The 57,671-nt window shown below is 25.8% G+C and carries 54 protein-coding genes, 4 tRNA genes and 1 pseudogene (2 of these 59 cut by a window edge); 21 read left to right on the forward strand and 38 right to left on the reverse strand.

What is annotated here, in order from left to right:
- A protein-coding gene (gene atpD, locus H0H67_RS02845; RefSeq protein WP_185859623.1) for a F0F1 ATP synthase subunit beta crosses the window boundary here: on the reverse strand, positions 1-157 show its start. Its footprint begins 1,367 nt before the window's first position; the window shows 157 of its 1,524 coding nt (coding positions 1-157); the start codon lies at positions 155-157; its stop codon lies off the left edge, out of view.
- An 87-nt stretch (positions 158-244) separates the two neighbouring features.
- On the opposite strand from atpD, the gene H0H67_RS02850 reads away from it, so the two are divergent.
- Positions 245-1,183, forward strand: a complete 939-nt coding sequence (locus tag H0H67_RS02850; RefSeq protein WP_185859264.1) for a bifunctional riboflavin kinase/FAD synthetase — start codon at positions 245-247, stop codon at positions 1,181-1,183.
- Positions 1,167-3,830, forward strand: a complete 2,664-nt coding sequence (locus H0H67_RS02855) for a PD-(D/E)XK nuclease family protein (protein ID WP_185859265.1) — start codon at positions 1,167-1,169, stop codon at positions 3,828-3,830. Before H0H67_RS02850 ends, H0H67_RS02855 begins: the two co-directional genes overlap by 17 nt.
- Here H0H67_RS02855 and leuB read toward each other — a convergent pair.
- From leuB to H0H67_RS02875, 4 genes are read right to left on the reverse strand one after another with little or no spacing between them, the layout of a single operon-like run.
- A complete protein-coding gene (leuB, locus tag H0H67_RS02860; RefSeq protein WP_185859266.1) occupies positions 3,824-4,882 on the reverse strand; it encodes a 3-isopropylmalate dehydrogenase in 1,059 nt (352 codons plus the stop codon). The genes H0H67_RS02855 and leuB overlap by 7 nt on opposite strands.
- Positions 4,879-5,475 carry a 3-isopropylmalate dehydratase small subunit gene (gene leuD / locus H0H67_RS02865; protein WP_185859267.1) on the reverse strand — a complete coding sequence of 199 codons (597 nt, stop codon included), beginning with the start codon at positions 5,473-5,475 and terminating at the stop codon, positions 4,879-4,881. Before leuD ends, leuB begins: the two co-directional genes overlap by 4 nt.
- Positions 5,450-6,844 (reverse strand): 3-isopropylmalate dehydratase large subunit, encoded by a 1,395-nt coding sequence (leuC, locus tag H0H67_RS02870; RefSeq protein WP_185859268.1) that lies wholly within the window; start codon positions 6,842-6,844, stop codon positions 5,450-5,452. Before leuC ends, leuD begins: the two co-directional genes overlap by 26 nt.
- Before the next feature lie 2 nt (positions 6,845-6,846).
- A complete protein-coding gene (locus H0H67_RS02875) occupies positions 6,847-8,061 on the reverse strand; it encodes a 2-isopropylmalate synthase (RefSeq protein WP_185859269.1) in 1,215 nt (404 codons plus the stop codon).
- A gap of 143 nt (positions 8,062-8,204) precedes the next feature.
- On the opposite strand from H0H67_RS02875, the gene H0H67_RS02880 reads away from it, so the two are divergent.
- Both H0H67_RS02880 and tyrS read left to right on the forward strand, forming a co-directional pair.
- Positions 8,205-9,758: a hypothetical protein gene (locus tag H0H67_RS02880; RefSeq protein ID WP_185859270.1), complete on the forward strand. Its 1,554-nt coding sequence runs from the start codon at positions 8,205-8,207 to the stop codon at positions 9,756-9,758.
- A gap of 396 nt (positions 9,759-10,154) precedes the next feature.
- A complete protein-coding gene (gene tyrS / locus H0H67_RS02885; protein WP_185859271.1) occupies positions 10,155-11,432 on the forward strand; it encodes a tyrosine--tRNA ligase in 1,278 nt (425 codons plus the stop codon).
- 2 nt (positions 11,433-11,434) lie between these two features.
- Here tyrS and era read toward each other — a convergent pair.
- Both era and clpB read right to left on the reverse strand, forming a co-directional pair.
- Positions 11,435-12,312, reverse strand: a pseudogene (era, locus tag H0H67_RS02890) (GTPase Era).
- A 12-nt stretch (positions 12,313-12,324) separates the two neighbouring features.
- Positions 12,325-14,952 (reverse strand): ATP-dependent chaperone ClpB, encoded by a 2,628-nt coding sequence (gene clpB, locus H0H67_RS02895; RefSeq protein ID WP_185859272.1) that lies wholly within the window; start codon positions 14,950-14,952, stop codon positions 12,325-12,327.
- A 107-nt stretch (positions 14,953-15,059) separates the two neighbouring features.
- Between clpB and prfB the strand changes: the two genes are divergently transcribed.
- From prfB to menD, 6 genes are read left to right on the forward strand one after another with little or no spacing between them, the layout of a single operon-like run.
- Complete coding sequence (gene prfB / locus H0H67_RS02900; protein ID WP_185859624.1) at positions 15,060-16,157, forward strand: peptide chain release factor 2; 1,098 nt, start codon at positions 15,060-15,062, stop codon at positions 16,155-16,157.
- A 13-nt stretch (positions 16,158-16,170) separates the two neighbouring features.
- Positions 16,171-17,577: a type III PLP-dependent enzyme domain-containing protein gene (locus tag H0H67_RS02905; RefSeq protein ID WP_185859273.1), complete on the forward strand. Its 1,407-nt coding sequence runs from the start codon at positions 16,171-16,173 to the stop codon at positions 17,575-17,577.
- Positions 17,574-18,446: an agmatinase gene (gene speB / locus H0H67_RS02910; RefSeq protein WP_394366803.1), complete on the forward strand. Its 873-nt coding sequence runs from the start codon at positions 17,574-17,576 to the stop codon at positions 18,444-18,446. Before H0H67_RS02905 ends, speB begins: the two co-directional genes overlap by 4 nt.
- Before the next feature lie 4 nt (positions 18,447-18,450).
- The gene (cmk, locus tag H0H67_RS02915; RefSeq protein ID WP_185859275.1) at positions 18,451-19,158 is read left to right on the forward strand and encodes a (d)CMP kinase; all 708 of its coding nucleotides are present in this window, start codon (positions 18,451-18,453) and stop codon (positions 19,156-19,158) included.
- Entirely contained in the window at positions 19,155-19,889 is a 735-nt protein-coding gene (gene fabG, locus H0H67_RS02920) for a 3-oxoacyl-[acyl-carrier-protein] reductase (RefSeq protein WP_185859277.1), read from the forward strand. The genes cmk and fabG overlap by 4 nt, the downstream gene beginning before the upstream one ends.
- 9 nt (positions 19,890-19,898) lie before the next feature.
- The gene (gene menD / locus H0H67_RS02925) at positions 19,899-21,584 is read left to right on the forward strand and encodes a 2-succinyl-5-enolpyruvyl-6-hydroxy-3-cyclohexene-1-carboxylic-acid synthase (RefSeq protein ID WP_185859279.1); all 1,686 of its coding nucleotides are present in this window, start codon (positions 19,899-19,901) and stop codon (positions 21,582-21,584) included.
- 4 nt (positions 21,585-21,588) lie between these two features.
- Here menD and H0H67_RS02930 read toward each other — a convergent pair whose 3' ends face one another.
- The 3 genes from H0H67_RS02930 to H0H67_RS02940 form a co-directional block, all read right to left on the reverse strand.
- The gene (locus H0H67_RS02930; protein ID WP_185859281.1) at positions 21,589-22,104 is read right to left on the reverse strand and encodes a SanA/YdcF family protein; all 516 of its coding nucleotides are present in this window, start codon (positions 22,102-22,104) and stop codon (positions 21,589-21,591) included.
- 74 nt (positions 22,105-22,178) lie between these two features.
- Positions 22,179-25,463: a preprotein translocase subunit SecA gene (secA, locus tag H0H67_RS02935; RefSeq protein ID WP_185859283.1), complete on the reverse strand. Its 3,285-nt coding sequence runs from the start codon at positions 25,461-25,463 to the stop codon at positions 22,179-22,181.
- A gap of 21 nt (positions 25,464-25,484) precedes the next feature.
- Entirely contained in the window at positions 25,485-25,718 is a 234-nt protein-coding gene (locus H0H67_RS02940) for a DUF2795 domain-containing protein (protein ID WP_012821710.1), read from the reverse strand.
- Between the two features lie 76 nt (positions 25,719-25,794).
- On the opposite strand from H0H67_RS02940, the gene fmt reads away from it, so the two are divergent.
- Positions 25,795-26,808 carry a methionyl-tRNA formyltransferase gene (fmt, locus tag H0H67_RS02945; RefSeq protein WP_238784569.1) on the forward strand — a complete coding sequence of 338 codons (1,014 nt, stop codon included), beginning with the start codon at positions 25,795-25,797 and terminating at the stop codon, positions 26,806-26,808.
- Positions 26,809-26,909: 101 nt separating this feature from the next.
- On the forward strand, positions 26,910-27,176 hold the full coding sequence (locus tag H0H67_RS02950) for an HU family DNA-binding protein (RefSeq protein WP_185859284.1): 267 nt from the start codon (positions 26,910-26,912) through the stop codon (positions 27,174-27,176).
- Between the two features lie 52 nt (positions 27,177-27,228).
- Here H0H67_RS02950 and pdxH read toward each other — a convergent pair whose 3' ends face one another.
- A complete protein-coding gene (gene pdxH / locus H0H67_RS02955) occupies positions 27,229-27,885 on the reverse strand; it encodes a pyridoxamine 5'-phosphate oxidase (RefSeq protein WP_185859286.1) in 657 nt (218 codons plus the stop codon).
- Between the two features lie 81 nt (positions 27,886-27,966).
- On the opposite strand from pdxH, the gene H0H67_RS02960 reads away from it, so the two are divergent.
- The 3 genes from H0H67_RS02960 to pheT all read left to right on the forward strand — a co-directional run bounded on the left by H0H67_RS02960 (position 27,967) and on the right by pheT (position 31,307).
- Positions 27,967-28,040, forward strand: a tRNA-Met gene (locus H0H67_RS02960).
- Positions 28,041-28,071: 31 nt separating this feature from the next.
- Positions 28,072-29,232, forward strand: coding sequence for a DNA polymerase III subunit beta (gene dnaN, locus H0H67_RS02965; RefSeq protein ID WP_185859288.1), 1,161 nt, complete (start codon positions 28,072-28,074; stop codon positions 29,230-29,232).
- Positions 29,229-31,307, forward strand: a complete 2,079-nt coding sequence (pheT, locus tag H0H67_RS02970; protein ID WP_185859290.1) for a phenylalanine--tRNA ligase subunit beta — start codon at positions 29,229-29,231, stop codon at positions 31,305-31,307. Before dnaN ends, pheT begins: the two co-directional genes overlap by 4 nt.
- A gap of 2 nt (positions 31,308-31,309) precedes the next feature.
- On the opposite strand, the gene H0H67_RS02975 is transcribed toward pheT, so the two are convergent.
- Complete coding sequence (locus H0H67_RS02975; RefSeq protein WP_185859291.1) at positions 31,310-32,755, reverse strand: glycine--tRNA ligase; 1,446 nt, start codon at positions 32,753-32,755, stop codon at positions 31,310-31,312.
- Positions 32,739-33,695 carry a thioredoxin-disulfide reductase gene (gene trxB, locus H0H67_RS02980; RefSeq protein WP_185859292.1) on the reverse strand — a complete coding sequence of 319 codons (957 nt, stop codon included), beginning with the start codon at positions 33,693-33,695 and terminating at the stop codon, positions 32,739-32,741. The genes H0H67_RS02975 and trxB overlap by 17 nt, the downstream gene beginning before the upstream one ends.
- A gap of 79 nt (positions 33,696-33,774) precedes the next feature.
- Here trxB and H0H67_RS02985 point away from each other — a divergent pair, with 79 nt between their 5' ends.
- On the forward strand, positions 33,775-34,209 hold the full coding sequence (locus H0H67_RS02985) for a type I restriction enzyme HsdR N-terminal domain-containing protein (protein WP_185859293.1): 435 nt from the start codon (positions 33,775-33,777) through the stop codon (positions 34,207-34,209).
- A 9-nt stretch (positions 34,210-34,218) separates the two neighbouring features.
- Here the strand turns inward: H0H67_RS02985 and gap are convergent, their stop codons facing one another.
- The 6 genes from gap to H0H67_RS03015 form a co-directional block, all read right to left on the reverse strand.
- On the reverse strand, positions 34,219-35,229 hold the full coding sequence (gene gap, locus H0H67_RS02990) for a type I glyceraldehyde-3-phosphate dehydrogenase (protein ID WP_185859294.1): 1,011 nt from the start codon (positions 35,227-35,229) through the stop codon (positions 34,219-34,221).
- Between the two features lie 31 nt (positions 35,230-35,260).
- On the reverse strand, positions 35,261-37,051 hold the full coding sequence (gene lepA / locus H0H67_RS02995) for a translation elongation factor 4 (RefSeq protein WP_185859295.1): 1,791 nt from the start codon (positions 37,049-37,051) through the stop codon (positions 35,261-35,263).
- A gap of 30 nt (positions 37,052-37,081) precedes the next feature.
- Positions 37,082-37,154 (reverse strand) — tRNA-Arg (locus H0H67_RS03000).
- Between the two features lie 7 nt (positions 37,155-37,161).
- Complete coding sequence (pth, locus tag H0H67_RS03005) at positions 37,162-37,728, reverse strand: aminoacyl-tRNA hydrolase (protein ID WP_185859296.1); 567 nt, start codon at positions 37,726-37,728, stop codon at positions 37,162-37,164.
- A 37-nt stretch (positions 37,729-37,765) separates the two neighbouring features.
- Complete coding sequence (sucD, locus tag H0H67_RS03010) at positions 37,766-38,641, reverse strand: succinate--CoA ligase subunit alpha (RefSeq protein WP_185859297.1); 876 nt, start codon at positions 38,639-38,641, stop codon at positions 37,766-37,768.
- A 515-nt stretch (positions 38,642-39,156) separates the two neighbouring features.
- Entirely contained in the window at positions 39,157-40,476 is a 1,320-nt protein-coding gene (locus H0H67_RS03015; RefSeq protein ID WP_185859298.1) for a bifunctional UDP-3-O-[3-hydroxymyristoyl] N-acetylglucosamine deacetylase/3-hydroxyacyl-ACP dehydratase, read from the reverse strand.
- Positions 40,477-40,740: 264 nt separating this feature from the next.
- On the opposite strand from H0H67_RS03015, the gene rpmH reads away from it, so the two are divergent.
- The gene (gene rpmH / locus H0H67_RS03020; protein WP_185859299.1) at positions 40,741-40,890 is read left to right on the forward strand and encodes a 50S ribosomal protein L34; all 150 of its coding nucleotides are present in this window, start codon (positions 40,741-40,743) and stop codon (positions 40,888-40,890) included.
- Here rpmH and H0H67_RS03025 read toward each other — a convergent pair.
- Together H0H67_RS03025 and H0H67_RS03165 are read right to left on the reverse strand one after the other, a co-directional pair.
- Positions 40,880-42,040 carry a M14 family zinc carboxypeptidase gene (locus H0H67_RS03025; protein ID WP_185859300.1) on the reverse strand — a complete coding sequence of 387 codons (1,161 nt, stop codon included), beginning with the start codon at positions 42,038-42,040 and terminating at the stop codon, positions 40,880-40,882. The two genes, rpmH and H0H67_RS03025, sit on opposite strands and share 11 nt — an antisense overlap.
- A 294-nt stretch (positions 42,041-42,334) precedes the next feature.
- Positions 42,335-42,487, reverse strand: a complete 153-nt coding sequence (locus H0H67_RS03165) for a hypothetical protein (RefSeq protein WP_238784570.1) — start codon at positions 42,485-42,487, stop codon at positions 42,335-42,337.
- Positions 42,488-42,584: 97 nt separating this feature from the next.
- On the opposite strand from H0H67_RS03165, the gene H0H67_RS03030 reads away from it, so the two are divergent.
- From H0H67_RS03030 to H0H67_RS03040, 3 genes are read left to right on the forward strand one after another with little or no spacing between them, the layout of a single operon-like run.
- Positions 42,585-43,106: a CPBP family intramembrane glutamic endopeptidase gene (locus tag H0H67_RS03030; protein WP_238784571.1), complete on the forward strand. Its 522-nt coding sequence runs from the start codon at positions 42,585-42,587 to the stop codon at positions 43,104-43,106.
- On the forward strand, positions 43,103-43,363 hold the full coding sequence (locus tag H0H67_RS03035; RefSeq protein ID WP_185859302.1) for a non-canonical purine NTP pyrophosphatase: 261 nt from the start codon (positions 43,103-43,105) through the stop codon (positions 43,361-43,363). Before H0H67_RS03030 ends, H0H67_RS03035 begins: the two co-directional genes overlap by 4 nt.
- 2 nt (positions 43,364-43,365) lie before the next feature.
- The gene (locus H0H67_RS03040; protein ID WP_185859303.1) at positions 43,366-44,283 is read left to right on the forward strand and encodes a ribonuclease Z; all 918 of its coding nucleotides are present in this window, start codon (positions 43,366-43,368) and stop codon (positions 44,281-44,283) included.
- Here H0H67_RS03040 and H0H67_RS03045 read toward each other — a convergent pair.
- Together H0H67_RS03045 and H0H67_RS03050 are read right to left on the reverse strand one after the other, a co-directional pair.
- Positions 44,274-45,476, reverse strand: coding sequence for an ABC transporter permease (locus H0H67_RS03045; RefSeq protein ID WP_185859304.1), 1,203 nt, complete (start codon positions 45,474-45,476; stop codon positions 44,274-44,276). The genes H0H67_RS03040 and H0H67_RS03045 overlap by 10 nt on opposite strands.
- A 4-nt stretch (positions 45,477-45,480) precedes the next feature.
- Positions 45,481-45,792, reverse strand: coding sequence for a ribosome-binding factor A (locus tag H0H67_RS03050; RefSeq protein WP_185859305.1), 312 nt, complete (start codon positions 45,790-45,792; stop codon positions 45,481-45,483).
- 101 nt (positions 45,793-45,893) lie between these two features.
- Here H0H67_RS03050 and H0H67_RS03055 point away from each other — a divergent pair.
- Positions 45,894-45,967: transfer RNA gene (locus tag H0H67_RS03055), tRNA-Ile, on the forward strand.
- 15 nt (positions 45,968-45,982) lie between these two features.
- Here H0H67_RS03055 and H0H67_RS03060 read toward each other — a convergent pair.
- The 15 genes from H0H67_RS03060 to H0H67_RS03130 all read right to left on the reverse strand — a co-directional run.
- Positions 45,983-46,057, reverse strand: a tRNA-Arg gene (locus H0H67_RS03060).
- Positions 46,057-46,320, reverse strand: coding sequence for a 50S ribosomal protein L27 (gene rpmA, locus H0H67_RS03065; protein ID WP_185859306.1), 264 nt, complete (start codon positions 46,318-46,320; stop codon positions 46,057-46,059). Before rpmA ends, H0H67_RS03060 begins: the two co-directional genes overlap by 1 nt.
- A gap of 6 nt (positions 46,321-46,326) precedes the next feature.
- Complete coding sequence (gene rplU, locus H0H67_RS03070) at positions 46,327-46,653, reverse strand: 50S ribosomal protein L21 (protein ID WP_185859307.1); 327 nt, start codon at positions 46,651-46,653, stop codon at positions 46,327-46,329.
- A 7-nt stretch (positions 46,654-46,660) separates the two neighbouring features.
- Positions 46,661-47,899, reverse strand: a complete 1,239-nt coding sequence (locus H0H67_RS03075) for an aminotransferase class V-fold PLP-dependent enzyme (protein ID WP_185859308.1) — start codon at positions 47,897-47,899, stop codon at positions 46,661-46,663.
- A 1-nt stretch (position 47,900) separates the two neighbouring features.
- A complete protein-coding gene (gene sufD / locus H0H67_RS03080) occupies positions 47,901-49,250 on the reverse strand; it encodes a Fe-S cluster assembly protein SufD (protein WP_317168101.1) in 1,350 nt (449 codons plus the stop codon).
- A complete protein-coding gene (sufC, locus tag H0H67_RS03085; RefSeq protein ID WP_185859309.1) occupies positions 49,222-49,983 on the reverse strand; it encodes a Fe-S cluster assembly ATPase SufC in 762 nt (253 codons plus the stop codon). Before sufC ends, sufD begins: the two co-directional genes overlap by 29 nt.
- A gap of 14 nt (positions 49,984-49,997) precedes the next feature.
- A complete protein-coding gene (gene sufB, locus H0H67_RS03090) occupies positions 49,998-51,443 on the reverse strand; it encodes a Fe-S cluster assembly protein SufB (RefSeq protein WP_185859310.1) in 1,446 nt (481 codons plus the stop codon).
- Positions 51,444-51,449: 6 nt separating this feature from the next.
- Entirely contained in the window at positions 51,450-51,779 is a 330-nt protein-coding gene (locus H0H67_RS03095; RefSeq protein ID WP_185859628.1) for a HesB/IscA family protein, read from the reverse strand.
- Between the two features lie 43 nt (positions 51,780-51,822).
- Positions 51,823-52,356 (reverse strand): DUF192 domain-containing protein, encoded by a 534-nt coding sequence (locus H0H67_RS03100; RefSeq protein ID WP_185859311.1) that lies wholly within the window; start codon positions 52,354-52,356, stop codon positions 51,823-51,825.
- A complete protein-coding gene (gene lgt / locus H0H67_RS03105; protein WP_238784572.1) occupies positions 52,343-53,233 on the reverse strand; it encodes a prolipoprotein diacylglyceryl transferase in 891 nt (296 codons plus the stop codon). The genes H0H67_RS03100 and lgt overlap by 14 nt, the downstream gene beginning before the upstream one ends.
- Before the next feature lie 5 nt (positions 53,234-53,238).
- The gene (gene yidD / locus H0H67_RS03110; protein WP_185859312.1) at positions 53,239-53,460 is read right to left on the reverse strand and encodes a membrane protein insertion efficiency factor YidD; all 222 of its coding nucleotides are present in this window, start codon (positions 53,458-53,460) and stop codon (positions 53,239-53,241) included.
- Complete coding sequence (locus H0H67_RS03115; RefSeq protein ID WP_185859313.1) at positions 53,457-55,736, reverse strand: aconitate hydratase; 2,280 nt, start codon at positions 55,734-55,736, stop codon at positions 53,457-53,459. Before H0H67_RS03115 ends, yidD begins: the two co-directional genes overlap by 4 nt.
- Before the next feature lie 74 nt (positions 55,737-55,810).
- Positions 55,811-56,581, reverse strand: coding sequence for an alpha/beta fold hydrolase (locus H0H67_RS03120; protein ID WP_185859314.1), 771 nt, complete (start codon positions 56,579-56,581; stop codon positions 55,811-55,813).
- Positions 56,582-56,587: 6 nt separating this feature from the next.
- Positions 56,588-57,313 (reverse strand): pyridoxine 5'-phosphate synthase, encoded by a 726-nt coding sequence (locus H0H67_RS03125; RefSeq protein WP_185859315.1) that lies wholly within the window; start codon positions 57,311-57,313, stop codon positions 56,588-56,590.
- A 1-nt stretch (position 57,314) separates the two neighbouring features.
- Positions 57,315-57,671, reverse strand: the final stretch of a protein-coding gene (locus H0H67_RS03130) for a mechanosensitive ion channel family protein (RefSeq protein ID WP_185859316.1). It continues 912 nt past the right edge of the window; only the last 357 of its 1,269 coding nucleotides appear in the window; its start codon lies off the right edge, out of view; its stop codon occupies positions 57,315-57,317.

The raw sequence follows: 57,671 nt of genomic DNA on the forward strand, positions 1-57,671 counted from the left end.
TATGTTGTTGAACTTCTAAAATTATTTTATTTTTTTTAGATAAATTTACTTCCAAAGAATCGTAAATTTTAGGTAATTCCTCACTTTCTTGAAAAGAAACATCAATTATAGGTCCTATAATTTGAGTAATTATTCCCTTTATTTTTTTTTTATGCATCATGTAATCCCTTTTGATTAAAAAATCATAAAAATATAAATTCAGTATCTTTGTATTTGTAAATGTAAGAGAAAAAAGATAAAAATTTTGAAAATTTATTCATTCATTGATGAATTTTCTTCTCTTTCTCCATGTATATTGACTCTTGGAGTTTTTGATGGGGTTCATATGGGACATCAAAAAATAATTAAAAATCTAATTTTTAGAGCTGAAAAAAAGTATTGTCCCGTTTTGCTTACTTTTTATCCACATCCAAAAGAAATATTAAATCCTAGTAAAAAATTTTTCTATTTAAACACTCTTACTGAAAGAATATATAAATTGAAAAAAATAGGAGTAAAACATTTGATTATTCATCCTTTTACTATAAATTTCTCAAAATTAAGTACAAAAAACTTTTTCAAAAAAATTTTACATTCTAAATTTAGAATCAAAAAAATTATTACTGGATATGATTCTCATATTGGAAAAAACAGAGATGGTTCCTACGAAGAATTAAGAAAATTATCTAATATTTACGGATTTCAACTTGGAAAAGTTGAACCTTACAAATTTAACAAAAAAATAATTAGTTCTACTGATATTCGAGAATCTCTTTTATTAGGAAATATCCAATGGGCTAACAAAGCCCTGGGATATTCTTATACATTATCCGGTAATGTTATCAAAGGAAAAGGAATAGGGAGTACTATTGATTTTCCAACTGCAAATCTACAAGTAAATTCAAAAAAATTAATCCCAAAAAATGGAGTTTATGCTGTAAAAATTAATTATCTGGATAATATTTATCAAGGAATGTTAAATATAGGAGTTAATCCTACTATTAATCGAAAAAATCAAAAAATAAATATAGAAGTACATATTTTTGATTTTTTTGAAAATATTTATGGAAAAAAAATAGATATTTTAATAATTCATATGATTCGCGAAGAAAAAAAGTTTAACACACTTAAAGAATTAAAAGAACATCTTAGAAAAGATGAAATAAATATTAAAAAATTTTTTTCTTGTGAAAAAGAAAATTGATCAAATTATTCAACACCTACTATTGTCACAAAAAACTAATTTGAATCAGAAATACATATTAATATCAAAAGGATATCCTATTATAGAATATATAAAAAATAAATATAAATCAAAATTTAGCTCAGAGACTGAATTTTTTACAATTGAAAAATTTTTCGAAAAAATTTCTGGATTACAAATTTTAGACAATCATTCTATTCTTCTTTATTTTTTTTCTATCTTAAAAAAAGATGATTTTTTAGACAAAAATTTCAATAGTTTTTTTAATTGGGGACCTAAAATATTAAATGACTTTCAAAATATCGACATCAATATGATTGATGTTGAACAATTTTTTTCTTCTATTATTTCTGCAGAAAAAATGAATAAGTGGAATTTTAATATTTTAGAACAAGAAAAATTTCTTTTTTGGGAAAAGATTCATGAATATTATTATATTCTGCAATCTAAACTTTTAAAAAAAGGAATCACTTATCAAGGAATGCTTTTCAAAATAGCTCTTTCTCGTTTTGGTTTTTTTTTATCTGAAAATTCAAGTACAAAAATTTTTTTCTTTATAGATCTTATTTTGAATAAATGTGAAAAAATTTTTGTTCAAAAAATCATTCAATATAGTCATGGGTTAGTCTATAACTTATATGAATATGAAAATAAGATCAAAAAAAATATTTTTGAATCTAAAAATCAAAATACAAATTCTAAGACACATAAAAAATTTAATGATTTAAAAGTAATTGAAGTTTCAAAAGAAATAGAACAAGTAAAAATTGTAGAAAATATAGTATACAAATTGGTTAAAAAAGGGATAAAACCCTACAATATACTCATAATTCCAGGGGATAGATGCTTATTAATTCCGTTGTTAGATTCTATGAAAAGATTAGGAATCAACATATCTATAAACATAGATTATTCCTTCAAAAATATTCCTATTTATTATACTCTTTATTCTATATTCCAATTATTATTAAGAAAAGATAAGTTAAAAAAATTCACTAAAAAAGATGTCATTAGAGTTCTATCTGATGGATATATTCAAAAGTTTTTTTTAAAAAAAAATTCTTTATTAAAAAAATTGAAAACTGAAAATGATTCAGATTTTATTTCCGAAGATTTCATAAAAAAATATCTAATAAAAAATGATTTATGGATTATTTTCCAAATTTCAACTCATGACACAAAAATTATTCTTCTAAGTCTTATTGGTTTTATCAGAAAATTACAAAAACGACTTTTTGTAAACATGAATAAACATTTTATAGAATTAAGATTTCTTTTTAATCTAGAAATTTATATCTACAAACTAAGAATAATAGTTAGAAAGAATAAAAATTTCTTATTCGGAATAAATGACGTATTTAACATATATGAACAATTCGTGAATACAAAAAGTATACGATATATACATAAAAAAAAAAGAGGATTATACATAACAGGTTTTATGGATATTTTTTTTAAAAATTTCGATGTGGTGATCATTACCTCCTTTAATGAAGGAATAATTCCTCCAAAAAATCATGAAAAAAAATATTCTTTTATTCCTTTTGATCTTCGTCAAAGATTAAAAATGAAAGATTTTAATAATGATGTTTATTTTTATCATTTTATAAGAATTTTTCAATCTTCTACAGAAACATATTTGATATATAAAAATCAACCAGATGAAATTAATTCTGGAGAAAAAAGTCGTTTTCTACATCAAATGGAAATGAATTATAAATTATCAACAGAAAAAATAAACAATCCATTTATTCCTATTAATTTACTAAAAGTTCCCATTGTAATTGAAAAAACAAAATCTATCATTCATCGTTTGCATGAATTAATTGTTCAAGGACTATCTCCTTCTTCTATTCATTTATATAATTACAATCCTCTTTTATTCTATTACAAAAAAATACTTAGTTTAAATGATCCAGAAGAAATTTTCTTTAAGAAAAAAGTAGGACAAATCATTCACCAGATATTAAAAATTTTATATTCTCCAATAATAGAAAATTTTATAACAATTAATCGTATTCATGATATGAAAAAAGTTTATGAATCTATTGTTAAAAAAGTTCTTTTAGGAAAAGAAAAAACCATTGAAGGAAAAAATATGTTATTTTATTGTATAATAAAAGCTTATATAGAAAATTTTATTTCATGGGATGAAAAAAGCATTCAAAATGGACACAAAATTTTTGTGAAAAAAATAGAATGCAAAGTTTCTACAATATTAAATGTAGGATCAAAACAAGTGAATCTACATGGAATTATTGATCGTATAGATGAATACGATGGGATTACTCGTATTCTTGATTACAAAATAGGATTTCAAAAAATTAAAGAAATGAATGTTTCTTTAAAAAATATTGAAAACATTTTTCAAGATCCAAGTTATGCAAATACTATGCAATTACTTATTTATGTTTATTTGTGGTTTAAATCCTCTACTTTTTTTGGAAATAAAAAAAAACCTCCCTCTATAGGAATTCTTTCACCCGAAAAAAACGGAAAAATATTGCAAATTCCTATAAATTTTTTTCATCAAAAAAAAAGAAATATTACGTACGAAGATTATAGAAAAAATTTTCTTCCATTTCTTATTAAAAGAATTTCAGAAATATTAGATCCAAAAATACCAATTATAGAAAAAATTTATTGATTTTGAATATATCTATCTATATAATCCCCCACTTCTTCAGTAGTTGAAAAAAACTCTGATTCAATAATATCTGGGGTACATACTTTTTCTTCAATGGACTTTCTAACAGCTTTTTCTAAAATATTTTTTTCTTTATGCATTCCAAAATATTCTAACATCATAGACCCTGAAAGAATACATCCCAAAGGATTTGCTATATTTTTCCCCTTCGCTTGGGGGTAAGATCCATGTATAGGTTCAAACATAGATTTATGATTTCCTATAGAAGCTGAAGGCAATAAACCCAAAGAACTTGTAATCACACTAGATTCATCTGAAAGAATATCTCCAAACATGTTATCTGTTAGAATAATATCAAATCTTCTAGGATTTAGAATAATTTGCATAGCGGCATTATCTATATACAAAAAATCCAAATTTACACCTGGATAATCCAATGCTATTTTTCGAATAACTTCTCTCCATAATCTAGAAGTTTCTAATACATTTGCTTTATCCACCAATGTTACTTTCTTTTTTCGAGAAAGAGCTGCTTTAAAAGCCATTTCTCCAATTCTTTCAATTTCTTTTTTGGAATAAAAACAATAATCATAAGCTTCTTCTCCATTTTTAGAACGACCTTTTTCTCCAAAATAAATTCCTCCTGTCAATTCACGGTATATAATAAAATCAACTCCATCCAATAGTTCCTTTTTTATAGGTGATTTATTGACTTCTGAATAAACTATTATAGGACGAATATTGCAATATAAATTCATTCTTTTTCTTAATTTTAATAATCCATCTTCAGGTCTCTTTCCTCTTGGATTATGATCATATTTTTCGTCTCCTATACAACCAAATAAAACAGCATCTGATTTTAAACAAACATCTATAGTTTCTTCCGGCATTGGATCTCCAAATTTTTCTATAGCCATAGATCCAGCTATAGTTTTATGATAATAAAAATCATGATTATATTTTTTCGCTATAGAGTTTAAAACTTTTATTGTTTGTTTCATGATTTCAGGACCTATTCCATCTCCTTCTATTACAGAAATATTTTTTTTCATAGAATATTTTTTCTATTTTTTTCAAAATTTTTTACATCTTTTTTTATGGAAAATAAAAAATCTATATCATCATAACCATTTAAAAAACAATTTTTTTTGTATGGATGAATATAAAATTTATCAATTTCTCCTGTTTCCATTATTGTAACCTTTTGATTGATTAAATCAACTTTTATTTTAATTTTCGGATTTTTATCAATTGTGTCAAACAATTTTTTCAAAAAAAAGTCAGAAACTTCTACAGTCAGTAATCCATTATTCAATGCATTTTCTCTAAAAATATCAGCAAAAAAACTAGATATTACAACTCTAAATCCATAATCGTAAATAGCCCATGCAGCATGTTCTCGACTGGAACCACAACCAAAATTTCTTCCTGATAAAAGAATTTTTCCACTAAAATTAGAATTATTTAATATAAAATCTTCATTTAAAGATCCATCTTTTCTATAACGCCAATCTATAAAAAGATTTTTTCCACATTCTTCACGTTTAATTTCTTTTAAAAAACGAGCAGGAATAATCTGATCAGTATCTATATCCTCTATAGGCAATGGAATTGCTTGGCTAGTTAACATCGTAAATTTTTTCATGAATATATTTATTTACATCTACAATTTTTCCTTCAATAGCTATAACAGCAGCTGTTAAAGGACTTGCTAATAAAGTCCTAGCTCCTGGCCCCTGTCTTCCTTCAAAATTTCTATTAGATGTAGAAACACAATATTCTCCTGAAGGAATTTTATCCTCATTCATTCCCAAACAAGCAGAACATCCTGGTTGACGAAATTCGAATCCACAGTTTCTAAAAATTATATCTAATCCTTCTTCTTTGGCTTGTTTGACTACCTGATTTGATCCAGGAACTATCATTACACGAACATGATTAGCTTTCTTTTTTCCTTTTACTATAGAAGCTACTAGTCTTAAATCTTCTATTCTAGAATTAGTGCAACTTCCTATAAAAATATAATCAATTCTTTTTCCTATTAAAGATTCTCCTGTAGAGAATCCCATATAATTTAAAGATTTTTGATCTGTATCTAATTTTGGAATAGACTCAGAAATTTTTATTGCCATACCAGGATTTGTTCCATAAGTTATCATAGGCTCAATTTCTTCAACATTGAAAACGTACTCTTTATCAAATTTTGTATTCTGATCTGTTCTTAAAGATTTCCAATATTCTATTATTTTATGCTTTTTTGATTCCTTGAAATGTTTACATTTTTCAATGTAATCAAAAGTAATTTGATCTGGAGCAATTAATCCTCCTTTTGCTCCCATTTCAATACTCATATTACAAATAGTCATTCTTCCTTCCATGCTCATTTTTTGAATAGAAGACCCTGTGTATTCTATAAAATGACCGATTCCCACATCTACTCCCAATTTTGAAATAAGATACAAAATGACATCTTTTGACGTTACTCCCCTTTTTAAATTTCCATTTAATTGAATTCTCATTTGTTTTGGTTTGGATAATAATAAACATTGACTAGCCATAACCATGGTTACCTGACTAGTTCCAATTCCAAAAGCTATACATCCAAAAGCACCATGAGTAGAAGTGTGACTATCTCCACAAACTATTGTCATACCAGGTAAAGTATAACCTAATTCAGGACCAATCACATGAACAATTCCATTATTTTTATGACCAAGTTGATATAACGTGATTCCAAATTTTTGGCAATTATCTGTTAACAAATTTATTTGTTTTCTAGACAAAAAATCTAAAACAGGTAAATGTTGATTTATTGTAGGAACGTTATGATCCGCAGTTGCTATAATTTGTTTAGGTCTGAAAACAGAAAAATTTCTTTTTTCTAATTCTATAAAAGCTTGAGGACTAGTTACTTCATGTATATAATGTCTATCAATATAAATAACATATATTCCGTTTTCTAATTCTTTAACTATGTGAGATTCCCAAATTTTATCAAATAATGATTTTGACATTTTTAAACAACATTTATTCTTCTGTTAGTATTATTAGTAGGATGCAATATTTGATTATTTGCATTCAAATTAGCTTTTTTTAATATCGTTTTTAATTCCCTATCGGTAATTTCTTTCTTTTCATCTGCATATTTTAAAAAAATAGAATAAACCAAATCTAAAGAATTTTTATTCAAAAAATGACCCAGTTTTTTATAACGATAAGCCAAAGCTGCTCTTCCACTTCTAGCTGTTAGAATAATTGAAGATTGATCTATTCCAACATCTTCTGGATTAATACTTTCATAAGTTTCCCTCTTTTTTATGACTCCATCTTGATGAATTCCTGATGAATGAGAAAATGCATTGATTCCTACAATAGCTTTATTAGCTTGAACTCTCATTCCTGTACATTCAGACACTAGATGACTTGTGGAATAAATAAGTTTTGTATTTATATTAGTAAATAAATTCAAATGAGAGTTTTGTTTAATAATCATAACTATTTCTTCCAAAGAAGTATTTCCAGCTCTTTCTCCAATTCCATTAATAGTACATTCCACTTGTTCTGCTCCATTCATAATTCCAGATAAAGAATTAGCCGTAGCCAGTCCCAAATCATTATGACAATGAGTAGATAATTTGATTTTATGAACCCCTTTAACATTTTCTTTTAAAAAGCGTATTTTATCTCCATATTCTTCTGGAAGACAATACCCTGTAGTATCAGGTATATTAATAACCGTCGCTCCATATTTGATCACATTTTCACATACTTTTGCTAAAAATTCATTTTCTGTACGCCCCGCATCTTCCGCATAAAATTCAACATCTTCTACAAACCTTTTTGCATATTTTACTGCATGAATAGCTCTTTCTATAATTTTTTCCGGGGTGCTATTGAATTTATAACGGATATGACAATTTGAAGTTCCTATTCCTGTATGAATTCTTGGTTTTTTAGCATGTTGTAACGCTTGTCCTGCTATCTCTATATCTTTTTCTACTGCTCTAGATAATGCACAAACTACAGTTTTTGAAACTGATCTACAGATTTCTTGAACAGATTGATAATCTCCTGGACTAGAAGTGGGAAATCCTGCTTCAATAACATCCACCCCTAAAGACTCTAATCTTTTAGCTATTTTTATTTTTTCTTTAGTATTTAATCTGCTTCCAGGAACCTGTTCTCCATCTCGCAAAGTTGTATCAAAAATTTGTATTCTTTTCTTTTCCATACCATTGGATTATTTGATAATCTCAAAACTATTTTTTCCAATAAAAAAATAGAAATGAATTATTTTAATACTTACAATATTCAATTAATAAAATTATTTTATATTTTTCTATTTATCAAACTAAATATTATTATACAATTACAATGTCTAATTACAATAAATCAGATCATCTTCTTTTATTAATTCAAACTTTATCAAAATCAGAAAAAAGAAATTTTAAACTTTATGCTAGTCGCATAAAAAAGAATAAATGCGCCAAGTTTATGAAACTTTTTGAAATCATGAGCAAAATAAATTATTATGATGAAAAAAAAATATTAAAATCACCTATAAGCAAAATGCAACTATCTAATATAAAAGCTAATTTATACAAACAAATTTTGATTAGTCTTAAGTTGCAACACACTGAAAAAAATCATGATATACAAATACGTGAATATTTAGATTTTGCTAAAATTTTATATAATAAAGGTTTATATATACAAAGCTTAAAATTATTAGGAAAAGCAAAAATCATTGCTAGATGTTATGAATATAACACTATTCTTTTAGAATTAGTAGAATTTGAAAAAATGATAGAATCTCAACATATAACTAGAAGTCTTTATTCTAGATCAGGAGAATTATCAGCAGAGTCTAAAGAATTAATTGAAAGAATACAATGTAATAATGCTTTATCTAGTCTTTCTTTGGAATTATATGGTTTATATTTAAAAGTAGGATATGTCAGAAATGAAAAAGACAAAATATTTATAGAAACATATTTTCGTACAAATCTTCCAAAATTTGATATTGATAAACTTAGTTTTTACGAAAAATTGTTTTTATATCAGGCTCAAGTATGGTATCATTACATCCGACAAGATTTTATTATGTGCTATAGATCATCTTATAAATGGGTAGAATTGTTTCAAAATCATACAAAAGAAAAAAAAATAGCTCCTGTCAGTTACTTAAAAGGATATCATTATTTATTAGATACTTTGTTTTATTTGAATCATTACTCAAAGTTTACTAATGTATTAAAGAAATTTGAAAAAGAAGTCAAAAATGGAGAAATACTTATAAATGGAAATACCAGAATATTAATTTTCATGTATACATATACTAATCGTATTAACAAACATTATATGGAAGGAAGTTTTTCAGAAGGTGTGAAAAAAATCATTCCATCATTATTTATGGATTTCAATAAAATCTCTAATCGTCTAGACTCTCATTATATTATGGTTCTTTATTACAAAATTGCTTGTTTGTATTTCGGAAGTGGAGATCATGAAAAAACCATTCTATATTTGTCAAAAATTATGGAAAATAAGAAAAAAAATTTACGACAAGATTTACAATGTTTTGCCAGACTCCTACATTTAATTGCTTGTTACGAAAGTGGATTAGATGAAAATATGGATCAAAAGATTCAGTCTGCATACAGATTTTTCATTCAAATGGATGATTGGTATATCGTGCAAAAAAAAATTATTCATTTTTTTAAAAATCTGGGAAATGTATATCCACATCAAATAAAAGGTCAGTTTAAAAAATTAAGAGATAAATTAATTAAATATTATGATCATCCTTATGAAAAGAGAACTTTCCTATATTTAGATATTATTTCTTGGCTGAATTCTAAAATAGAGAATAAATCCGTAGAAGTCATCATAAAAGAAAAGTTTCTAAAAACTAACTCCCAAAAATAAATTATTTTCATATCAATAAAAAAAAAATTCTAAAAAATAGAATCATAAAATATGAAAAAATAAAATTTGCAAAAGTTTTTAATAAACTAGAAAAATCATCATATTCAATCATTAAGCAGAAAAAAACAAAAACACCAAAAAATAACTTAATTATACCACATAATACATAAATATATACAGTTAGTTTGGATTTTTTTATACTTGCAAGTAAACAAATAAAAAACAAAAAACTGCTGAAAGGCAACAAAAAAATATATATTCTTAATATGAAAAAAAAATTTTTTCTGAAAAAAACGGCACTAAAAATGACGTGTATTAAACTAAAAAAGAAAGTAAAAAAATTGTATCCAATGATCTTTTTTATCATTAATAAATAATATCACTTTTAATAAATACATGCAAAAAAATATCATTGACGAACTCTCATGGAGAGGTTTAATAAAAAATAAAGTTTCTGGTATAGAAAATCAATTAAAAAAACCTACCACAATGTACATAGGATTTGACCCTACATCTGATTCTCTTCACTTAGGAAGTTTGCTTCCTCTTATCATTCTCATTCATTTTCAAAAAATGGGACATAAATCCTTAGTATTGATTGGTGGAGCAACAGGTTTTATAGGAGATCCTTCTGGTAGAAAAGATAACAGGATTTTTCTTAGTCAAGAAATTTTACAAAAAAATACAGAATCTATAAAAAATCAAATCCTAAGACTTTTGAAGTTTCATTCAGAAAAAATAGAATTATTAAATAATTTAGATTGGATTCAAAATGTTTCTTTTTTGGAATTTATTCGTGATATTGGAAAATATTTTACTGTAAATTACATGATTTCTAAAGATTCTGTGAAAAAAAGAATTAATGATGAAAAAAACGGAATTTCCTTTACTGAATTTTCTTATTCTCTGATACAGGGATACGATTTTTTATATTTAAATCAAATGAAAAATTGTCTATTACAAATAGGTGGATCTGATCAATGGGGAAATATCACAACAGGAATAGAACTTATCAGAAAAAGAACAGGAAAAAAAGCATATGGATTTACTTTTCCTTTAATCACAAAATCGAATGGAATAAAATTTGGAAAAAGTGAAAAAGGTGAAAATATATGGTTAGATAAAAATAAAACTTCTCCATATAAATTTTATCAGTTTTGGATCAACATTTCTGATTTTGAAATTGAAAAATATATAAAAATATATACTTTTTTTTCTAAGGAAAAAATCGATCAATTAATTATTCAACACAGAAAAAATCCAAATAAAAGATTTTTGCAAAAAAAATTAGCCCATGAAATCACTAAATGGGTTCATGGAAATGAAATTTCCGAAAAAATCATAAAAATCACACATATATTATTCGATAAAAAAAATGAAATTTTACAATTCTTAAATGAAGAAACTCTCATTTCTATATACAATCACATTCCACATATGGTTCTCTCTTATGAAGAATTTGAAAAAGGAATTTTTTTATTAGATCTTTTAAAAAAAAGTGGCTTTTTTTATTCTAAAAGTGAAGCTAGTCGTGCTCTAAAAGCAAATTCAATTTATTTAAATAAAATTCTAATAAAAGAAAATTTTTTGCTACAAAAAAATAACATTATAGGAAAAAAGTACATTTTACTCCAATTTGGGAAAAAAGAATTTTTTATTATAAAAATTGAATAAATTCAGTACCCAAAAAATTTCAATTTTTTGTAGTCATATCGCCAATTTGGACAAACTTTCACATGAAGCTTTAATTTGATCTTTTTTCTCAAAAAAGACTCTATGCTTTTTATCGAAAAAAATTTCAATTTTTTAAGACGATCTCCTCTCTTTCCAATTAAAATTCCTTTTTGAGAACTACGTTCTACATATATACAAGATAATATCTGTATGAAATTTTTTTCATTTTTAAAAATGACTGTATTTATTTCTACTGAGTAAGGGATTTCTTTTTTGTATAGAAAAAATATTTTTTCTCTAATTATTTCATTTACAAAAAAACGTTTAGATCTGTTACTTAAAAATTCCTTGGGATAATAAGGAGGGTGTTCAGATAATAAGGATATAATTTTATTCATCAAAAGATCTTGATTCATTTTTTTTAATGCAGATATTGGTAATATTTCTGAATTAGGAAATAATTTATGCCAATAATCAATTGCATGATACAATATATTCTCTCTACATTTTATTCCTATTTTATCTATTTTATTAATTAATATAATAATGGGAACATTTTTTTTTTAAGTTCATTAAATATTGGAAAGTATTCTAGTTTTCCAATTTCTGTTATTAACAAAATAATATCTGCATCATCCAATGATTTTTCCACATATTGCATCATAATTTTTTGCATAGGGTAAACAGGATGAATGATTCCTGGAGTATCAGAAAATATGATCTGAAAATTCGATTCATTAATAATTCCTAATATTCTATGACGAGTAGTTTGTGGTTTATATGTTATTATGGAAAGTTTTTCTCCTACTAAAGAATTCATCAAAGTAGACTTTCCTGTATTAGGAAATCCTATAATATTAACAAAACCAGATTTATGAATCACTGTTATTAATTATTGAATGTTAACATTTTCTAATTTTTCTGATTGACGAAATACAATTCCTTGTTCTTTGAAAAAATCTATCAAGATTTTATTATTTTTCTGTATTTTTTCTCCAATAATTTCTTTAGAAAGATTATTTAAAATTTCATGTTGAATAACTCTTTTTAAAGGTCTAGCTCCAAAATGAGGATCGTATCCTTTTTCAGATAAATATTCTATAGCTTCATGAGTAGATTCTATACAAACATTCTTTTTATTTAATAATAAATCACTTAATTTTTTCATTTGCAATTTAACAATACCTCTAATTTCTTTTCTAGAAAGAGGTTTAAACAAAATAATTTCATCAATACGATTAATAAATTCAGGTCTTACAATATTTTTTAACAAATCTATTAAAGCTTTTTTTGTAGCTTCCATTCGATTAGAAGATATTTCTTGATCTAAATTTTCCTGAATAATATCCGCTCCTATATTGGAAGTCATAATAATAATAGTATTTGTAAAATTAACTGTTCTTCCTTTATTATCTGTCAATCTTCCATCATCCAAAACCTGTAATAGAATATTAAAAACATCTGAATGTGCTTTTTCTATTTCGTCTAGTAAAATTACGCTATAAGGACGTCTTCGTATAGATTCTGTTAATTGTCCACTTTCATCATAACCTATATATCCAGGAGGAGCTCCTATAAGTCTGCTGACAGAATGACGTTCTTGATATTCACTCATATCTATACGAACCATATTAGTTTCATCATCAAACAGATATTCTGCCAATGTTTTAGCAAGTTCTGTTTTTCCTACTCCTGTGCTTCCCATAAAAAGAAAAGATCCTATAGGTTTTTTTTCATCTTGTAATCCAGCTCTAGAACGTCGTATTGCATCTGCTACAGATTGAATAGCATCATTTTGTCCAATCACTCTTCTGTGTAACTCTTTTTCCAAAAATAATAATTTCTCTCTTTCACTTTGCAACATTTTAGTAACTGGAATTCCAGTCCATTTGGATACTACTTGTGCGATGTCTTCTCTGGATACTTCTTCTTGTATCATTTTTTTTCCCTTATCTTCCTGTTTTTTTAATTTATCTTCAAATTCTTTTACTTTATTTTCTTCTTCTTTTATTTTTCCATATCTTAATTCTGCCACTCTTCCATAATCTCCTGATCTTTCAGCTTGTTCAGCTTCAAATTTAAAATTTTCTATTTTATCCTTAGCTTTTTGTATTCCTTCAACTAAATCTTTTTCACTTTGCCATTGAGCTTGTAATTGCATTTTTTTTTCATTTAATTTAGACAATTTCTTTTTTAAAGGAATCAACTGTTTTTCATCATTTTCTCTTTTCAAAGCTTCCATTTGTATTTCCATATGCATTATATTTCTGTGCAATACATCTAATTCTTCTGGTTTTGAATTAATTTCCATTCTTAACTTTGAAGCAGCTTCGTCTACAAGATCTATAGCTTTATCAGGTAAAAAACGTTCATTAATATAACGTTTTGACAATTCTACAGCTGCTATAATAGACTCATCTTTAATTCTTACTTTATGATGACTTTCATATTTTTCTTTAATCCCACGCAATATAGATACAGAGTCAGTAACAGAAGGTTCATCAACGTATACTTGTTGAAATCTTCTTTCTAAAGCTTTATCTACTCTAAAATATTTTTGATATTCATTTAAAGTTGTAGCTCCTATTGCCCTAAGTTCTCCTCTTGCTAATGCTGGTTTTAAAATATTTGCTGCATCCATAGCCCCTTCTCCTCCTCCTGCACCAACCAAGGTATGAATTTCATCAATAAATAAAATAATTTCTCCATCTGAAGATGTTACTTCTTTGACGACAGCTTTAAGACGTTCTTCAAATTCTCCCTTGTATTTTGCTCCTGCAATTAAAGAAGCCATATCTAAAGAAAAAACTTGTTTATTTCTTAAATTATCCGGAATATCTCCACTAATAATACGATGAGCTAGTCCTTCAGCAATAGCTGTTTTTCCTACCCCTGGTTCTCCAATTAAAATTGGATTATTTTTTGTTCTTCTAGATAATATTTGCAATACTCTACGTATTTCTTCATCACGTCCAATAACTGGATCTAATTTCCCTTTGTAAGCCCATTCGTTAAGATTTTTTGCGTATTTTCCCAAAGAATTGTAGGTATTTTCAGCTGTAGTAGAAATCACATTTCCGCTTTTTTTTCTAATATTTTCAATTATTTTTTTAATTTTTTCACCTGTAATCCCTTGATCTTTCAAGATTTGAGAAGCATGATCTGAACTCATAAAAATTCCGTAAAAAATATGTTCTACAGAAATAAATTCATCTTTTAATGTTTTAGCATAATCTTCCGCTATACTTAACATTTTTGTTACATGTGAACTAAAATGTTGACTAAAAGATCCACTTATTATTTTTGGATAAGAAGAAATAATACGGTCTAATCCTGATATTATTGATTGAGGGTTTACTTTTAATTTCTTTAGAAGAAAAGGTATTATATTTTCCTCAATCTTTAAAATGGATTTCAAAATATGTGCATTTTCAATAGACTGTTGATGATTATTTAGTGCAATATGTAGTGCTTCCTGTATTACTTCTTGAGATTTTATAGTAAACTTATTAGAATTCATATGAAAATGAAATTTTTTGTTTCAGTTAGGTTTGATTGTATTCTTAATTGTAAGATAAAAAAAATTTATGATCAGCATAGTTTTTGAAAAATATTTATTTTCGTACTATGATAAAAAAAGAAGAGTTTCAATCTATTTCCGAAAAAATTCATAAAATTCATGATATTCTAAAAATTGATCAAATCAAAGCATCTCTTGAAAAAGAACAAAAAAAAATATCAAATCCTAGTTTTTGGAAGAATTATAAAAAAGACAAAAATTCTATAAGATATATACATAATTTGAAAACATGCATCAATGATTTCATGGAATTGAAAAATTCTTTAGAAGAATTAGAGATCATATTTTCTCTTTCTAAAGAAGAAAATTTAGAAAAAGAATTTGAAATTCAATTGCATAAAACTAAAAAATTGCTTTCAAATATAGAATTGAAGAATCTTCTATCAGAAAAAGAAGATTCATTCAACGCTATTTTGCAAATTTCTTCTGGAGCAGGAGGAACTGAAAGCTGTGATTGGACTTCCATGTTAATGAGAATGTATTTTATGTGGGCTGAAAAACACAATTATTCCGTTAAAAAAATCAATTCCATATCTGGAGATATTACTGGAATCAAATCTGTTACTCTAGAAATTGATGGAATTTATGCTTTTGGATATTTGAAAGGAGAAAATGGAGTCCATAGATTAATACGCATATCACCATTTGATAGCAATTCAAGACGTCATACTTCTTTTTCTTCCGTTTATGTTTATCCTATGATCGATGACAATATAGATATAGATATTAAAATTTATGATATTCAATGGGAGACTTTCCGTTCTAGTGGAGCAGGAGGACAAAATGTCAATAAAGTAGAAACAGGAGTGAGGTTACGCCATAATCCAACAGGAATTACAATAGAAAATACAGAATCTCGTTCTCAAATGCAAAACAGACAAAAAGCTTTAAAACTTTTGAAATCTAGGTTATTTGAGATAGAAATGATTAAAAAAAATGAAAAAAAAGATAAAATAGAATCCGAAAAAAAGAAGATAGAATGGGGTTCTCAAATTCGTAATTATATTATGCATCCTTATAAATTAGTAAAAGATTTAAGAACAGGTTATGAAACTACACAAATTCAATCTGTTATGGATGGTGAAATAGACGTTTTCTTAAAAAAATTCTTGATGTATAAAAAAAACAAAGAGAATCAAATCTAACTATTTTATTCAAATGAAAATTCGTTATGCTGATCTTATAGATCAAACTTTTGATTTTCCTACTGAGGAGTTTTCTATTAAAAACAATCTGCTAGAATTTCATGGAATTCCATTAATGGATCTGATCAAGAAATATGGAACTCCGTTAAAATTTACATATTTACCAATCATATCTCAAAACATAAAAAAAGCTAAAAAATGGTTTGAAAAAGCTATTCGTTCTAATCAATATAACAATAAATATACTTACTGTTATTGCACAAAAAGTTCTCATTTTTCTTTTATATTAGAAGAAGCTTTAAAAAATAATATAAGCATTGAAACTTCATATGCTTATGATATAGAAATTGTCAAGAATCTTTATCAAAAAGGAAAAACTAATAAAAAAATTGAAGTAATATGCAATGGATTTAAAACGAAAAATTATATTGAAAATATATCAGAATTGATAAATAACGGTTTTTATAACACAATTCCTATATTAGATAATTCAGATGAATTAGAAAAACTCAATTTAGTTATCAATTATCCTTTTAAATTAGGTATACGCATAGCTTCTGAAGAAGAACCAAAATTTGAATTTTATACTTCTCGATTAGGAATAGGATATAAGGACATTATTGTTTTTTATTTAAATAAAATAAAAAATAATCCTAAAGTGGAATTAAAAATGTTGCATTTTTTCATTAATACAGGAATAAAAGATACTGCTTATTATTGGAATGAACTTTTTAAATGTTTGCATATTTATGCTAGTTTGAAAAAAATAGCACCAGAATTAGAGATTCTGAATATAGGAGGTGGGTTTCCGATTAAAACATCTATGTCTTTCAATTATGATTATGAATATATGGTTAATGAAATTGTTTATCAAATAAAGAAATTTTGTCAAGAAGAGAATGTTTCAGAACCACATATATATACAGAATTTGGTGCTTATACTGTAGGAGAAAGTGGAGGAATTTTATATAAAATTCTTAATCAAAAACGTCAAAATGATAGAGAAAAATGGAATATGATAGATAGTTCTTTTATGACTACACTTCCTGATACTTGGGCGATCAGTCGAAGATTTATTATGATGGCTATTAATCGTTGGAATGATTGTTACGAAAGAGTTTTTTTGGGAGGATTAACATGTGATAGTGATGATTATTATAACTCAGAACAACATATGAACGCTATATATCTTCCTTGTTTTCGTGAAAAATATCCACTTTATATCGGTTTTTTCAATACTGGAGCTTATCAAGACACAATTAGTGGATATGGAGGAGTCCATCATTGTTTAATTCCACAACCTATTCATGTATTGATAAATCATGACGAAAAAAATAATGACGAAAAAAATAATTTGGTATATAGAATATTTCGTCAATCACAGAGTCCTGAGGAAATATTAAAAATATTAGGTTATTGAAAATTTTTTATAAAAAAACTTTTGCAGGAATATCTAAAAAATATGCTACAATCGAAAAATCTAAAACGGTATTAATTCCTGTTCCATATGATTCCACTCAAACATGGAAAAAAGGTTCTAAAAAAGGACCTGAAGCTTTTTTATCTGCATCTGAACATATAGAATTATATGATATTGAAACTGATTCAGAAGTATATAAAAGAGGAATTTTTATTGTTCCTCCTATTACAAACAATTCAATTTCCTCTAAAGAAATGGTTAAAAAAGTATACAATGTTACAAAAAAATACCTTTTTAAAGAAAAATTTGTAACTCTTATAGGAGGAGATCATTCTATATCAATAGGAAGCATTAGAGCTTTTGGAGAAAAATATCCAAAATTAAGTATTCTTCACATGGATGCACACATAGATTTACGTACTGCATACAAAGGAAATCCGTATAATCATGCTTGTTCTATGCATGAAGCTTCTAAAAAATATCCTTTAATACAAATAGGTATCCGTAGTATGGATATACTTGAAAAAAAATTCCTTCAAAAAGGAAACGTTTTTTATATGCATGAAATTTATCAAAATGATTTATGGATGAAAAAAGCCATTCAAAAACTGTCAAAATATGTATTTATTAGTATAGATATAGATGTTTTTGATCCAAGTATAGCCCCTTCTACTGGGACTCCAGAACCAGGTGGATTGGATTGGTATACTACTTTGAAATTTTTCAAAAAAGTTTTTGAAAAAAAAGAAATCATAGGTTTTGATATTGTTGAACTTTTGCCTAATGAAAAAGAATCTTCTACAGATTTTTTAGCTGTCAAGCTTTACTATAAATTACTGTCATATAAATATGAATTAACTACATCATAATATTATGAATCATAAGATGATTATAGCTATAGATGGATATTCTTCATCTGGAAAAAGTACTTTGGCAAAAGAAATTTCCAAAAGACTAAAATATAAATATATAGATACAGGAGCTATGTATAGAGGTATAACTTTATTAGCTATTAGAAAAAATATTTTTAATAGTGATTTGTGGAATATACGAAATTTTATGCCTGTTTTAAGAGATATAAATTTTAAATTTAGATGGAACAAAAAACTCAATGAAACAGACATTTTTTTAAATGAAGAAAATATACAATCTGAAATCAGATCATTAAACATTACAAAAAAAGTAAGTTTAATAGCTCAGATTCCTGAAATTCGTGAAAAATTAACTTTTATACAGAAAAATTTCGGAGAAAAGAAAGGAATTGTTATGGATGGAAGAGATATTGGTCATTCTATTTTTCCTAAATCAGAATTAAAAATATTTATGAAAGGATCTATAGAAGTTCGTTCTTATAGAAGATATCAAGATCTTAAAAAAAGAGGAGAAAAAGTTTCTTATGAGGAAGTCCAAAAAAATCTCATTCATAGAGATATTATGGATAGTTCCAGAAAAATTTCTCCACTCAAAAAATCCATAGATTCCATAGAAATAGATAATACATTTTTAAGCATAGAAGAACAATTAAATTTGATCTTTCAATTAATAAATAAAATCAAAAAAAACAATCATCTTATTGTATGAAATTATTAAATGGAAAAATAGCTATAGTTACAGGAGGTTCAGGAGATATAGGAAAATCTATTGTAAAAACTTTTGCAAGACATGGAGCTAATGTTATTTTTACATTTTATTCCTCAATAAAGGAAGCCAAAAAATTGGTTTTAGAACTCAAAGAATCGGTAGAAGCATATCAAATTGATCTTTCAGATTTTAATTCTTCAGAATATTTAGTCGAAAAAGTCATAAAAAAATACGGAAGAATAGATATATTAGTAAATAATGCTGGCGTGATCAAAGATAATTTTTTACTTAAAATATCGAAAGAAGATTGGGATTACGTGATAAAAACCAACCTTTATTCTGTTTTCAATTTAACTAAATATGCAATTTATCCTATGATGAAACAAAAAAAAGGAAGTATTATTAATATGAGTTCTGTTATAGGATTAACAGGAAATATTGGACAATCCAATTATGCAGCATCTAAAGCAGGAATTATTGGATTCACTAAATCGATAGCTAGAGAATTAGGAAAAAAAAATATTCGTTGTAATGCTATAGCTCCTGGATATATTGATACAAAAATGAATTCTTATTTTAGATCTAAAATCAAAGAAAATTGGATAAAAAATATTCCATTAAAAAGACCAGGAACTCCTCAAGATATAGCAAACTGTACTTTATTTCTTGCTTCAGATTTATCTAATTATATTACTGGTTCTGTATTAAATGTAAATGGAGGATTAATTTAAATAATCTTAATGTATTCAAATAAAAAAGTTGTGCAAAGTTTAGGTGAGATCTTAAAAAAAAAATACATATTCAATATCATCATATCTCCAGGATCTCGGAATGCTCCTATCATTATCCATTTTACACAAAATAAATATTTTCAAACTTACAGCATTGTAGATGAACGTTGTGCAGGTTTTTTTGCTTTAGGAATAGCACAACAAATCAGAACCCCTGTAGTCATTAGTTGTACTTCTGGATCTGCTGTTGTCAACTATTATCCTGCAGTTACAGAAGCTTTTTATCAGAAAATCCCACTTATTTTGGTTACTGCAGATCGTCCAAAAGAAATTATAGATATTTTTGAAGGACAATCAATTCATCAGGAAAATATTTTTCAAAAACATGTAGAAACATCTGTTCAACTAACAGAAGATGAATCTCAATCAGGAATATGGTACAATGAAAAATTAATTAATGAATCCATAAATAAATGCATTTTAAAAAATAAACCTATACATATTAATATTCCTTTTTCAGAACCACTTTATAAAACAACAAATCAATTACAGGTCAAACCTAAAATCATAAAAAGTATACCTGTAAAAAATTGTTGTCTTGAAACATCAAAATATTATAAAAGAGAACAATATATATGGAAAAAATATAAAAGAAAAATGATTTTATTAGGACTACATTATCCAGAGAAAAATATGGAAAAAATTTTGAGAAAATTAAGCTTAGATCCATCTATTATTATTTTGACAGAAACAACATCTCATGTATCCGGAAAATTATTCTTCTCAAATATAGATCAACTTGTTTTTAATATGACTGTTAAAGAGTGGACCAGTTTAAAACCTAATATTCTATTAACTGTTGGAATAAATATTATATCCAAAAAAATAAAGTTTTTTTTGAGAAAATATCCTCCAATATATCATTGGCATATAGGAGAAAACTATGAAAATTACCCAGATACTTATTATAAATTAACTACTTATTGGCCTATAACTTTAGAATCATTTTTTAAAATTTTTAAAGATTATAATCTATCTACTTCGGATTACAGATATAAGTGGGAAAAATTAAGAAAAAAAAGAATCAAAAAACATAAATTATTTTTAAAAAAAGAAAAAAGTTTTTCGGATTTAAAAGTTCTATTTTTTGTATTTAAATCTATTCCTAATAATTCAATTTTACAATTAGGAAATAGTATGATAATTAGATATTATGAACTTTTTAATCAAAAAAAATGTTCTGTTAAATCTTATTGTAATCGTGGAACTTCAGGAATAGACGGATGTGTTTCAACAGCTATAGGTTCTGCAGTAAGCAGCAAGAAAGTAGTCACATTAATCATTGGAGATATAAGTTTCTTTTATGATAGTAATGCTTTATGGAATAATTATGTTCCAAAAAATTTTCGCATTATACTCATTAATAATGGAGGTGGAAATATTTTTAGATTTATTTCAAAAACAAAATTTTCTGAAAAAATTTTCAATTTTTTTGAAACAAAACATATTTTTTCTGCAGAAAAAATATGCAAAATGTATAATTGGAAATACGAAAAAGTGTCTAATCAACACACTTTGAAAAATAGTTTGTCTTTTTTTTGGAAAAAATCAGATAGTCCTTGTCTGCTAGAGATAGATACTCATAAATATAAAAATGCAGAAATTTTGAAAAAATACTTATCTTATCTATCCTGATTTTTTAAAAATCAAAAAAAATATCCCATAAAGCTTTAATTCTAGCAAAAACTTCTCTAAGTTGTATTTTACTGTCAAAAGAAAGACTTTGAGCATTAAAACCAACAACATCTAATCCTAAACAATTTCCAATAAAAACAGCTCTTTCATTGTGAAATTTTTGAGATATAATTGTAAACTTTTTTTGATTAAAAATTTTATAAACCCTTAAAACAGAATGGAAGGTATTAATTCCATGAAAATCTTCATATATAAAATAAGAAGGGATCCCTTTTCTTATTAATTCCTTTTTCATCATTTTTGGTTCATTGTAATTTTTTTCTCTATTATCCCCACTTACAATGATATAACGTATTTTTTTATGATAAAAAAGAGAAAAAGCCGCATCAATTCTATACTTGAAATAAGCATTTACTCCTCCTCCATGCAAATATTTAGAAGTACCTAAAACTACACCAAATGTATTATATGGAAGAGAATCTATACAATCATAAATTTTTCTTGTTGCCCATAAACTCATTCCAAGATAACAAGAAAAAATAAATGAAATTATGACAATAAGTATACGTCTTATTTTTGATTAATACAATCGTTCTAAAAAGAATCATCCTCTATTACCCATTCTCCTTGTTCTAAAAAAAACTCTGCTTGTTTAAATTTAATATTCTTAGTTTCTCCTGTAATTAAATGACGAATATTAATTCTATTATTTCTACCCAATTTTTTTCCACTTTTATTTTTCATTAAAAAATCCATTTTTATATTATTTTTTGGAATACATAAAATATCACCTCTAATTATGGTAGATTTAAGCAAAAAAGAAACAATTTTTTTGTTAATATCATAAACTCTTTCTTGAAATAAATTAAAAGCATTTTGTTTATAAACGATCAGAGGATCTTTTTGTTCAAAAACTGCATTTTGCACAGAATATCGCAAACTATCCATCTCACGTAAATGTTCCTTCCATTTTTCATCCATGAAACATAATATAGTCTTTTTTTCAAATATTGATAATAAAGATCTACCTTGGGTCTCATAAAAATCCTTTAAATCTGATATAGAAACTACATTTTGCAGTCCATCAGTGAAAATAACTTGTATTTGATAAGATTCCTGATTTTTGACAATGATATTAGATATAATTGGGATGATATCTAGATCAATGATTTTTTTCTTTTTTTTATCATAAGAATTGAGAATAATATCATGAAGTTGATTCACACAATCACGTTCTTTATAAGATAAAAACTCTCTCTCCTGAAACGGAAATTTCATATCAAAAATTTGAATAAATTCATATTCTAAATTTTTAAAATCGTTTAGAGATTTATTGACCGATATCATCACATCTAGTAAAACATAAACCATATTAGAAATATCTAAATTCAATTCGTCTCCACATAATGCATTTTTGCGCTTTTTATAAATAAATTCTCTTTGTTTATTAATTACATCATCATAGTCTAACAAACGTTTTCGCATGCTAAAATTATTATCTTCTATTTTTTTTTGTGCTTTTTCAATAGATTTTGTTAACAAAGGATGTTGTATAATATCACCTTCTCTATGACCAAACCTATCCATAAGTTTTGAAAGTCTTTCTGAATCAATGAATAAACGAATTAAATTATCTTCTAATGAAACATAAAATTGAGAACTTCCTGGGTCTCCCTGACGTCCAGATCTACCTCTTAATTGATTGTCGACTCTTCTAGAATCATGCCTTTCTGTACCTAAAACTGCTAACCCTCCATTTTCTATGACCTCTTTCGATAGTTTAATATCTGTTCCACGACCTGCCATATTAGTCGCTATAGTAACAGATCCAGAAAATCCTGCTTTCGCTATAATATCTGCTTCTTTTTCATGTAATTTTGCATTTAAAACATTATGCGGTATTTTTCTGAATTTTAAAGCTCTACTTAGAAATTCTGAAACCTCAACAGAGGTTGTTCCAACAAGAACTGGACGTTTTTTATGTCTAGATAAATGAATAATTTTTTCTATGATTGCATTATATTTTTCTCGTTTAGTTTTGAAAACAAGATCCTGCAAATCTTTTCTTTGTACAATTTTGTGTGTAGGGATTACGACCACATCCAGTTTGTAAATATGCCAAAATTCTCCAGATTCTGTTTCTGCCGTTCCAGTCATCCCAGATATTTTTCTATACATTCTAAAATAATTTTGCAAAGTAATTGTCGCAAAAGTTTGACTGGAAGATTCTATTTGTACATTCTCTTTCGCTTCTATAGCTTGATGTAACCCATCTGAATAACGTCTTCCTTCCATAATACGACCAGTTTGTTCATCTACTATTTTGATTTTCCCTCCTAAAACAACATAATCCACATCTTTCTCAAATAAAGTAAAAGCTTTAAGAAGCTGATTGATCGTATGTATTCTTTGTGATTTAATATAAAAATTTTTCAAAATTTTTTCTTTTTCTTTGATTTCCTTTTCTTTAGAAAGTTTTTTTTTCTCTAAATCAGCAAGTTCCACATTCACATCTGGCAATACAAAAAACCCTTCATCTTCCACATTTCCAGACAAAAATTCAATTCCTTTATCTGTTAATTCTACTGTGTTATTTTTTTCATCAATCACAAAATAAAGATCTTTGTCTACTTTATACATTTCTCTTCCATAATCTTGTAAATATTGATTTTCAGTTTTTTGTAAAGTAAAACGTATATTATCTTCACTCAAAAATTTAATTAAGGACTTTTTCTTTGGTAATCCACGATAAGCCTGAAATAATTTAAATCCTCCTAATTTTTTATCTCCATTTTTTATCAAATTTTTTGCTTCCTGCAAAAAATTATTAACTATTATATTTTGTTTATTAACAAGATTTTCTACTTTTCCTTTAAATAATTCAAATTCCTCTTTATTGTCTTTTTTAGGGTCTACAGGTCCAGATATAATTAAAGGTGTGCGTGCTTCATCTATTAATACAGAATCAATTTCATCAATAATGGCATAATTTAATTCTCTTTGAACTAATTCTTCTTGAGAGGAAGCCATATTATCTCTCAGATAATCAAAACCAAATTCATTATTTGTTCCATAAGTAATATCTGCTTGATATGCTATTTTACGTTTTTGTACATCAGTAGATGAATAATTATCAATGCAATCAACCTTTAATCCATGAAATTCCATTAAAGGAGCCATCCAACCCGTATCTCTTCTAGATAAATAATTATTGACTGTAACAATATGCACCCCTCTTCCAGATAAAGCATTTAAATAAGCAGATAAAGTAGCTACAAAAGTCTTCCCTTCTCCTGTTGCCATTTCAGCTATTTTTCCTTGATGTAATACGACCCCTCCCATCAATTGGACATCATAATGGACCATATCCCAAACTATTGATTTACCATATGCATCCCACTTATTTTTCCAAATAGCTTTATTTTCATCCAAAAAAACATAAGATTTTGTTTTGGATAATTTTTGGTCAAAAGAGGTAGATTCTACTACAAGTTTCTCATTTTCTTTTAAACGTTTAGCCGTCTCTTTAATTAAAGCAAAGGCTTTAGGTAAAAGATTTATCAATTCTTTTTGTTCCGTCCTATAACGTTTCTCTCTAATTTCTTCTATACTAAAGTATATTTTTTGCAAAACGCTAATAGAATAAAATTTTTCTTGTATTTTTTTTAACAATTTTTTTTCCTCTTCGTCAAATTCTTTTATAGACTCTTTTATAATTTTTTTAAAATTATGAGTTTTATTTCTCAATCCATCATCAGACAATAAAGATATCTTCTTCTCCTCTTCTTTGATTTGAACCAAAAATTTTCTAACCTCGTTAAGGTCCCTTTCATTTTTATTAACTAATAATTTATTTAATATTCTTCTGATAAAACTCATTTAAATCAAAAAATAAATAATTTAAAGTTCATATTCATCTCTATTCCAATAAAAATCTTCATCGTCACGTGGATAATCGGCCCATATATCTTCTATAGATTCAAAAACCTCCCCTTCTCCATTTTCTAATTGTTGAAGGTTTTCAACTACTTCCAAAGGAGCTCCAGTACGAATAGCAAAATCAATTAATTCTTCCTTCGTTGCAGGCCAAGGGGCATCTTCTAAATGAGAAGCTAATTCTAAAGTCCAATACATATATTGATATTTTCTATATTTAATATTAAAAAAATCAAAAAAATGATATTTTTATATATTTGATTTTCAAAAATCAATGAACTTTTTCATAAAATTACAAGATAAAATTAGTGAATTTAAATTACAAATAAATTACATGAAAAAGTTTCCAAAAATTGTATTCATAGGGTCAACACATTTTTCACTTTTCCCTTTAAAAGAATTATATATGAAACAATATAATATTGTAGGTATAATTACAAGCCCTGATAATCCCCTTCATAAAAAGGGAGAATCTTTTTCTCCTGTAAAAAAATATGCATTGGAGAATAATATTCCTTTTTTACAACCTGTAAATCTTCTTGATGATTCTTTTTTAAAAAATCTCAAAGCATGGAATGCAGACATACAAATTGTTGTTTCTTTCAAAATTTTACCTCAAAAAGTATGGAATTTACCTAAAATGGGATCTTTTAATTTACATGCATCTATTCTTCCACAATATAGGGGAGCTGCTCCTATCAATTGGGTCATCATTAATGGAGAAAAGAGAACAGGATTAACAACTTTTTTCATAGAAGAAAAAATAGATTCTGGAAAAATTATTTTCCAAAAAGAAATAGAAATAGGAAAAGAGGAAACTGCAGGAGAATTAGAAAATAAACTCAAAAAAATGAGTGGATCTATGATCATAAAAACTTTAGAAAAAATTATGAAAAATCAAATAAAACTTATTGATCAAAAAAATATTAATTCTTTCAAGTATGCACCAAAAATATCTACTAAAGATTGTAGAATACAATGGAATGATCCTTCTATTGAATCCATTTATAATAAAATAAGAGGATTAAGTCCTCATCCTGCTGCATGGACTTTATTATTTTTTAATAAGAAAAAATTTGTTAGGTTCAAAATTTTTATCGTCAAAAAAATACTAAAAAAACATTCTATTCCTATTGGATTAATATTCATTTCATCATATGAAATGCAAATATCCGTTAAAGAAGGTTTTATATCTGTTGTTGAAGGACAAATAGAAGGTAAAAAAAGAATGAATATAAAAGACTTAATTAATGGAATAAAAATAAATAAAAATCTTTTTGTTCTGTAAAACAAGATTTTTATTAAGTTGTAGCTATTTATTTATATTTGCTATCGTTAATTATAAGATTGTTTTATAATTAATTAAAATTAAATTAATTATATAAATTCATGAACAAAACAGAATTGGTTAATTCAATAGCTGAAAAAACTGGAATAACAAAAATAAAAGCTAAAAATGTTACAGATGCATTTATTGAAACAGTAATTGAATCTTTAAAAAAAGGAGATAAGGTAACCCTAGTCGGATTCGGAACCTTTTCTGTTGTAGAAAGAAATCCTAGAAGTGGAGTAAATCCTAGAACAGGAAAAAAAATACATATTCCAGGAAAAAAAGTGGCTAAATTCAAAATAGGAGCAGAATTAACAAAATTGTAAATTTATTAGAAGATAAAGTTTGTATGTAGAAAACAAACTTTATCTTGTTTATTCATGGAGATAATCTATACAAAATCCATTTTTTTTCTTCTTTATCTAGACTGTAAACTAGTCTATCATGAAGTCTATTGGGTTGTCCCTGCCAAAATTCCATTTTATAAGGTTTTATAATATATCCTCCCCAATCAAAAGGACGTTTTATAGTTCTCTTATCAAAAAAATCATTCCATTTATTATATTGTTTTAATAAATATTCTTTAGATGAAATAGTGGAACTTTGTTTAGATGCCCAACATCCTATTTTATTTTCTTTAGGTCTTTTTTGAAAATATTCATCTGATTTTTCTTTTTTGATCTTAGATGTTATTCCTTTAATAAGAATTTGTCTTTCTGTATTTTTCCAATAAAAAGAAAGACATACTTTAGGTATATTTTTAATGGATCTTCCTTTAAAACTATAATAATTTGTATAAAAAATAAATCCTTTTTCAGAATATTCTTTAAGCAAAACAACCCTAGTCTCTGGTCCCCCGTCTTCTCCTATAGTGGAAATAGACATAGCATTAATTTCCTCATTATTTTTTTTATGGAAAAGTTTTTCTTGTTGAAACCAATTATGAAACAATTGAAAAGGTTCTTTTGGAACTTCAGATTCTAATAAAGAATTTTGATGATAATTTTTTCTGTAATTACTTAAATCAAAAGTCATAATTTTTTATTTTTTAAAAATGTATAAAACAAAAATATACTAACTTTATTATGCTGTTATGTGTTTTCTTATTAGAAATAAGGCGTGATAGCTCAGTTGGTCAGAGCGTTGGATTCATAACCCAGAGGTCGGGGGTTCAAATCCCCCTCACGCTATTTATAATATATTAGTTAGAACACAAAAAATATGTATTTCTTTGTTTCTAGTCATTCTCTATTACAAAAATTACATACTTTATATCAAATTGTAAATTCTAAAAACTCAAGTTCAAAATACTTGATTTTTGAAATTATAGAAAATCAATTGAAAATTATTGCTTTATGTGATTCGGAAAATATAGTGAATACATCTATCAAGGTCAATGCAAAAAAATCTACAAAAGAAAAAGTAGTTGTATCTACTAAGTTTATGATAGATATTTTAACCACATTTCCGAATGAAACACTTCTTTTTAAGAAAAACAAAAATGCACTTAATATTTGTTCTGAACAAGGATCTTATAAAATCCCTATCTTTTTTCATAAAGATTCAATTGATTTTTTTCAGAAAAAAAGACCCATATTGAGATCATCTACTATGAAAATAACTTTATTTTCAAATATTATTTCAAAAATATTAAATCAGACGTTATTCGCTGTTGGAGATAAAAAATTTCAACCAATCCTGAATGGAGTTTTTTTTCAATTTTCTCCTTATGAAGCAAATTTTATAGCTACAGATACTTTTCGTCTCGTTAAGTATACTATCAAAAATTTGAAAATTGATAAATCTATTGAATTTACCATTTCAAAAAAATCTCTTGATATAATTAGAAAAATTTTAAAAAAGGAAAAGAATAGCAATGTTGTCATTGAATACAATAATAAGATCAATGTAGTATTTCATTTTCAAAATCATATTTTTTCATGTAGATTAATCAATGAAAAATATCCAGATTATAATTCTGTTATTCCCAATAATAATTGGGACGTTTCTTTTATTATCAATAGACTTTTATTATTAAATACCATCAGAAGAATTTCCATTTTTTCTAAAAAAAGAAAAAATTTCATTTACTTACACTTAAATCATAATAAATTGAAAATATGTGAACAAAATACTATAAACAATGATAATTTTGAGTCTAAAATTAAATGTAAACCTATTTTTGATGATTTAAAAAAAACAGAAAGTATAAAAATGGGTTTCAACTCTAAATTTTTAATTGAAATTTTATCTTCTTTAAATGAAAACTTTATTTGTTTCGAACTGTATTATTCAAATAAAATAGGTATTTTAAAACCCTTTTCTAATGAAAAGAAAAAAAAAGAAGAATCCATTTCTATATTGATTATGTCTACAATATGAAAATATCATACAATTGGTTGAAAAAATATATATCTATTGATATTAATGCGGAAACAGTATCTGGTATTTTGACTGATATTGGATTACCAGTAAAAAGTATAAAAAAAATATTCTATGAGGATGAAATAGAAGACTCTATTTTAGATGTTGAAATAACTCCCAATCGTACGGATGCTATGAGCCATTATGGAATAGCACGTGATTTGTATGCTTTTTTAAAATTACGTGAAAAAACGGTCTATTTGTCCAAACCTCTAATAATAAATGAAAGGATACATCATCATGATAAATATCATGTTCAAGTTTTTATACAAGAAAATAAAAAATGTATCAGATATTCCGGAATGTCCATTTATGGAATAAGAATAGAACCGTCTCCCTATTGGTTAGTTTCTAGACTAAAATCTATAGGTATAAAATCGATTAACAATGTAATGGATGTTATAAATTTTGTTATCTATGAATTAGGACAACCAATCCATGTTTTTGACATGGATCAAATAGAAGAAAAAAAAATTATAATAAAAAATGCGGAAAGAAATACGTATTTTCAATCTTCAGATTGCATCACACGAAAACTTGATGAAGAAGATCTAGTGATCTGTGATGCAAAAAAACCATTGTCTATTGCTGGACTAATTAATAGTATTCAATCTGATATTCATTTAGATACTAAAAATATTTTTCTTGGAAGTGCTTGTTTTAGCCCTATTCTTATCCGTTTAATTGGAAGAAAACACTTAATAAAAACAGAATCACAATATCTTTTTGAAAGAGGAGTAGATCCTAATCAAACTGCATCTGCTTTGCAAAGAACTGCTTTTCTTATAAAAAGTATAACTAAAAAAAAAACATATTTTCATATTATTGATGTTTATCCTAGTCCAATTTATCCTTCAACAATCAAACTTAGATATAATAAAATTAGAAATGTTCTAGGAAAAGAAATCTCCATAAATAAAATAAAAAAAATTTTATCATTATTAGAAATCGTAATTCATTCTGAAAATCAGAAATATTTATTTGTATGTGTTCCGCTTTACAGAATAGATGTTAAAAGAGAAATAGATTTAATCGAAGAAATATTGCGTATTTATGGCATCAATAAAATTAAAATATCTGATCGAGTCAAAATATCCCCAATTCCTAACTGTTTTTACAAAACAGAACATAAAATACAAAAAATACTTTTCGAACAATTAATTTGTTATGGATTTCAGGAAATTATTTCTTCCACTATGATAAATGAAGATAAATATTCCACTTTACTCAATTCTTTTTTTAATAGAGAAGAAATTAGAATCGTTAATCCAATTAATCAAAATTATAAATTGATGCGTTCCAGTTTATTATTTGGTATGATAGATTGTATAGAATATAATTATAATAGAATCAATTATTATAATTCCAGTATCAAATTTTTTGAAATAGGAAAAATATATTATAAGCAGAATGATAAATTTTTAGAAAAAACATATCTCGGAATTGTTATATCAAAAAAAATAGAAAAAAAACATGTTGAATCTCAACCTTTTTTTTATTTAAAAGGAATTGTTGAACAAATTTTTCAAAAAAGCGGAATTAACAATTATACTCAAATTTTTTCCAAACATCCTTTATTAGAAAATAGTATTTCTATGTTATATAACAATAAAAATATAGTTGAAATAGGAAAATTAAAAAATAATATTTTGAAAAAAAAAGAGATTTTCTATGCAGAAATTGATTGGGAATATTTAATTTCTATTATTCAAGAAAAAAAAATAATTTATGTTCCGTTTTCTAAATATCCTACTTCAAGGAGAGATTTATCTTTGTTAGTTGATAAAACTATTTCTTTTGAAAAAATCAATCAGTTAATAAAGAAAGAAGAAAATCATGTGATTAAGAAAATTCAAATATATGATTTTTATGAAGGAGATAATTTGCCAAAATCAAAGAAATCCTATACTGTTAGTTTCTTTTTTGAAAGCGAAAAAGAAACATTGAATGACAAAATTATTAAGTATTACATGAAAAAAATTGAATCTTTATTAAAAAAAGAATTGAAAGCTGAAATCAGAGAAAGAAAATAGAATTATATAAAATCAGATAGTTTTTTTAAAACTTTTTCTAATCCAGTTTCCTTTTCGATTATTCTAGATATATTTTTTATATGAATTCTTTTTTGTTGCATACTGTCTCTATATCTCATAGTCACTGTATCTGTTTCTATGGTTTTATAATCCACTGTAAAACATAGAGGTGTTCCTATCGCATCTTGTCTTCGATATAATTTACCAATAGATTCTTTTTGATCATAAATTAATTTATGATTCATTTTAAAATCATTAAATATTTTTTTTGCAGTTTCTGGCAATCCATCTTTTCTAACTAATGGAAGAATGGCAGCTTTGACAGGTGATAAATAATAAGGAAGTTTTAGGACTATACGTATATTTCTATTTTCTAATTCTTCTTTTTTAAGAGAAGAAGAAAATATGGCTAAAAAAAGACGATCTAACCCTAGAGATGTTTCTATCACATAAGGAATATAATTTTTTTTTGATTCAAAGACTCTTAATTTTTTTTTTGAAAAAAATTCATGTTTTTTCAAATCAAAGTCTCTTCGAGAATGTATTCCTTCTATTTCTTGAAATCCAAAAGGAAAATGATATTCAATATCTGCACCTACACTAGCATAATGTGCTAAATGATCATGATTACGTAATTTATAATTCTTTTGATCTCCAAAAATTAAATGCCATTTTAAACGGACATTTTTCCAATATTCATACCATCTTTTTTCTTCTTCAGGAAGAATAAAAAATTGCATTTCCATTTGCTCAAATTCTCTCATTCTAAACAGAAATTTTCTTGCAAATATTTCATTTCTAAATGATTTCCCTATTTGAGCTATTCCAAATGGAATTTTCATTCTACTAGATTTTTTAACATTATGAAAATTGCAAAATATTCCTTGAGCTGTTTCTGGACGAAGAAATAAATCTTTTTTATTTTCATCTTTGATTTTAAACATCATATTAAAATGACGAATTTTTGTCCAATTTTTTGTTTTAGAAATAGAATCACAAATGTTTAATTCATCAAATAAAATTTTGAGATCTGATAAATCCTTTTTTTTTAAAGATTGAGACAAACGAAATAATATATCTTCTTTTTTTTTAGGATTATTTGAAAAAGTTTTTTCTACATGTTCTTTAATAAGAATATCAGGACGATATCTTTTTTTGGAATCCTTATTATCAATTAATAACTCATTAAACTCATCCACGTGCCCTGATGCATTCCAAATATCAGAACGCATTAATATAGAGGAATCTATTCCTACTATATTCTCATGAATAAGAGTCATTGTTTTCCACCAAAATTCCTTTATATTATTTTTTAATTCAATTCCATACGGTCCATAATCATAAACAGCATTTAATCCACCATAAATTTCACTAGAAGGAAAAATAAAACCATAAATTTTTGCGTGAGAAATTAAAAAATCAAAGAAATGATTATTCCATTCTTTCATGATATAAAGATAAATATCTTTCCAAATCTAATGCAGCCATGCATCCAGTCCCAGCAGAAGTAATAGCTTGCCTATAATTAGGATCTTGTACATCTCCTGCAGCAAATACTCCTGGTTTATTAGTCATAGTGCTTCCTTTTTTAACAATAACATATCCTCTATCATCCAAATCTAATTTATTTTTAAAAATTTCTGTATTGGGAATATGACCTATTGCAATGAACAAGCCGCTAATTAAAAGAGTAGTAATTGTTTTTTTTTCATGATTAAATATCTTAATTCCTTCCAAAAAATCATTTCCAATAATTTTTGTGATATTAGAACAAAATAATACATTTATATTATTTTTTTTTGAAATATAGGATTGTAATATTTTGGATGCTATCAAATAATTTTTTCTAACTATCAAATATACTTTTTTGCAAATTTTTGATAAATAATTTGCTTCTTCTAAAGCTGTATCTCCTCCTCCTATCACTGCAACATCTTTTCCTTTGTGAAAAAATCCATCACAAGTAGCACAAAAAGAAATTCCTAATCCTATGAATTCCTTTTCTCTATCTATTCCTAAAAATTTAGGACGAGAACCTGTAGCTATAATAACCCCTCTGCTCTTGATACATTCTTTTTCTTTTTCAAAAAAAATACGATGGACCCCTCCTTTCTGATTGGATAAAAATACATTTTTTACGGATTGGTTTATAATTATAGTATTAAAACGTTCTGCTTGTTTTTTGCAATTTTCCATAAAATCTATTCCATTTATTCCTGCAGGAAATCCAAGATAATTATCAATGCTCGTTGTAGTAGTTAATTGTCCACCTGGCTGAAATCCTACAAAGAGAATCGGATGAAGATCCGCTCTTGAGGCATAAATAGCAGCAGAATAACCAGCAGGTCCAGATCCAATAATGACACAATCTTGTATTTTTTTTAGCATAAAAATATTTTTTCCTAATAAAAATTTATTTTTCTAATTTCTGAAATTATTTTTATTTAATTTTTTCAATATAATTATCATGCATTTTTTCAATTTTTTTGTTAAAAAACATTTACATTTAAATCGAATCAAAAAAAAAATCTATATATTTTGTTCGATTAGAAAAAAATTTTATTCATTTACTCATGAAGAAGTCACACGTCAATATATAATTTTTTTGTTAAAAAAAGTAAAAAATTACAAAAACTCGAATATATGGATAGAATTTCCTTTACAAATAAACAAACTAAATAAAAGAATAGATATTCTAGTTCTATTGAATGAAAAACCACACATACTTATTGAATGTAAAGCTCCTAAAATTTCTATAACACAAAAAGTTTTTGACCAAATTTCCATATATAACAGTGTAGTACAAGCTCCTTTTTTGATGATAAGTAATGGAATAAAAATTTTTATTTTTCAAGTAGATTCGTATAAAAAAAAGTTCTCATTCTTAAAAAAGATTCCATAAAATTTTATCCTAAGAAGACAGAGAAGACATGTAATGAATAAGATCTACTAATTTTGTGGAATAACCAACCTCATTATCATACCAAGAAACTATTTTTAAAAAATTTTGACTCAACATCATGCTAGAATTAGCATCAAAAATAGAAATTCTATCATCTCCTATAAAATCTGATGAAACAACAGCTTCTTCTGTATATCCTAATATTCCTTTTAATGTAGTTTCAGAAGCTTTCTTCATACAGTGTTTAACTTGATCATAATTAGTCTTATTTTTCAGAAAAACTGTAAAATCCAGAACAGATACGTCTGTAACAGGAACCCTAAAAGCCATTCCAGTTAATTTTCCATTTAAATTTGGTATAATTTTTCCGACTGCATTAGCGGCTCCCGTAGATGCAGGAATAATATTAGTTAATGAAGATCTTCCTGCTCTCCAATCTCTAGCAGAAACAGAATCAACTACTTTTTGAGTAGCTGTGGAAGCATGTATAGTGGTCATTAATCCCTCTAACACTCCAAAATTATCATCTAACACTTTGACAATTGGAGATAAACAATTCGTAGTACAGGAAGCATTTGATACTATTTTTTCATTTGGTTTCATTTTTGTATGATTAACTCCCATTACAAACATAGGAATATCATCTTTAGGAGGAGCTGATAAGATCACTTTTTTAGATCCTGATTTCAAATGTGCATTAGATAAATCTCTTGTTAAAAAAAGTCCAGTAGATTCAACAACATATTCTACATTTAAGTCTCCCCAATTGAGTTTATTAGGATCCTTTTGATTAGTTACTTTTACTCGTTTTTCATTTAGAACTAAATATTTTTCATCTTCTATCCGAATATTTCCTTTAAAGGAACCATGAACCGAATCATATTTTAATATATAAGCTAAATACTCTATAGAAACTAAATCATTTACACATACTACTTCAATATTTTCCCTATTTAAAGCAGATAATAAAACTAGTTTTCCTATTCTTCCAATCCCATTTATTCCTATTTTAATAGACATATTAAATAATTTTTTGATTTATTTTGTAAAATTAATTTTTAACTTTCAAGAAAGTCATAAAAGCAGATGATGGAATTTCCACTTTTCCTATCTTTCGCATTTTTTTCTTTCCTTTTTTTTGTTTTTCTATGAGTTTTCTTTTACGAGAAACATCTCCTCCATAACATTTATCAGTTACATTTTTTCTTAAAGCTTTAATAGTTTCTCTTGCTATAATTTTTCCAGATACAGAAACTTGAATAGGAATACTAAATTGATGTTTTGGGATTAATAAAGCTAATTCTTGACATATTTTTTTTGACAAAGAGTAAGCTTTATTTTTATGAACCAAAAGAGATAAGGGTTCTATTTTTTTATGATTAATCAATACAGTAATTTTTTTTAAATCTGAATTTCTATAACCAATAAAACTATAATCAAAAGAAGCATATCCTCTTGAAATTGTTTTCAATTTATCATAAAAATCAAATACAATTTCGGATAAAGGCATTTCAAATGTAATTTTTATTCTTTCAGATGTCAAATAATTTTGATTTTCAATCATGATTCCACGTTTACCAATACATAAAGATATTATACTTCCTATATAAATATCTTTAGTAAAAATAGAAACTAAAACGTAAGGTTCTTCTATTTTTTTAAATTTTTCCATTTCTGGAAAATCTGAAGGATTATTAATTAAAAGAACTTGATCATTTTTCATATGAACTTTATAAGAAACATTAGGAATGGTAAGAATTACAGAAATACCATATTCTCGTTCTAAACGATCTTTAACCACTTCCATATGAAGTAATCCTAAAAAACCGCAGTGGAAACCAAATCCTAAAGCAGGAGATGATTCACTACTAAAAGAAAGAGCCGAATCATTTAAATGTAATTTTTCCATAGAAGAATGTAATTCCTCATACTTATCGGAATCAACTGGATAAATACTTGCAAAAACCATAGGTTTAACCTCTTCAAATTTTTCTATAGCTTTAATAGAAGGATCATTATCATCTGTTATTGTATCTCCTACTTTTACTTCATAAGTATTTTTTATTCCAGAAACAACATATCCAACATCTCCCGTATTAATTCTATTTTTAGAAACACGTTTTAATTTAAGAGTCCCTATTTCATAAGCATAATAAACTTTTCCTGTGGACATGAATCGTAATTTCTGTCCTTTTCGAATAGAACCATTTTTGATTCTAAAAAAAGCTTCAACTCCTGTAAATGGATTATATAAAGAATCAAAAATTATAGCCTGCAAAGGGGCTTTTGGGTCTCCTTTTGGAGAAGGAATGCATGTAACAATTCTTTCCAAAATATTACTAATTCCTAGTCCATTTTTAGCACTGACAGGAATAATATCTTCCATTTTACATTGTACTAACTCCATTATCTCTTCCATAACTTTTTCAGAAATAGAATCCAATAAATCAATTTTATTCAAAATTGGAATAATAACAAGATTCTTTTTCAAGGCCAAAGAAAGATTAGATATAGTTTGAGCTTGTACACTTTTAGTACAATCCACAACAAGTAAAGCACCTTCACATGCAGCAATAGAACGTGACACTTCATAAGAAAAATCTACATGACCAGGTGTATCTATTAGATTCAGAATATATACTTGATCATTATATTTATATTCCATTTGAACAGCGTGACTTTTGATAGTTATTCCACGTTCTCTTTCCAAATCCATATCATCTAATAACTGATTTCGTATTCTTTTAGAAATAGTTTTTGTAAACTCTAATAAACGATCTGCTAATGTACTTTTTCCGTGATCTATATGTGCAATAATACAGAAATTGCGAATATAATGCATAATGAGAATTAGGTTAATAAACAAATCAAATAACCTTGAAGGGATTCGAACCCATACCATAGAAATCGGAATCCTATATTCTATCCTATTAAACTACAAGGTTGAATTAATTAAGAATTATTATTGAATAAATTCATCGTTTTTTGTAGTCCATTTGTTACAAATGAAAATACTATTTTTACCCCTATATCTAATTTAGAAAATAAAAAATTTATTTCTTCATTTTTCCAATTTTCTAATACATAATCATCTACCTTTTTTTTAAAATGATTTTTAATCCCAAAACGAAGACGTGCATAATGTGATGTTCCTATTTCTTTTTCTATGCTTTTTAATCCATTATGTCCTCCACTCCTTCCCTTTCCTCTTAAACGGAAAAGACCAAAATTAAGATAAATATCATCAGATATTATAAGAACATTTTTTAAGAAAATTTTTTCTTTCATCATCCAATATTTAACAGATAGACCACTATGATTAACGTAAGTAGAAGGTTTTAAAAAAAAAAGTAATTTTTTTTGATAACTGAATTTTGAAATGAATCCTAGTTTTTTTTTTGAAAAAGAAAGAAAATGTTTTTTAGCAATTTGATCTAAAATTAAAAATCCAAGATTGTGTCTTGTTTTTTCATAGAAATATCCAGGATTACCTAATCCAGTTATCAAAAATTTATCCATTTCAAATTTTTTGAAAAAATTTTACTGACTTAATCCATTAATGAAAAACTTCATATACAGTCATCCCTATATTTGCTGGAGATTTAACTATATGTATTCCATTTTTTTCCATTATATTCATTTTTGCTTGTGCTGTTTCTATTCTTTTTTCTATAATAGCACCAGCGTGTCCCATTGTTCTTCCTTTCGGAGCCGTTTGTCCTGCTATAAAACCTATTACTGGCTTTTTATTGTTCAATTTTTTTATCCATTCTGCCGCTTCAATCTCCAATCTTCCCCCTATTTCTCCTATCATAACAATACATTCAGTTTCTTTATCCTCTAAAAATAATTTCATAATTTCTTTTATACTCATTCCAATAATAGAATCTCCTCCTATTCCAATAGCTGTAGAAATTCCATAACCAAATTTTACAATTTGATCAGCAGCTTCATAAGTAAGAGTTCCTGATCTAGAAATTATTCCTATTTTTCCTTTTTTTCTAAAAACTGAGTTAGGCATAATTCCTACTTTAGATTCTTCTGTAGAAATAATTCCAGGACAATTTGGACCGATTAAACAAGACCTTTTTTCTTTTAATAAATGTTTTACTTTAATCATATCTGAAACAGGAATTCCTTCTGTAATACATACAATCACTTCAACATTCGCATAAATAGATTCAAAAATAGCATCTGAAGCAAAAGAAGAAGGGACGAAAATAACACTCACATTTCCTCCTGTTTTTTTTACTGCTTCTTCAACAGTATTAAAAATAGGAACTCCTAAATAAACCTTTCCTCCTTTTCCTGGAGTAATACCTCCTACTATAGGGGTTCCATAATTCATCATTTGTTCAGTATGAAATAAACCCTCTTTTCCAGTTAATCCTTGTACAATAACTCTAATGTTTTTATCTATCAAAATACTCATAATCTTTTCTAATTTATGCAAAATTTTTACTTTATAATTCTTTATTAAAAATTAATGTGATGCATTGATCTTAAAAAGTTATCCAAATAAGGAATCAATAATCTATTTTTTGTTTCTAAAAAATAAATTTTATTGGTGTTATTAACGGTATCTACTTTTTTAACAATTTCTGTGTTTTTCACTATTAAAATAACTGTAGAAGTCATTTTTAATATGAAAAAAAATAGTACACATTAATCCATTTTTTTAAAAAATCTATATTATTTTTATCAGTTTTTCTTTTATTCGTATTTGATCATAATTTATTTCATGAAATAAATTCCTTTATATAATAAATTCCGATAAAAAGTTAAATTACGCTTTAACCTTTTTAAATTTATACTTTATGGATTTTTTAATTTAGTTATTACAAATAACATATCCTTATTCTTTAAAAAAGAAATTATTTTATTCTTCTTTATCCCATTGTATATTGGAATCATTTTTTTAAATCAAAGTTTTTGTCAAAATTTGTCTTAATTTTTAACTACTTTTGCCATAACTTCTGCTTCTATCACAAGTTTATTATTTACGTAACCTTTTCCTTTCATATGAACTATTCCTCTTTTCATAGGTTCCAATAAATCAACTTTAAAAATGATTATGTCTCCAGGTACTATTTTATGTTTAAATTTAACTTTATCTATTTTTAAAAAATAAGTAGAATACAATTCAGGATTGTTTAATTTATTTAACACAAGTATTCCTCCTACTTGTGCTATAGCTTCTATCTGCAATACTCCAGGCATGATCGGTTCTTTTGGAAAATGCCCTATAAAAAACGATTCATTCATAGTTACATTTTTAACTCCTGTGACACTAGATTCCGTTAAATCTATGATTTTATCCACCATAAGAAATGGAGGTTTATGAGGCAAAATTTTCATGATCTTTTTTATATCTAAGATGGGATCCCTTGCTAAATTAAATTTAGGAATATCATTATTTTTAAATATTTTAACTTTTTTAATTAACTCCTTTAAGAATTGCATAATAATATAATTATCAGGCTTATAAAAAATCAATTTTCCTTTTAATTTAGCACCTGTTAAAGTTAAAAAACCTATAATATCTAAAAGAAGATGTTTAGCTATTTCATTAGATTCTTGATAGGTAAATGAAGAAAAATAAGATATAGGTTTTTCTTTCATTTTAAGTTGATTGATTGAAAATAAATTATTACCTTTTATAGATTTTTTAGTCATTTTTTCACGAAGAATACAAAAAGTTTTTGAATTAGCTATTTTTTGTTTAAACTGATCTAAATGTTTTAAAACTGCATTTTGTCCAAATTTTGAATCAAAATCTATTATAGTCATGATTTCAAATTTTTTAGCGGGGAAAGCCATGATTTCTGCTCCTGTTTTTTTATTTTCATAAGAAATAATTTCTTTTATCGAATAATATTTTCTGTTTGCATCTTGTTCTATTACTCCAACTTTTTCAATTGCTTCTACAAATAATTTTGAAGAACCATCCATAATAGGAATTTCTATGTTATCTAATTCTATAATAACATTATCTAAATCCATTCCTGTAAGAGCCGCAAGAACATGTTCAATCGTATAAATTTTAAATCCATTTTTTTCCAAAATAAGACCTTGATCTATTCTTTCTTTTAACAAGAAAGAAAAATGAGCCTTTATGCAAGGTTTTTCTTTGATATCTGTTCTAATAAAAATAAATCCTGTATGTTCTGGAGCTGGTTTAAAAGTAATAGTCACTTTTTTTTCAGTATATAAACCGAATCCTTGCAAAGAAATTTTTTCTGCAATAGTTTTTTGCTTTTCAAGCATATAATATATATATTAGATTTTTATTGAAAACAATAGGATATAAATTTATTCATAAGAAAGTATTAGAAAAATAAAAAACTTTATGTAATTTATTCATTGTTGATTATCTGTGTTTATATATGAGTCTTACAAAGCGTGTTACTTTTTTTTTTGTAGGTTTTATTATCGGAATTTTGATTCTGTTATTTTTTTCTCAAACATTTCGAAAAAGATTGAAAAATAAAAAAATAGTAGAAAAAAAAGACTTTCATAATCTTAGAAAACATGAAAAGAACTTATCAGCCTTCTAACAGAAAAAAAGTAAATGTTCACGGATTTATCAAACGAATGAATACGAAAGCAGGTCGCTTGATTATATCTAGAAGAAGAAAAAAAGGAAGAATAAAATTAGCAGTTTCTAATTTCAAAAAATAAAATTAAAAAATTCCACATCTCCAATTTCTGGATAGTTTTTTCCATAAAAAATTTGGCCTGGAGTAATAAATTCTTCATAAGCAAAAAAGTTGGATAAATCTCCTATATCAACGATTTTAGAAACAAAAGAAAGATTTTTTTTTTCAAAATCAAATTCCTCAAAATTCATTAGTCCTATATCAATTATAAATTGATTATCCCCTTTTTGTATTTGAACCTTCCGATATATTTTATCTAATAAAACATTTTTGTTTTCTGGAATGGAAAGATAATATTCATAGTCTTTTTCAAGATTATCGTTGTGATAAGAAACAAAATAAAATCCTGCAAGAATGGATAAAAAATTATATTTTCTAATTTTCTCTTTATGATTATCTTTAGGATAATTTCCTGCTTCAAACAATACACAAGGATAACCTAACTTTTGCAGATTATCTCCAGTTGCTGTAGGATAAAATTCATCAGAAAATCTACCCACTGATCCAACATCAGGTAATACCTTTTGAACTTCTTTCGCAATAAAATGTATAATTCCCATAGATTTTTTTCTATGAAAAAAATCATCATTTTGAGATGATACAGAAGGAGATAAAAAAGATAAAATTGCAGGATTAAAACATTCATTTCCAACATTATAAACACTTTTTTGATCATGTAAATTAAATAAAATATGAGGAGATTCTTTGTAAATCTCCTGAAAAAGAACTTGTATTTCTGGAGATTGTAAACGAATCGAATCTCTGTTTAAATCAATGTTTATAGCATTTCTTCTTTGAAATTTTTCAGATCCATCTGGATTCAACATTGGAATATATAAAATGGTTAAACTTTCTTTAAAAAATTTAACTAAATCATGATTTTCTTGTTTTGAAAGAAAATGAAAAATATCAAACATAGATTTTGTTCCAGTTGTTTCATTTCCATGCATTTGAGACCAAATAAATATTTTTATTTTTCCAATACCCCATTTGATTTTGAAAATTTCTCTTTTTTCTACAGAAAATCCTATAGGAGTAATAGAGCATATATTATTATATTTTTTTATAATTTCCAACAAATTATAATGTCTAAAAATTTTGGAAGGACTAATGCTTTTATCTTTAAAGGATTCATAACCATGAAATATAGATTTTATATCAAATAATGACATAATAAATTTATAATTTTTATCTTAAAAGAGTTCTATATTTATTTTAATTTTTTTATCTTTCAATAGCATCAAAAAAAATGGAAAGATTATGAAAATTATCAATAAATTTTTATCAATACTAAATTAAACGATTTTGTGGATTATTGATGTATGAATATCAAATATGAATATCAAAATTGTATTTTCAATCTCAAAAAAAATGAAATTAAGTTTCATCAGTTTTTTTTCTGTATTTTTTTCTGAAAACAGGACAAAATGAAATTTTTTGATTATGAAGAATTATTTTAAAATAAATTACATAGAGTCTATTTTATTAATAGTTGCATTTACTGCTTTAAATTTTTTCAATGCAATTTTTAGAAAGTTATTAATTTCTGTTAATTTACCTGAAAGTATGATATTTTCAATATCATATACTCTTCCTTTCATATTTTTATTTATTTTCATTTCTCATCAATCTCAAAAAAAAAATCTTATCATAGACTTGTCTATGAAATTTTCATCATGGTATATTTATTTTATTATTTTTTGCATGATGTTTTGTATGATTCTTCTCAACGAATATATTTCTTCATTGGTCCCGAGAGAAGGGCCTATATTAGGCAACATGTATAAAGAAATTGAAGATTTTTTGAAAGAAGAAGTTAAAAATCCAATTCCTTTTTTTTCCACTACAGTCTTATTAGCTCCTATATGTGAAGAAGTTCTTTTTAGAGGAATCATTTTAAATGGAATGTTAAAAAATAAAATACATCCAATCAAAGCCATTTTATTTTCTTCATTTTTATTTGGATTGACTCATATGAACCCATGGCAATTTGTAGGAGGTTTTTTTATTGGAAGTTTTATAGGATTCATTTATTTTGTCACATCTTCTATTATAGACTGTATATTATTACATATCTTTAATAATGCTTTTGCTGTATTTAACATGTTTTTTTTCATAAAAAATGAAGAGATTTCTTCACAAGAGATAGACCTAAATTTTTGGTTAATTTTGACGATTCTCTTCACTATAATAATTACAGGTAGTATTTTTCTCTTAAAAAGAAGAAGAAAAATATGAAAAAATTATTATCAAATATGATAAAAGACACTTCCAGAAAAGCAGAGTTTTTTTGTTTAAAAATCAGTGAAAAAGAAACTTATTTCTTGAAAAGAAAATTATCTAGAAAAATTTCAAAAAAAATTATTGAACACCAAGATTTTGGATATGATTCTGTATTCATTACAAATGATTATAAACATGAAATGAATAAAATCAGTCATAGAATCAAAACTTTCAATAACTTAATTCAGTTTCTAAATAATAGAAATTTTTAATAATGAAAAAACCTTCATTAACTATTTTGGGATGCCACTCTTCCATCCCAACAAATCAATTTCATCCCACTGCCCAAATATTGGAAATGAAAGGGTTTTCCTTTCTTATTGATTGTGGTGAAGGAACACAAGTTCAATTAAGAAAAGCAAAAATAAAATTTAACAGAATAATACATATATTTATATCTCATCTACATGGAGACCACTTCTTTGGATTGATTGGGTTGTTATCTACATTTCATTTATTAGGAAGAGAAAAATCTGTCATAATTTACGCTCCAAAAGGATTAAAAGAAATTATAGATGTTCATTTTAAATGGTCTTACACTAGACTAAAATACTGTATAGATCATATAGAATTATCATCTGAAAAATTGGAAAAAATCATGGAAAATGAAAAAATAGAAGTTTTTTCTATTCCATTAAAACACAGAATTTATGCTAATGGATTTCTTTTTAAAGAAAAACCTAGTAATAGAAAATTAAACATGGAAGAGATTAAAAAAATTACTGATATCAAAATTGTAGACTACAAAAATATAAAACAAGGAAAAGATTTTAAAACAAATGATGGAAGAATAATCCCAAATGAAAAATTAACGTTTGATCCTCCAAAAATATTGTCTTATGCTTTTTGTTCAGATACTTCTTTTTCTCTTTCTATAATTGAACATATAAAATATGTGGATTTATTATACCATGAATCTACTTTTTTAAAAACAGAAGAAAATAGAGCTATCAATACAGGACATTCTACAGCCAATCAAGCTGCTCATATAGCAAAAAAAGCCGAAGTCAAAAAATTGTTATTGGGACACTATTCAAATCGATTTCCTAATATCAAAGCATTCGAAAAAGAAGCAAAAGAAATCTTCTTTAATGTAGAAGCATCAGAACCCTTAAAAACATATTATTTATAATCTGAAATCACTCCATTTATTCTTCTTGAAGAATAAAAAGATATAATTGTCCCTATTGTAAGAATAATACTTATAACTATACAAGAATCTGACATTGTTATTTTTACAGGAAAAGGGATTTTTCCTATTGCTTTAATAATTTGATATTTCTTTTGTATGAAGGAAATTACATATGCCATAAATAATCCACTAAAACATCCAAAAATAGTAATTAGAAAACCTATATATAAAAAAATAGTTTTGATTTTGCATAAAGAAAAACCAATGTACCATAATGTAAAAAGTTCTTTTATTTTATCTAATTGCAAAATAAAAATAGCACTAAATAAATTGAATCCAGTAATCAATGTCATTAAACTAAATAGAAAATAGACAAATATTTTTTCTGTATTCAGAACTTTGTAAAAAGCTTTCTCTTTTTCTACTCGTGTTATTATATTAAAATTGGATCCAAATTTTTTTATCAAAATTTTTTTTATTTTTTGAATGTTAGCTTCTTTATGAATTCTTATTTCTAATGTTTGAATTCTCTTTTCTTTTATTATATTCTGAATTTCATATAAATTACAAAACAAATATTCTATATCCATTTTTCGATTGAATTGAAAAACACCTTTTATAGAAATTTTTTTTTGTATAAAAAATGGAATAAAAGTATTATGATCCTTTTTATAAGAAAAAAATAGGATTTTAGAAGGAATTTTGATCTGATTTCTAAATATTATTGGAAAATAAAATACCATAGAAGACCATCCTACATACACATTTAAATAACCAGGATATAAAGTATTTTTTAAATCTATTTTTTTAAATTTTTCCATAACTTTTTCATATTCTGGATCCACACCTTTTAAAGAAATAAAATATTTTTGATTATTATAATGCAAAAAAACTTTTTTTTCCATAGTTTTAGAAAAAGCTATGATTCCTTTTATAGATTTTATTTTTTTTTTTATGGTTACGTCGTCAGAAAATAAATCTCCTTTTTTAGAAGAAATGATAATGTCTGGATAATGAATCTGATAAAATTTTTTATTCAAATTTTCTAATCCAGAAAAAACAAATAAAATTATAGACAGAGAAAATGTGGAAACATTAAGAGATAAAACAGATAAAAAAACAATAACATTCACAATGTTCGTTTTTTTTTTAGAAAAAAAATAGCGTACAGCTATATAAAATTCTGTTTTCAAAAACTTAATCTTTTATTGAAACACGAAAATCTAATTTCGGTATTTTTTTCACACGATATCTAAGTCTTTTAGAAAGTAATTTTCTATAAAATCTAGATCTAGAACGTATAATTTCTAAAATTTTCTTATTTAAAGAAGGATAAATGCTGATATAGACTTTTATTAAATTCATATCGTGAGTTATGCATACTTTAATCAAAGTAACCAAAAATTTTTCGTTATTTTCATTTTGAATTTCTTCATTCAGAATTTCTGCTATTTCTATAGAAAATATTGAAGACAATTTTTCATTTTTAATGAGACTCATTTCTTTCATAAGATTTTTACTGAAATTATAGATGAGATGAAAAAAAATTACAAAAAATTTGTAATAGGAAAAATAATATTGTAAAATTGCAATAATCTCGTTATTTCACAGGTCCCATAGCTCAGTTGGTTAGAGCACCTGACTCATAATCAGGGAGTCGCTGGTTCAAATCCAGCTGGGACCATTTCGGTACTTTTTGTAACCGGGGAGGGATTCGAACCCACAACTTACAGTTTAGGAAACTGTTGTTCTATCCTATTTGAACTACCCAGTCTAATTTTTTTTGCTTGATAGAACAGAAACAACTGATCTATTTTTTTTTATTTTCTTAAAATAAACATATCCACTTTTTATAGCATATAAAGAGTGATCTTTTCCTATTCCTACATTTCTTCCAGGATGATGTTTAGTTCCACGTTGTCGAACTATTATGTTTCCGGAATTAGCGTATTGATTTCCATATATTTTAACCCCTAATCTTCTTCCAATTGAATCTCTTCCATTTCTAGAACTTCCTGAACCTTTTTTATGAGCCATTTTTAATTATTGTTTTTTTTCTAAAAAAGAAATTACTTTAATTTTTGAAAAGATAGGTCTAAATCCATTTTTTACTTTATATCCTTTTCTTCTCTTTTTTTTGAAAATAATAATTTTACTTCCTTTTATATGTTGTAAGATTTCTACTTGAACACTTATATTTTCTAAAAAAGGATCTCCAAAAAAGTGGATTCCTTTTTTAGAAAAGAAAAAAACTTGGTTTAAAAATATTCTATCTCCCAAATTCATAGAAGAAATATGAGGAACATAAACATATTTATTTTCAATAAGTTTGAATTGCTTCCCTTGTACATTTACAATAGCGTAATTCATAAAATTTTTAATACTTTAATAATAATTTCTTTGCTTTTAAAAGACCTTCAAATAAACAATCTATTTCTTTAAAAGTGTTATACACAGAAAAACTAGCACGAATCATCCCTGAAACTTTAAAAAAATTCATTAATGGCTGTGCACACAAATGTCCTGTACGAACAGAAATTCCTAAACGATCTAAAACACTTCCTACATCAAAACAATGTAATTTATTTAAATTAAAAGAAATAATACTGGATTTTTTAGAAAAATCTTTAAATTCTCCATAAAATTGAATTCCATCTATGGAACTTAAACGTTGGATCGCATATGACAAAAGTTTTTTTTTATAAGATTGTATATTTGATATCCCAATTTTTTCCACAAAATCTATAGCAGAACCCCATACAACTATTCCTTCTATATTTGGAGTTCCTGCTTCAAATTTAAAAGGTAAATCTGAATAAGTTGTTTTTTCAAAACTCACATTTTTAATCATTTCTCCCCCAAATTGATAAGGAGGAATGGTTTCCAATATTTTTTTTTTACCATATAATATTCCAATTCCAGTAGGTCCATACATTTTATGTGCAGAAAAAACATAAAAATCTGTATTTAAATCTTGCATATCCAAATCTAAATTAGAAGGAACTTGAGCTCCATCAATCAAAACTAACGCGCCATATTCATGAGATTTATCAATAATATATTTTATAGGATTAATTATTCCTAAAACATTAGATATATGACTAACAGATACTATTTTTGTTTTTTTTGAAATTAGAAATTCAAAATCTTTTAATTTGAAAAAACCATTTTCATAAATGGGGATTATTTTTAAAACAGCACCTTTTTTTTCACAAAGAATTTGCCATGGAACAATATTTGAATGATGTTCAGAACACGAAATAATAATTTCGTCTCCTTTTCCTATCAAATAACTGATACTATCAGCTACTAAATTAATAGATTCGGTAGTCCCTTTTGTAAAAATAATTTCTGAAGAATATTTTGCATGAATAAATTTCTGAATCTTTTTTCTTGTATTTTCTACTTGTATTGTAGCTTTTTGACTAAGATAATGCAATCCACGATGAACATTAGCATTCATTATAGAATAATAATTTTGAGAGGCTTGAATAACCTGTAAAGGTTTTTGAGTAGTAGCCGCATTATCTATATAAATCAAAGGATTTGAATAAACTTTTTCTTTTAAAATTGGAAATTGATTTCTTATTTTCTGTATTTCTTTTTCTGAAAACATATTATAAGTGTTGATTGAATTTTTTATTCATTTTTTGATATACAAATTTTTTCAATTCAAAAATATGAATAAGGTTTAATATCTCTTCCAAAAAAGAGAATAACAATAACATTTTTCCATTTTTTTCAGAAATTCCTCTTGATTGAAGATAAAACAACTCTTTTTCTTGAATATTTCCTACTGTGCAACCATGTGAACATTTCACATCTTCAGAATAGATTTCTAATTGAGGTTTAGTATACATAGACGCCTCATCAGAAAGAAGAATATTGCTATTTCTTTGAAAAGCATTTATCCCTTTAATCCGTTCATTAACGATTATTTTCCCATTAAAAATTCCCTTAGATTTATCAAATAAAATATTCTTGTATAATTGATAACTACAAGAATTGGAATATAAATGATCTATCAAAGTATGATTATCTACAAGTTGTTTTTCTGATAAAAGAGAAATTCCATATAAATAAGAATAAGTTTTTTCTCCACTGGAATAAAATTTCAAATTATTTCTAATAAAATTTCCTTGAAAAGAAAAAGTGTAAACGGAACATTTGCTATACTTTTTTTGTTTTAAAAATGTATTATCTATTATAGATGTTTCACTAAAATTGTCTTGTATCTTATAATAATCAATTTGACTATGATTTGAAGCATAAACTTCACTGACTGAATTTATAAAAATTAAATGTTTTTTTAAACATTTATGATGTTCAATCACTTTAACAGAAGAATGTTTTCCTACTATAATTAAATTTCTAGTATTCAAAAGAATTTTTTTGGATTCTAACCCAGTAGAAATATGCAATATTTCTATAGGTTTTTCTAAGAAAACATTATCAGGTATATAAATATATACTCCATCTTTTGAAAAAAGAGTATTTAAAGTATAGAAAACATTATATTGATAAGACAATTTTCCATAATAATTTTTAATTTGATTTTCTTCTTGCGAAGCTATATTTGATAATATAACATGATTTTTCAATCCATAGAGTCTAGAAAGAGAAGAATTGTATTTTCCATCTATAAAAATCAAAAGAAAAGATTTTTCTCTTTTCAAAAAAATTAATTTTTTAATTTTTTGGTATTCTGAATGTTTTACTTCTTTTTTTCCAAGAAAAACATGATAATCCTGATTTATAATTGGATTAATATCTATATTTTTCCACTCTTCATTTCCAGTAAAAGAGGAAAATCCTTTTTTTTTAAAAAAATCAATGTGTTTTTTTTGTAGAAAGGAAATATAAGAATTTTCTTCTTTTTTGGAAAAATATTTATCAATTAATAAAATTATTTTTTCTTTTAACTGCATTGAATTAAAATTATAACGAACAATCTTTTTTTTTGACAATCCAGTCATATCCCTCTTTTTCTAGTCTTTCAGATAATTTTTTATCTCCTGATTGAATAATTTTACCATTATATAAAATATGTACAATATAATCTGAAAGAATATGATCTAATAATCTCTTATAATGAGTAATAATTAAAACAGAATTTTTTTTATTTCGAAAAGTATTAATTCCCTGAGAAACTATACGTAAAGCATCTATATCTAAGCCTGAATCTACCTCATCTAAAATTGATAATAAAGGATCTAACATGATCATTTGAAATATTTCATTACGTTTTTTTTCTCCTCCTGAAAATCCTTCATTCAGGAAACGATAAACAAAATCTTTTTCAATATTCAATCTAGAAGATGTATCTTTTATTTTCAATAATATTTCTTTAGCAGATATTTTATTCAGATTTCTTGCTTTTCGTATAGAATTTATAGCTGTTTTAATAAAATTAATAACTGAAATTCCTGGGATTTCTATTGGATGTTGAAAAGAAAGAAAAATTCCTAAATGTGCACGTTCTTCTGGAGAGAAATTTATCAAATTTTTATCAAAAAAATAAATATTCCCTTCAGTTATTTTATACTCTTTTTTTCCGGCTATTACAGAAGCAAGAGTACTCTTTCCAGAACCATTAGGCCCCATTATTACATGAGTTTCTCCTGAATTAATTTCCAAATTAATTCCTTTCAGAACTTTTTTCTCTTCTATAGATACATGTAAATTTTTTATATTTAACATAATTTATTTGAACGTTACCCAACAGATCCCTCCAAAGATATTTCTAAAAGTTTTTGAGCTTCTACTGCAAATTCCATAGGCAATTTTTTTAAAATTTCACTGCTAAAACCATGAACGATTAAAGAAATCGCTTTTTCCGTATCAATTCCTCTTTGATTGCAATAAAAAATTTGTTCTTCTCCTATTCTTGAGGTAGTTGCTTCATGTTCTACTTGAGAAGTAGAATTATTATATACATTAATGTATGGAAAAGTATGCGCTCCACATTGATCTCCTATTAATAAAGAATCACATTGAGAAAAATTACGTGAATGAATGGCTTTAGAAGTTATTTTCACCAATCCTCTATAATTATTCTGTGCTTTTCCTGCAGATATCCCTTTTGATATAATTACACTTTTTGTATTTTTCCCGATATGTATCATTTTGGTTCCCGTATCTGCTTGTTGAAAATCTTTAATTAAGGCTAAAGAATAAAATTTACCCATAGAAAAATCTCCTTTTAGAATACAGGATGGATATTTCCAAGTGATAGAGGAACCTGTTTCTACTTGTATCCAAGATATTTTTGCTTTTTTTTCACATAATCCACGTTTTGTCACAAAATTGAAAACACCTCCTTCTCCTTTTTTATTTCCTGGAAACCAATTTTGAACTGTAGAATATTTGACTTCAGAATTGTCCAAAGCTATAATCTCTACTACAGCTGCATGTAATTGATTTTCCATTCTTTGTGGGGAAGTGCATCCTTCTAAATAACTCACATAAGAATCTTGATCTGCAATAATCAAAGTTCTTTCAAATTGACCTGTTCCATTTTCGTTAATGCGAAAATATGTTGATAATTCCATAGGACAACGAATTCCTTTTGGGATATAACAAAAAGAACCATCTGAAAAAACAGCTGAATTAAGAGCTGCAAAAAAATTATCCTTTTTTGAAACTACTGAACCTAAATATTTTCTAACAATCTCTGGATATTTTTTTAAAGCATCATTGATAGAACAAAATATAATTCCTTTATCTTTCAATTTTTTCTGAAATGTAGTGGCTAAAGAAACAGAATCTAATACTATATCTGTAGCTACTCCATAAAGTCCTTTTCTTTCTTCTATAGGAACTCCTAATTTTTCAAATGTATTTATTAACTCTGGATCTACTTCTTCTAACTTATTTAAGTTTATTTTTTTTTTAGGAGCGGAGTAATAACTTATTTCTTGAAATTTTGGAACATTGTATTTTATATTTGCCCATTTTGGAGGTTTCATTTTTTTCCATATATGATAGGATTCTAATCTCCATTCTAACATCCATGTTGGTTCATTTTTTTTTTCTGCTATTAGACGAATAATATCCTCATTTAATCCTATTGGAATTTTATCTGATTCTATTGGAGTATAAAACCCATATTTATACTCAGATTCAGTAAAATTTTTTAGTATTTTATTGTTTTCTTTCATTATGATTTATGATGAAAAACTTTTTCCACATCCACAAGTATGTTTTGCGTTAGGGTTTTTAAAATAAAATCCTTTTCCATTTAATCCATCTGAATACTCCAACGTTGTTCCTTCCAAATAAGGGACACTATTTTGATCTATCAATATCTTCATTTCTTGATGCTGAAAAAGTCTGTCTCCTTTTTGTTTTTTTTGATCAAAAGTCAGTTCATATGACATTCCTGAACATCCTCCACTTTTAACACCAAACCTTACGAAAGAAACATTATGAGAAACCCCTTCCTCTTTCATCAGAGAAATTAATTTATTTTTAGCTTTTTCAGATATAAAAACCATAATATTTTTAATTTTTTTTAAAGTTAAAGACAAAGATATATAATCAATTTTCATTATTTTCATTTAAAAAAAAAACGATTTTTGTGATTCCTTCTTTTATTCCCCATTTTTCTGACATTCCAGAATTAATTTCTAAAATATATTTTATTGTCGAAGGAAAATCAACTATTTCAAGTTCTCTCATAGGACTAACATCCTTATTCACAAAAATAATAGTATCAAATTGATTTATATAAATAATATCTAAAGGAATTCTCATATTTTTCATATCGATCTTCTTATATTCTTCTTGATTATTTAACAAAAACAACATTCCTCTATTTTTTTTCAAAAAAGATCTATATTTTAATCCATTCCTTTTTTCTGTATCTCTATCTGCTAATTCTATATCTATTTTTTTGATAATAGAATTTTTATTTTTCATATATAATTCTCCATGTTTAACAAATTCTATTTCCAATAGATCTCCTACACCCATATTTGGATCTAAAAAAAAATCATAATCACTTCTTTCAGAAGAAAGAAAAAAAAATGATAAAACCACTATCAGTGTAAAAAAAACATTAATTTTTTTCATTATGAAAAAAAATATTTTTTATTCTTGATTTAAGAAGAAATAATCCAAAAATAATACAAGGAATGCTTAGCCATTGCCCTGTGTTTAAATATAAAAAATCAAAAATTTCCTCTCCTTGTGGTTCTTTTAAAAATTCTAATAGAAAACGTGCAGACCAAAGAAAAGTGAAAAAAATACCAGATAAAAATCCATCATAAATCTTTTTTCTTTTATTTTTATATAAATGCCATAGAAATAAAAAAATAAATAGATAACTAATCGATTCATATATTTGTGCAGGATGTCTAGGAACTATTTCTCCATATTCTGTATCCATTTGTACGAACTTCACTGCCCAAGGCAATTTTGTATTACATGGTTTTCCCACTATTTCAGAATTAAAAAAATTTCCTATTCTAATAAAAAAAGCTGATATAGCTGCTGTTATGCATAATCTATCACAGATCCAAATAAAAGATTTTTTAAGTATTTTTTTACTATAAAAAAAACTTGATAAAATAATGCCTATAGTTGCCCCATGACTAGATAACCCTCTATAACCAATAAATTCATAACCTTTTATCAAACCTAATAAAGAGTGACGATTGTTTTCTCTGATAGGAAGTAATGCTTCTATCCAATGATCCGAAAAGTATGAAAAATCATAAAATAAAACTTGTCCTAACCTTGCTCCAATAATGGTTCCAAGGAAAGTGTATATTAACAAAGGATCCAAATATTTTTTATTTATATTTTCATTCTTATAAATAAACTTCATAATATACCATCCTAACAAAAAAGAAATGATAAACATTAGACTATAAATGTGAATAGAAAAACCTTTCCATAAAGAAAATTTATAAATAGGATCCCAATTAATATATTCTAACATTTTCATAAAAATTAAATCTTAGGAGGATCAAAACCTGAATCCACCCAAGGATTACATTTAATAATTCTTTTAATACCCATGAAAATAGCTTTAAAAATGTTCCATTTTTTTAGAGACTGAATCATATAATCTGAACAAGTGGGAATATATCTGCAGTTATTTCCTATCCATGGAGATATACCTATTTGGTATAATTGAATACTCTTTATAAAAAAATTTTTTATAATTTTCATGCAATAAAAATTTGATTTTTTTTAATGAAATTTAAAGAAGAACCAGCTTTAAACCATTGAATTTGCCTTTCATTATAAGAATGTTTTACTACGATCTTTTCTTTATCTCCATTACAATGAATTAATTCTACATCTATATTTTTTTTTGGAATAATATCTTTTATATAAAAATGAAAAATATCTTCTTCTTGAATTTTTTGATAATCAGAAGGATTTATAAAAGTTAGAGCTAAAACTCCTTGTTTTTTTAAATTAGTTTCATGTATTCTCGAAAAGGATTTAACAAGAACAACACAAACTCCTAAAAAACGAGGTTGCATTGCTGCATGTTCTCTTGAAGAACCTTCTCCATAATTTTCCTCTCCTACAATCAAAGTTTGTATATTTTTTGATTTGTAAAATTTTGCTATATCAGGAACCTTTCCATAACTTCCTGTTATAACATTTTTTATTTTGTTTCTTTTATGATTAAAAGCATTAACCGCCCCTATTAATAAATTTTCAGAAATTTTTTCTAGATGACCTCTATATTTTAGCCAAGGCCCAGCCATTGAAATATGATCTGTAGTACATTTTCCTTCAATTTTCATTAAAAGTCTTACATTAAGCAAATGATCTCCATTCCATGCTGGAAATGGAGATAAGATTTGTAATCTTTTTGAATTTTTTTTGATCATCACAGATAACTTATTTTTATCTACTGAAGAAAATTCATATCCTAATTCTTCTATTTTAAAATTTCTTCTAGGAAGTTCCATTGCTTTAGGTTCTTCAAACTTAACATATTCATCTATCTCATTTTTTAATGTATCCTTTCTAGGATCAAAAGTTAAATCACCAGAGAAAACCAAAGCAGTAACAATTTCCGGAGAAGCAATAAAAGCATATGTATTTGGATTCCCATCATTACGAGATGAAAAATTTCTATTAAAAGAGTGAATAATCGTATTTTTCAAATTTTTCTTACCACTTTTCCTAAACCATTGGCCAATGCAAGGGCCACAAGCATTAGAAAATATTTTTGCTCCAATATATTGAAAATCAGAAACAAATCCTTTTTCTTTCATCAAAGAGTAAACTTTCTTTGATCCTGGTGTTACTAAATATTCAGAAGAAATCTTTAATTTTTTATCTTTTGCTTGTTGAACAATGGATATTGCTTTTGATAAATCTTCAAAAGAAGAATTTGCACATGAACCAATTAATCCTACCTCTATCTTGGTTGGCCAATTATTTTTTACCGCTTCTTCTTTCATTTTAGAAATAGGAGTCGCTTTGTCAGGGGTAAAAGGACCATTTATGTATGGTTCTAAAACATTTAGATCTATTTCTATTACTTGATCATAATAATTACATGGATAACGATAAACTTCTATGTCTGCTTTCAAAAAATCTTTCATTCTTTCAGTCATGGTAGAAACTTTTTCTCTTCCATTTTTATCCAAATAACTTTTCATTCTAATATCATAAGGAAATAAAGAAGCAGTAGCTCCTATTTCTGCTCCCATATTACATATTGTCGCTTTTCCTACACAAGAAATATGATCAGTCCCTTTTCCAAAATATTCAATAATATGATTTGTAGCTCCTGAAACTCCAATCATTCCAGACAATTTTAATATTATATCTTTGGGAGAAGTCCAACCATTCATCTTTCCTTTTAAATGAACTCCAATTATTTTAGGAAATTTTAATTCTAAAAAATAACCAGACATAACCTCAGCAGCATCAGACCCTCCGACTCCTATTGCTAACATTCCTAAACCTCCAGCATTAGGAGTATGAGAATCAGTTCCTATAATCATCCCTCCAGGAAAAGCATAATTTTCTAAAACAATTTGATGAATAATACCTGATCCAGGCCCCCAAAAATCTATTCCATATTTGTGTGATGCTGATTTTAAGAAGTTATAAATTTCTTCATTTTCTTTTATAGCATTTACTAAATCTATCTTTGATCCACTTTTTGCATATATCAGATGGTCACAATGAATAGTAGTAGGCAAAAATGTCTTACATTTTTGTGTTTGCATAAACTGAAGTAACGTCATTTGAGCAGTTGCGTCTTGCATAGCAAGACGATCCGGTAAGAAATTCATGTAACGTTGATTTCTAAAATTTTTTGATTTAGAATCTATTTCTTTTATATCTAATAAATGAGAATATAAAATTTTCTCTGAATAAGTCAAAGGATGATCTATTATATTTCGAATCCTTTCAATTCGAAATTGAAAATTCGAATAAAAATTTCGAATCCTATCAAGATCAAAAACCATAAAATTATTTTTAGGTGAATTGTAATTTTCAAAAATTGTGTAACTTATGCAAGTTAAGACAATATCTAGATAAACTATGTTTTTTGTAAAAAAATATTTATTTTTTTACAAAAATCTAGTGGATTGTCTACATGAATCCAATGTTTCGATTTTTTTATGGTTATAATTTCTGCTTTTGGAAATAAATTTAAAATAGAATCATAATCTTTGGGTAAAAGATAATCTGAATTTTCTCCACGCAAAAAAAGTGAAGGGCCATTATATGATCCGTTTTCTATTTTCTGACGAATCAAACAATCATAATTTTTTTCAATTCCAAACAAAAAAAAATGAAACCCAAGTTTACCGTTTTTTTGTCTATGAGTACATTTAGAAAAAAACAATCTCATTTTTATATCAGGAATCCATGGTTTCAAAAAATCATCAAGATCTTTCCTTGTTTCTATGGTATCAAAATTAACTTTTTTTAAGACATGAATTAAATTTTCTTGATCTGCATTTATATAAACGTTAGGACTGATGTCTACAATGATTATTTTTTTTGGAAGAAAAGGATACTTGATAGAGAATTTCATCACAGCTCTACCTCCCATAGAATGTCCTAACAATATAGGATGATCTAACTTGTAATGGGATATATAATTCAATATATCTTTTGATATTACATCATAATCCATTTTTTCTGAAAAAAAACTCTTTCCATGATTTCGAATATCTATTAAATGGATTTGATAATTTTTGTCAAATTTTTTAGCAAAAGAATTCCAATTTTCTCCATTTCCAAATAATCCATGAAAAACTAGGATAGGATAACCAGATCCCAATATTTTAGAATGTAATATCATATAATTCTATAATGTTTCTTTATGAATTCTTTTTAAATAACTTTGAATTGTGTTTTCTAAGCCCATGTATAAAGATTCGCTAATTAAAGCATGTCCTATAGATACTTCTGCTAGATTCGGGATTTTACTAATTAAAAAAGAAATATTATCTAAATTTAAATCATGTCCAGCGTTGACAAGCATATGGTTATTAATAGCCTCTTTCGCTGTTTCAATATATGGATTGATACAATTCCATTCTTTTTTAGCATATCCTACAGAAAAATTTCCAGTATACAATTCTATTCGATCCGCTCCTGTTTTAGCCGCATATATAACCAATTTAGGATCTGGATCTAGGAATATAGAAGTTCGAATTCCATGATTTTTTAATATTTTTATTTTTTGAGTTAAAAATTTACAATAGTAAATCGTGTCCCATCCTGAATTTGAAGTAATTGCATTATCTTGATCAGGTACTAAGGTTACTTGATCAGGTTTAACATTCAATACGAGTTCCATGAATTTTTCAGTAGGTCTTCCTTCAATATTTAATTCCGTTTTTATCACAGAATTAATATCGTAAACATCCTGATATGTAATATGTCTTTCATCAGGACGTGGATGAATAGTTATTCCTTGACATCCGAATTTTTGGACATCTATTGCTATCTGCAAAAGATTGGGAATATTTCCACCTCTTGCATTTCTTAATGTCCCTATTTTATTTAAATTAACACTTAACTTAACCATTTTAAAAAAATTCTTTCTTAGTGACTTGTGTTACTTCTAAATTAAATTCTCTAGCAGCTGTTAGCAAATGATCAAAAACACTGGCTTGTATTTGTTCATATTTAATGGATTCAGATGTGTTTGTAAAACAATATAATTCAACAGGAAGGCCATAAGGAGTCGGCTCTAAGTGTCTTACCATAAGGGTTTCTGATTGTGATATTCGTGGATGTTGATGCAAATATTCCAATGCATATTGACGAAATAGACCAATGTTTGTTAACCTTCTTCCATTAAGATCTATGCGAATATCAACATTTTTTTCTTTGTTGAAAATATTTATTTCTTTTTGTTTTTTTTGAATATAATTTTTAATTAA

The organism is Blattabacterium cuenoti, from assembly GCF_014251575.1.
Lineage (GTDB): Bacteria > Bacteroidota > Bacteroidia > Flavobacteriales > Blattabacteriaceae > Blattabacterium > Blattabacterium cuenoti_N.

Excerpts from the sequence above, each read along its gene's own strand:
- sucD (WP_185859297.1), bottom strand. The coding sequence starts at position 38,641 with ATGAGTATTTTGATAGATAAAAACATTAGAGTTATTGTACAAGGATTA.
- prfB (WP_185859624.1), top strand. The coding sequence starts at position 15,060 with ATGATAAAAAAAGAAGAGTTTCAATCTATTTCCGAAAAAATTCATAAA.
- lepA (WP_185859295.1), bottom strand. The coding sequence starts at position 37,051 with ATGCATTATATTCGCAATTTCTGTATTATTGCACATATAGATCACGGA.
- H0H67_RS02905 (WP_185859273.1), top strand. The coding sequence starts at position 16,171 with ATGAAAATTCGTTATGCTGATCTTATAGATCAAACTTTTGATTTTCCT.
- H0H67_RS03040 (WP_185859303.1), top strand. The coding sequence starts at position 43,366 with ATGAAAAAACCTTCATTAACTATTTTGGGATGCCACTCTTCCATCCCA.
- H0H67_RS03100 (WP_185859311.1), bottom strand. The coding sequence starts at position 52,356 with ATGAAAAAAATTAATGTTTTTTTTACACTGATAGTGGTTTTATCATTT.
- cmk (WP_185859275.1), top strand. The coding sequence starts at position 18,451 with ATGAATCATAAGATGATTATAGCTATAGATGGATATTCTTCATCTGGA.
- H0H67_RS03025 (WP_185859300.1), bottom strand. The coding sequence starts at position 42,040 with ATGTCATTATTTGATATAAAATCTATATTTCATGGTTATGAATCCTTT.
- H0H67_RS03050 (WP_185859305.1), bottom strand. The coding sequence starts at position 45,792 with ATGAAAGAAATGAGTCTCATTAAAAATGAAAAATTGTCTTCAATATTT.
- trxB (WP_185859292.1), bottom strand. The coding sequence starts at position 33,695 with ATGCTAAAAAAAATACAAGATTGTGTCATTATTGGATCTGGACCTGCT.
- H0H67_RS02930 (WP_185859281.1), bottom strand. The coding sequence starts at position 22,104 with ATGAGTTTATGGGCAACAAGAAAAATTTATGATTGTATAGATTCTCTT.
- tyrS (WP_185859271.1), top strand. The coding sequence starts at position 10,155 with ATGCAAAAAAATATCATTGACGAACTCTCATGGAGAGGTTTAATAAAA.
- leuB (WP_185859266.1), bottom strand. The coding sequence starts at position 4,882 with ATGAAAAAAAATATTTCTGTAATAGAAGGAGATGGAATAGGTCCTGAA.
- lgt (WP_238784572.1), bottom strand. The coding sequence starts at position 53,233 with ATGAAAATGTTAGAATATATTAATTGGGATCCTATTTATAAATTTTCT.
- H0H67_RS03165 (WP_238784570.1), bottom strand. The coding sequence starts at position 42,487 with ATGAAAATAAATAAAAATATGAAAGGAAGAGTATATGATATTGAAAAT.
- yidD (WP_185859312.1), bottom strand. The coding sequence starts at position 53,460 with ATGAAAATTATAAAAAATTTTTTTATAAAGAGTATTCAATTATACCAA.
- pth (WP_185859296.1), bottom strand. The coding sequence starts at position 37,728 with ATGGATAAATTTTTGATAACTGGATTAGGTAATCCTGGATATTTCTAT.
- H0H67_RS02880 (WP_185859270.1), top strand. The coding sequence starts at position 8,205 with ATGTCTAATTACAATAAATCAGATCATCTTCTTTTATTAATTCAAACT.
- menD (WP_185859279.1), top strand. The coding sequence starts at position 19,899 with ATGTATTCAAATAAAAAAGTTGTGCAAAGTTTAGGTGAGATCTTAAAA.
- H0H67_RS02950 (WP_185859284.1), top strand. The coding sequence starts at position 26,910 with ATGAACAAAACAGAATTGGTTAATTCAATAGCTGAAAAAACTGGAATA.
- pdxH (WP_185859286.1), bottom strand. The coding sequence starts at position 27,885 with ATGACTTTTGATTTAAGTAATTACAGAAAAAATTATCATCAAAATTCT.
- H0H67_RS03095 (WP_185859628.1), bottom strand. The coding sequence starts at position 51,779 with ATGGTTTTTATATCTGAAAAAGCTAAAAATAAATTAATTTCTCTGATG.
- fabG (WP_185859277.1), top strand. The coding sequence starts at position 19,155 with ATGAAATTATTAAATGGAAAAATAGCTATAGTTACAGGAGGTTCAGGA.
- H0H67_RS02940 (WP_012821710.1), bottom strand. The coding sequence starts at position 25,718 with ATGTATTGGACTTTAGAATTAGCTTCTCATTTAGAAGATGCCCCTTGG.
- rpmA (WP_185859306.1), bottom strand. The coding sequence starts at position 46,320 with ATGGCTCATAAAAAAGGTTCAGGAAGTTCTAGAAATGGAAGAGATTCA.
- clpB (WP_185859272.1), bottom strand. The coding sequence starts at position 14,952 with ATGAATTCTAATAAGTTTACTATAAAATCTCAAGAAGTAATACAGGAA.
- sufC (WP_185859309.1), bottom strand. The coding sequence starts at position 49,983 with ATGTTAAATATAAAAAATTTACATGTATCTATAGAAGAGAAAAAAGTT.
- H0H67_RS02875 (WP_185859269.1), bottom strand. The coding sequence starts at position 8,061 with ATGGAAAAGAAAAGAATACAAATTTTTGATACAACTTTGCGAGATGGA.
- H0H67_RS03035 (WP_185859302.1), top strand. The coding sequence starts at position 43,103 with ATGAAAAAATTATTATCAAATATGATAAAAGACACTTCCAGAAAAGCA.
- rplU (WP_185859307.1), bottom strand. The coding sequence starts at position 46,653 with ATGAATTACGCTATTGTAAATGTACAAGGGAAGCAATTCAAACTTATT.
- secA (WP_185859283.1), bottom strand. The coding sequence starts at position 25,463 with ATGAGTTTTATCAGAAGAATATTAAATAAATTATTAGTTAATAAAAAT.
- gap (WP_185859294.1), bottom strand. The coding sequence starts at position 35,229 with ATGTCTATTAAAATAGGAATAAATGGGATTGGAAGAATAGGAAAACTA.
- H0H67_RS03030 (WP_238784571.1), top strand. The coding sequence starts at position 42,585 with ATGATTCTTCTCAACGAATATATTTCTTCATTGGTCCCGAGAGAAGGG.
- H0H67_RS03075 (WP_185859308.1), bottom strand. The coding sequence starts at position 47,899 with ATGTTTTCAGAAAAAGAAATACAGAAAATAAGAAATCAATTTCCAATT.
- leuC (WP_185859268.1), bottom strand. The coding sequence starts at position 6,844 with ATGTCAAAATCATTATTTGATAAAATTTGGGAATCTCACATAGTTAAA.
- H0H67_RS03115 (WP_185859313.1), bottom strand. The coding sequence starts at position 55,736 with ATGGTTTTTGATCTTGATAGGATTCGAAATTTTTATTCGAATTTTCAA.
- dnaN (WP_185859288.1), top strand. The coding sequence starts at position 28,072 with ATGTATTTCTTTGTTTCTAGTCATTCTCTATTACAAAAATTACATACT.
- H0H67_RS03125 (WP_185859315.1), bottom strand. The coding sequence starts at position 57,313 with ATGGTTAAGTTAAGTGTTAATTTAAATAAAATAGGGACATTAAGAAAT.
- pheT (WP_185859290.1), top strand. The coding sequence starts at position 29,229 with ATGAAAATATCATACAATTGGTTGAAAAAATATATATCTATTGATATT.
- H0H67_RS03120 (WP_185859314.1), bottom strand. The coding sequence starts at position 56,581 with ATGATATTACATTCTAAAATATTGGGATCTGGTTATCCTATCCTAGTT.
- rpmH (WP_185859299.1), top strand. The coding sequence starts at position 40,741 with ATGAAAAGAACTTATCAGCCTTCTAACAGAAAAAAAGTAAATGTTCAC.
- H0H67_RS02985 (WP_185859293.1), top strand. The coding sequence starts at position 33,775 with ATGCATTTTTTCAATTTTTTTGTTAAAAAACATTTACATTTAAATCGA.
- leuD (WP_185859267.1), bottom strand. The coding sequence starts at position 5,475 with ATGAAAAAATTTACGATGTTAACTAGCCAAGCAATTCCATTGCCTATA.
- sufB (WP_185859310.1), bottom strand. The coding sequence starts at position 51,443 with ATGAAAGAAAACAATAAAATACTAAAAAATTTTACTGAATCTGAGTAT.
- H0H67_RS03015 (WP_185859298.1), bottom strand. The coding sequence starts at position 40,476 with ATGCTTGAAAAGCAAAAAACTATTGCAGAAAAAATTTCTTTGCAAGGA.
- fmt (WP_238784569.1), top strand. The coding sequence starts at position 25,795 with ATGAACTTTTTCATAAAATTACAAGATAAAATTAGTGAATTTAAATTA.
- H0H67_RS02975 (WP_185859291.1), bottom strand. The coding sequence starts at position 32,755 with ATGAAAGAATGGAATAATCATTTCTTTGATTTTTTAATTTCTCACGCA.